We start from the raw sequence: 57,671 nt of genomic DNA on the forward strand, positions 1-57,671 counted from the left end.
CCGTGACGGCAGCCCCGCTACCCTGAACCATGCTCGTGGCCTCGCTGCTGGACGTTGTGAGAGACCAACAGCATGCGCGGCCACGAGCCCTACCTCAGGCTGCCGCCCCGCTCAACGTCCAAGAGCCCGTTTATGCGGTGGAGTGACTCGAAGTCGGCCCCATCCGGTGAGCGGCAGCGAGCCCGAAGGGATCCCCTCAGCTCCACGTAAAGTTGAACCGATCACTTGAGTCGGCGGTCGAGTCCCCTCCCCAAGCGGGAGGTACCCCCATCGCCTGAGCGAAAACGCGCTCGCGGTCTTCAGGATCTTGTTCGCGCGCTCCAGCTCGGCGACCCACCGCTTCGAAGAGCGGACCTCGCCCGAATCGGTCTGCCGCGATCCCGGGCCGGACGTCCGCCGCCCGCTCACCGGCCTCGACCCAGTTGCGGATCGCCGCCTCGTTGATGTCCAACACAGCGCCTACCTGACGCCGTGCATCACGCTTGGACTCGCCGTGCTGCTCCAGCCGGTCCAGATACCTCCGAACCGCCCGATCACGAGTTGAACCGCGCCGGCGGGTCCGGAGACCTACTAGTTTGACGGCTCCAGCCACTGCGTCAGCAGTTCGACCGAGTCTTCGGCACCACGCCCGCCCGCCGACGCAGCGTGTTCACCGGAGAGGATGAAGACTGACAGTGATGGCAGTGGGAAGGGGTGCGAGTGGCTGAGTTCTGGCGCAGTCGGGCTCTGCCCCATCTCGAGGCCCGGCGATCCTGCCAGGAGAATCCGTGTTATCGCCCGCATGCCCATGATGCGTTCTCGGTCGGACTGATCGACGAGGGGCGGTCGGTGCTCTCCGGGTGCCTGGATGGCCCGGTCCGGCTGCAACCGGGTGATGTCGTCGTTATCCCGGCAGGTCAGGTTCATGCCTGCAACCCCGAGCACGGCGCTTGGCGCTACCAGATGGTCCACATGGACCAGGGCTGGGCGTTGGCGCTGACGGGTCAAGAACCGTGCAGCGCCCTGTTCGTAGGAATCAGCGTGCTTCGCCGGCACGACCTGCGCTCCCGGATCGTCGAGATGACCGACGCGATCTTCGCCGACGAGACACGCCCCCGGATCGAGGCGACCATCGCTGCCATGCTGCACGAACTTGAGGCAGTGCCGCCCGCGCGTCTCGTCGTGACCGATCTGACCGATGCTGCATCTCAACTGCTCACGCGGCTATTCCCGGTGATGGAGCGACTTCGTCTCGACGAGTCCAATCCGGCCCTGAGCGAGCTGGCCGGCCTCGCGGGCATGTCCACGTTCCAGCTCGTCCGCGCGATGCGGCGGGCCACCGGCCTGTCCCCGCTGGCGTGGCGGCAGAACGCCCGGATCGTGCAGGCCCGTCACCTGCTTCGAGACGGGCATCCGATCGCCGAGACCGCGCAGGTGCTGGGCTTCGCTGACCAGAGTCACTTTCACCGAGTGTTCCGCACCCACGTCGGGGCCACCCCTGGCGTTTATCGCGGCTGAGCCGCAAGAACGTACAAGACACCCGTCGCACTCGTTCCGATACTTGACGTGTTCGGGGTTGCGAAGCGGAGGTCTGCGGATGCAGAAGATCGTGGTGATCGGCGCCGGGGTGGCCGGCGTCTCTCTAGCCGACGCGCTCACCCGGCAAGCGGGTGTCGACGTCACGGTTCTCGATCGTGACGCCCGCGAGCCGCGGGGATCAACCCCCTAGGCCCCAGGCTTCGTCGGCCTGTACAACGATGCGCCCGTCCTCACCGCACTCGCGCTGGAGTCCGCCGCGATCTACGACCAGGTAGGCGTGGGGTTCCTCCGCTCCGGGGGACTGGAACTCGCCACGTCGGAATCCGCCGCGGGCGAGCTGCACCGTCGCGTCGAGGCCGCTCGGGCCGCCGGCCTGCCCGCCGAACTGCTGCCGACCGGACGGATCCCGCAGAGCGTCGCCTCCTTCGTGGACACGCACCAGATCGTCGCGGTCGCCCGGTACGCCGCGGACGGGTCGGCCGACATGTCACCGCTCATGACAGCTCTGCGGGATCGGATAACCGCCGGCGGTGCGCGGCTCATCTCCTCTCAGGAGGTCACCGCGGTGGAGCAGCACGGGGCCAGTGTGGCCGTGCGCACGGCATCCGGAGACCGGTTCGCGGCGGATGCTTTAGTCCTGGCCGGCGGCGTCTGGGGCCCGAGGCTCGCCCGCCTGACCGGGGTGGAACTGCCGCTCTTCCCGGTCGCCCATCCCTACGCTTATGGCGCACCCACCCGCTTCGGACTGCCCGGCCCGTTCGTGCGATGGCCGGAACACCACGTCTACTCGCGAATACACGGCGACCGCCTCGGAATCGGCAGCTACGACCACCGACCCGTCAGCGTCGAACAGGACGAACTCCGCGACGGCGCCCGCCTGGCGTGGGCCGACGATTTCGCTCCCGTGATCGAGGCCGCGCAACGTCTGCTGCGTCCCGAAGCGAGGTTCACCCCGGTGTACCGCATCAACGGTGTCTTCGCGATGTCCCCCGACAACCTCCCGTTCCTCGGACGACACCCCGACCTGCCGAACGTCTGGATAGCGCAGGCGCTCTGGATCACCCACGCGGCCGGGGCGACCCAGCGGCTCGCCACCGCCCTGCTCAACGACACCGCCCTGCCCGACGCCCTGAGCATCGACCGGTTCGATGGCATCGACCATGCGACGCTCCGAACCCGGGCGCTCCGGAGGTATCGAGAGATCTACGCCAACGACGCCACCTGACCGCAAGAAGTCGGCTCACGCGACCGTGCAAGTCTGATCGGATAGCTCCCACCGAGTGCCAGTCCAACGCGGTCATGCGCCGTGGCAGACCGCGCCAAGGAGCGGTGAGCGAAGAGGCCGCCGGCGGGCGCGACCGCGGCCCGTGACCGTGACCGTCCAGGCTTGGCTGAAGGCCCCGACCCCCAATAGCCCCGCGAGGGGCCACCTCGACGGGCCGCGCGCGAAGACCGCCACCGCAACACTGACTACAAGGGGAAACCGCCGCCAGCGTCAGCTTGCGCCAGTGGCGCTCGACGGTTTCGGCGGGATTTCCCTGCTCAGTTCAGCCGAAAGGTCTGGGCGGGAGCGCCGTTGCAGTCCCAGATCCGGAGCGGGGTGCCGTTGGCGGTGGCACCGTTGGGCGAGTCGAGGCAGTAGCCGGACGCCGGGTTCAATAGCGACCCGTTCGCCTGCGGAACCCAGCGCTGGCCGCCCACGCCATTGCAGTCGTGCAGCTGCACCCCCGCACCCATGGCGGTCGAGTTGTCGATGACGTCGAGGCACCGGCCGATCGTTCGCACGCTCTGATCGGCGGGCCGGTACGTCCATTGTTGGTCAAGCGCCTCGGCCCGTCCGCCGGAGGCACCGGTGATCAGGTTCTGACAGGACCAGAGCTGCACGCGCTAGTTGTTGACGTTCAGATCGTCGCCGGCGACGTCAACGCACTTCGCCGGCCCACCCGTCACCGGATACAGGATCGGCGTGGTGACGCTGAACTTCTGAGCGGCCGCGCCGTTGCACGTCCAGATTCGCAGCGGTGTCCCGTTCGCGGTATTGCCATCAGTCGCGTCCAGGCACAGGCCGGAGGCCGGGTTCTTGATGGAGCCATCGGACTGGGGGATCCATTGCTGGCCGGCGACTCCGTTGCAGTCGTACAGTTCGACCCGCGTGCCAGCGGTGGTGACATTTCCCGCTACGTCCAAGCAGCGACCAAGAGTGTTCAGGGTGCCGCTGCTGTACGCGCTGCCGATCCAGCGTTGGTCGGCGGCGAAGGCCTGGCAGTCCCACAGCTGCACGGAAGCGAGGTTCCCGCCGGTGTCGTCGCCGGCGACGTCGACGCACTTGCCCCCAGGCCCGACGATCGTCCGGCCGGGCCCGCCGCCCGTACTTTTGCCGTCGTAGTTCTGCGCAACGATGTTCGCTTGCACGGCGTTCTCGGTGGCGTCGCTCGCATAGCCTGTCGTCATAACACCTTCGAAAAAGGACTGGGTGCCGCGGTTGGAATTGTCTCCGCCCGCCCCGAGCCCGACGGAGCCTTCCAGGTGCATCGGCTTCCAGGTGTTGCCCCACCGGTCGGTGCCGTCGGGAAGAGATCCGTTGTACCAGGTGGAGAGGCTCCCCGCCTGCGAGTTTCCGCCCTTGAGCGCAAAGGTGTCGACGCCGTTGTTCTTGAGGACGGCAGTGACGAACTTCGATGCATTTCCTTTGTTGGGGGTCCAGACGAAAGTCTTGCCCTGAAATACACCTTCCTCAAGGTCGGCTTGTACCCAGGGTCCATGCCCGGTAGCGCCGACGGCGCCGAGAGTCGAAAGGTTGAGCGTATTCATGTGGCCGGCGCCGGTGTCGACCGTGTCCGTTTCCACGTTGCCGAAGTCGGAGCAGCAGGCGCTGTTCACGTTGGTCCCACTGGCCACCTCGTACAGCGACTCGGGGTTCGAGCCGCGGGCGGTGCCGGTGGTCACCCTGCTAGATCTCCGGTAGGCCACGCCCGGCGGCAGATACAGGCCGTACGCCTTCGAACCGTTGATGGTGATCGGCAGCGCTGCCGCGTTCGCCGGGGCGTTCGCGGCGCCCTGCTCGCCGGCCGGCGCCGGGGTGAGATCGTTGTGATTCGGCGACTGGTCGTACACGATCGGGATGACGCAAGAGGTCCCGGCGCAGAAGGCGTCCTGCTGGGCGGCGTTGGCGTAGCCGCCGACGGAGAGCAAACCGATGTCCCGAGTGGCGCCGTCGGAGGCACGTCTCACCTGGTAGAGCGGACCGTTGTAGGCGGCGTAGAGCGCTCGGGCGGGGCTGTACGCGGCCACGCATGGTGTTCCGCCTGCCCCGTAGATGTCGCACGGGCCGTTCGCCGCCGCAGCGGCTGCGGGTGCGGCGTCCGCGGCCACCGCCATCGACGGTCCGGACAGCAGGGAAGCAACGAGCGGGACGAGTCCGAGCGCCGCGGCAACTCGCCGGCAGCGGGGTCGGGAGCCAACAGTCATGTGCTTCCTGCCTTTCCGGCGTCATTGCCTCCTGGTGGAGTCGCGATCGTGGGGGCATCGCGACGGCGCGGGGACCACCGCAGGTGCTTCATCGTTAAAGCAACCTGGTGGAACTATAGAGGGCCTTCCCGGATTCGGATAGAGGTCTGCTGTATCGGGAATCAGATCTCGAGCACCGACGCCGCGTCATCGGTGTCGTCCAATGGCTGGCAGCCACAGGATTGCCGGAGCACAAGCTCCACCTCCAGCACGTGGCGGTGCCAGCCGTCCTTGCCGTCCATGATCTCGAAGAGTCGGGTGGTGGCCACTTGCGCGAGTTCTTTGGCCGGCACCCGAATGGTGGTCAGGCTCGGGGTCGTGACGCGTGCCAGTCCGAAGTCGTCGCAGCCTGCGATCGACAGGTCGGCGGGAACCTCGAGTCCGATCGACCGGAGCGCAGTGAGAGCGCCGAACGCCATGTCGTCGTTTGCCGCAACAAGACCATCGATCTCGCGGATCTGCTCGCCGAGGTCGGCGATCGCCCTTCGGCCGGATTCCTCGCTCAAGTCCCCTTCGACGATCCGTGCGTCACCCTCAAGATGGTGTGCCCGCACCGCGTCCAGGAACCCGTCCCGGCGGTCGACGCCGGTTTGGTGGTCCAGCGTGCCGGAGATGTGCAGCAGGCTGGTTCTGTTGTGTGCGGTGATCAGGTGTTCTGTCATTGCTCGGGACGCGGCGCGATCGTCGACGCCGACCGTGACCGCTGACGGCAGGTACGGGAAGCTTCCGATCATCACCACCGGGAGTCCGCTGGCGATCAGCGGCTCGATCATCGGGTCATCGATCGCCGCGCTGGTGAGGATCGCTCCGTCCGCACTGCGCGACCGCATGACGCGTTCGTAAGCCGCCAAGCCGTGTTCGGTGTCGCGATTGGTTGACACCAGCAGCTGCACGTCGCGCTCATTCGCGACCAACGACGTGCCTTCCAGCACATGCATGAAGTAGCTGTGCCCGAACACGTGCGTCGCCGTGGTGGGCACAATCAGCGCAATGGCCCCGGCACGCTGGTTTCGCAGCGCTCGTGCCGCGGAACTCGGGACATAGCCCAGGTCGTGTGCCGTTGCCTTGATTGTTTGACGGGTGTTTGCGCTGATGCGTGGGTTGTCGGCGAGCGCCATCGAGACGGCAGTGGGGGTGACGCCAACCCGGTCGGCGATGTCGCGGAGGGTAACGCGCCGCAATCGTCCGCGACCTGCCATGCCCGATCTCCTTCGGTCGCAGCGGTACCGCGACCCATACGGTAGCCGACGGTCGAGACCGCCGACCGTTCCCGATGCCGGGCAGCGAGCTATCCGTCCCCCTCCATCGTGATCGTTTCGATCTCGCGGGGAAAAACGCCGGCCGCGTCGGTGACAGTCCGACGCAACGCGCCGTCGGCTTCCTCACTGAGGCCGATCAGGCCCATCCTGCGCAGGAACGGCGTGAGTCCATTGCCCTTCTCGGCGAACGTCTCTGCGGTGGCCGCAGCAGCCGTCGCCGGGTCGAGAACGAACTCCTCGACGTTGCGGCCGCCGGACGCGAACGACCAGTCGACGAAGTCCAGCAGTGGCCACCAGGTCAGGCCGCGTACGTCGAGTCCGCCGGCCTGAAGGTCGCGGACGGTCGTGACGGCAGCCTGCAGCCATTCCCTGCGGGTCCGGTCGCTGCCCTCGATGCTCGTTTCGGTGATCAGCAGCGGCAGCCCATAACGCTTGTGCCAGTCGGCCAGGACGTCTCGAAGGCCGTCGCTCCAGTGGTTCGCGGTGACCTGCCGAACGACTCCGTCGCGGCGTTCAAGCACTCGGGGCGTGAGGTCGGGGTAGTAGTTGACGCCGAGCAGATCGACAGCGGCCGCCGCGTGCTCCAGCTCTGCCAGCTGACGGGTGGAAACGTCGTGCTTCAGCAACCAGTTTCGGAGCGGGTGATGGCCGCCGACCCTGCCCAGGATCAGCTCGGTGGGAAGCGCCGCGAGTGAGCGCAGCAGCTCGACCTCGCTCCGGAGTCCGTTGTCGGTCGTGTCGTAGATGGCTGAGGCCTCGACGTGGACGATGGTGGCGTCCGGATTGGCACGACGGATGGATGCGATGGACCGCTGCACGCCGCGAGCGATCCCGATCACCACTGTGCTCCAACCGGTCCACCCCGTCAGCTCGGGTGGCCAGACCCCGCGGAGCCCGCAGAACGAGGCCGTGGTGAGCGGTTCGTTGAGCGGCGTGATGTGGTCGACGATCCCGCGGTACCGCTGGGCGAAGGCAGCCGAGAAGTCGGCGAGCGCATCGGGAAATCCTGAGTCGGCGAACGATCCGCGCAACCACGTCGGGGTTCCGTAATGCACCAGGTCTGCGATCACGGTGAGCCCGAGATCGCCGACGGCATAGTCGATCCGCTCATCCAGCTGCGACCAGTCGAAGCGACCGGGCGCCACGTGCACCAGGGGCCAACCGGCGCCGTAGCGAAGGCCGGTCGCCCCGAGAGCGGCCGCGGCTGCCAAGTCGGCGCGCCAATGGGTGTCGTGCTCGGTGAGGGCGAACTCGTTGAGTTCGCCCATCGTCGAACCAGGCGGAGGGTAGACGCAGGTGTCTTCGATGCCGACCAGCCAGCGCAGCCGATCGCGCGGGAACCCGGGAAGGTGTCCGGTCACTTGAGTCCCGTCGTTGCAACGCCGGCGACGAAGTAGCGCTGGGCAAGAAAGAACGCGATCGCGATCGGCAGAATGGAGATGACAGCGCCAGCCATCAGAACCGCATGGTCTGTCACGTGCTGGCCACCGAACAGGGCGAGGCCGGCCGGCAGGGTCCGCATCTCCGGGCTGCTGGTCATGACGAGCGGCCAGAGCAGGTCGTTCCACAGCGCCGTGAAGTTGAGGATCGCCACGGTCGCGATCGCCGGCTTGGCCAACGGCAGGATGATCTGCCAGTAGATCCGAAAATGTCCTGCGCCGTCGATTCTCGCCGCCTCGTCCAGTTCGCGCGGAACCGAGATGAAGAACTGCCGGAAGAGGAAGATCCCGAAGGCGCTGGTGGCCCGGGGAATGATCAAACCCTGATAGGTGTTCAGCCAGCCGAACTGGAACAGCTCGACGAACACCGGGATGAGTGTCACCTGGAACGGCACCATGAGGGTGACGAGCACAAGCCAGAATGCGATCGTTCGCCCGCGAAACTCGATGCGCGCCAGCGCATATGCGCACATGGAGTCGAACAGCAACGTCAGCAGGGTGGTGACCCCCGCGAACACCATCGTGTTGAACAACAGTCGCAGGAACGGCAGCTGCTGCCACACACCCAGGTAGCCGGCCAAGGTCCACTCGGTCGGCAACAGGCTCATGGGGCTGCCGAACAGGCTGCGCTCGGTGCGGAACGACGTCGACAGCATCCAGATGAACGGAACGAGAGCGAAGACCAGTCCGATGCCGACGAAGACCCAGCGCGCGGCTGCACCGGCAGGGGACCAGCTGGCGCGCCGAGACCGAGTGCGCGGCGTTCGGACGTAGGAGTCAGTCGACATCGTTGTACCTGAAGAATCTGAGCTGCAGCGCCGAGATGATCACGATCACCACGAATAACGACCACGAGATGGCCGCGGCGTAGCCCGTACGGAAGTTGACGAAGCCCTCACGGAACAGCATCGTCACCAGGGTGTCGGTCGCAAAGAGCGGCCCGCTTCCGGTCATCACGTAGACCAGGTCAAATATCTGAAACGACTGTATGGTCATGATGAGCGTGCCGAACAGCATCGTCGGTCGCAGCGCCGGCAGGGTGATGTAACGAAACAGCTTCCACGGGCCGGCGCCGTCGAGCCGAGCCGCCTCATAGCGATCCTCGGGGATTCCCTTGAGTCCCGCGATCAAAATGATCATGACGAAGCCGGCGTTCCGCCAGATATTCACAAAAATGATGGTTGGCAGGGCCAATTGCGGCGACTGGAGCAATCCAATGTTCCCGAGTCCCAGCGAACGGGTGATGGCACCGACCAGCCCGAGATCAGGGTCGAGCAGGAATCGCCAGACCAAGCCGATCGAGGTCAGGGCGACCACGGTGGGAAAGAAGAACGCCGAACGGATGATGCGGTTGCCGACGCCGTCGTTGGCGAGTGCGAGGGCGAGCGCAAGGCCCAGCAGGATGATGCCCGCGACGGAGAACACGGTGATGACCACTGAGTGGATGAATGCGCCCCAGAACCGCGAGTCGTTGAGCAGCTCAACATAGTTGGCCAGGCCGACCCATGGCTGCTCCTTGGCGCCGATGGTCCAGTCGTGCAGGCTGTACCAGAGCGAGGCAAGAATCGGCCAGAGGACGAATATCCCCAAGATGATAAAGCTGGGGGCGAGGAACAGTAGCGCGGGTGTCAAGCGGCGTCGCGGCCGCAGCGTGACCCGCCGGACCGAGGACAGCACGGTCATGTGCCGGAGCAGCCGGTGAGTTCGTCAATCTTCGCGCTCGCGGAGTCGGTTGCGTCGTTGAGAGCCGTTCCGCGCGTGAGGCTCCCGATCATGGTCACGTAGGCCTCGCTGTCCACCTGAGTGGCGTTCGGCACCTTCGGCAGATACAGGCGGGCGCCAGGGACCTGTGCACTGAACACGGAGACCACCGGGTCGGCCCGCAGCTCGGGATCGTCGGCGAGGTCGGTCCGCAACGACGGGAAGCCTGTCGTCAACGAAAACTTCTTCTGCGCGGTTTTGCTCGTCCAGTACGCAAGGAACTCTTGCGCTTGTTCCGGATATTTTGTCTTCGCCGAGATCGCCAGCGGCACGGTCGACCCAAGGGTGACTGATTTACCGTTCGTATCCAGCGGCACCTTGATGATGCCGAGATCAATTCCCGCCTTCTTGTAGCCGGCCGCCGCCCATGGTCCGTTGATTTCCATGGCGGCCTTCCCGGCCGAGAACAACGCGTCGGCCTCGGCTCCGGTGAGGCCGACGGGGGAGACCTTGTCGTCGGCGACCAGACCCACCCAGGGCTGCAAACTGCTGCGCCCGGCCGCGGTGTTGAGCACACTGCAATTCTTTCCGTCGACGATGTCACCGCCCTCGAGCCACTGAAGCACCGGCCACATCGGGATGGTGTTGTTGTCGGCGAGAACGAGGCCGTAGGTGCCGTCTTTGGTGAGTGCCTTGGCCGCGCTCTTGAGCTCGGCGACCGTGGTGGGTGGCTTGACACCGGCGGCGGCGAAAAGCGCCTTGTTGTAGTACAGACTCAGCGTTGCGTAGTTGGCCGGTACGGCGTAGAGCTTGCCGTCATAGGTGAACTCGTCGACGAGGTTGGAAGCGAACTTGTCGACGTTGACCTTCGAATCGCCGTCACCGGTCAGCGTGATCGGAAGCACCGACTGCGTTTTCACGTACTGGGCGATGACGTTGGGGTCGGACGAGGGGGCCGCGATGTCCGGGCCCTGGCCGGTCATCCACGCGGATGGCAGCTTTTGCGCGATGGTGTCCCAAGGCTCGGCCGACATGGTGACCTTGATGTTCTGGTGGGACGCGTTGAAGTCCTTGACGATCTGCTCGTAGCCGGGGGCGTCGCCTCCGGTGAAACCTGTCGAGACGCTCAGCTCGACCACTCCTGCGGTGGTCCCACCCCCGGCGGAGCCGTCCCCGCCCGAGCAGCCGGTGACGATCAGGCCCAACCCTGCCGCGACGGCGGCGAGCGGTTTGCTGCGGAGCATGGCGGCTCTCCCTTGAGCGACGGATGTGGTGCAGCGACGATGCTTCATCGTTAAAGCAGATGCTAGAGGACGACGGCAGGCCAAGGCAATGGGATCGACCAGCGGGGTCTCGCGGCCGAGGGGCATTGCGCCGCGCACTGGACAAGAAACCCTAGGGGGGTATAGTTTCGGTCCAGAACGACGGATACCCCCGAGGGGTAGTGAGGATCGGAGCGGGAGATGACCCAGAACGAACCGTCGGTGGAGTCCGCGGAGCACCCCCACCCGGAGCGCGGCTACATCCACCGCAAGGACGATTACCTCAAGCGGCTGCGGCGCATCGAGGGCCAGGCCAGGGGGCTGCAGCGGATGGTCGAGGAAGAGCAGTACTGCATCGACATACTCACCCAGGTCTCGGCGATGACGAAGGCGCTGCAATCGGTCTCGCTCGGCCTGCTCGAGGAGCACCTCGGCCACTGCGTGGTGCGGGCCGCGCAGACCGGGGGACCGGAAGCCGACGAGAAGGTCAAGGAAGCCACCGACGCCATCGCGCGCCTGGTCCGGTCGTAACCCAGCCGCGCACCCACTCTGATTCACCCACGCACCACAACCGTAGGAAGGAACGAAACTCCATGTCCACCAGCCAGTTCACCGTCACCGGAATGACCTGCAGCCACTGCGTCGCCTCCGTCACCGAAGAGGTCACCGCCGTCCCCGGCGTCACCGGGGTCGACGTCGATCTCGCCACCGGCGGGCTCACCGTCACCAGCGACGCGCCCGTCGACGACGCCAGCATCAAGGCGGCCGTCGAGGAGGCCGGCTACCAGCTCGCACCCGCGAGCTGACCGGCTAACGCACAGCAGCACCAACCCCGAGGGCCGCGACGGCACCGACTCATCACCACCAGCCAGCGAGAAGGAGACCCGACATGTCTGCCGCTACCAAGCTTTCCGGCTTCGCGGCGATCCTGCTGGTGGTTGTCGCCGCGGCCTTCGGGGTCGGCAAGGCGGTCGGCCCGGTGAACGCGTCGGCCAACCCTGCGACCGGCACCATGGCGCACTCCGGCGGCGACAGCGGTTCGCCGGACAGCACCCAAGCGCCGACCGCGCCGGCCGTCGGCGGCCTGACCAGCTCCGACCAGGGCTACTCACTGCTGCTGGCCGCGCCAACCGCGCCCAGCGGCAACCCCACTGCGCTGCGCTTCCACATCGCCGGACCCAACGGCCGGCCGGTCACCGAGTTCGACCAGACGCACGACAAGCAACTGCATCTTGTCGCGGTGCGTACCGACACCTCAGGGTTTCAGCACGTGCACCCGACGATGGATCCGGCAGGCACCTGGACCACCGAGCTCAACCTGACCCCCGGCGCCTGGCGGTTGTTCACCGATTTCCAACCGACCGGGTTCGGCACCAGCGTGACGCTCGGGGTGAACCTGTCGGTGCCGGGTGACTATCGGCCGAGCCCGCTGCCAGCGCCCAACCGCACCGCCATCGTGGACGGTTACACCGTCACGTTGAACGGCGATCTGGTCGCCGGCCGGATGAGCGATCTCACCCTGAACATCTCGCGCGGCGGCATGCCGGTGATCGACCTGCAGCCCTATCTGGGCGCCTTCGGCCACCTGGTGGCCTTGCGCGCCAACGACTTGGCCTATCTGCACGTGCATCCACAGGGCGAACCCGGCGACGGCGTCACCCCAGCGGGACCGGACATCACCTTCGGCGCCACCGCCCCCTCGGCCGGCAGCTACCGGCTCTACCTCGACTTCCAACACAACGGCGTGGTCCGCACCGCCGAGTTCACGATCGCCGTCGCCGACGGCCCGCCCGCCCCCAAGAACGCCGAGAACGCCGAGAACGCCGAGAACACCGCGGTACCAGACGATTCCGGGCCGGCGGCGACCACCGCCGACCACGGCGGCGGCCACTGATCAGCCATCAGCGAGCACGAACGCCGCGAACAACCAGGCCACTCACCACCATCAGCACCGCAGCTCCAGGAAGGACGACCATGAGCGCGCTCAACGATGTGACACCGACCCGGCCGGACAGCCAGGTCGAGCTCGTCATCGGTGGGATGACGTGCGCGTCCTGCGCGAACCGGATCGAACGGAAGCTGAACAAGCTGGACGGTGTCACCGCAACGGTCAACTACGCCACCGAGAAGGCCAAGGTCAGCTACCAGCCGGCGGTCGGCACCGACGCCCTGATCGACGCCGTGGAACAGGCCGGCTACACCGCGCGGCTGCCCAAGCCGCCGGCCGCGGCCGAGGCATCAGGCGACGACGCGCACCCCGCCGATGACCCGGTTCGCGACCTGCGCAACCGCGTGATTGTCTCTGCGGTGCTGAGCATTCCGGTGATCGCCATGGCGATGATCCCGGCGTTGCAGTTCACCTACTGGCAGTGGCTCTCACTGGCGCTGGCGGCGCCGGTGATCATTTGGGGCGGCTGGCCGTTCCACAAGGCGGCGTGGACCAACCTGCGGCACGGTGCCGCCACCATGGACACTCTGGTGTCGATGGGCACCACCGCAGCACTGCTGTGGTCGCTGTACGCGTTGTTCTTCGGCACCGCGGGTGAGCCGGGTATGGTGCACCCCTTCGAGCTCACCATTGCCCGCGGCGACGGCACCGGCAACATCTACCTCGAGGTCGGCGCCGGGGTCATCACCTTCATCCTGCTCGGCAGATATTTCGAGGCCCGATCCAAGCGACGCGCGGGCGCGGCGCTCCGGGCACTGCTTGAGCTTGGCGCCAAAGAGGTTTCGGTGCTGCGTGACGGCCACGAGCAGCTGATCGGCATCGACCAGCTGGCGGTCGGTGACCGGTTCGTGGTGCGGCCGGGGGAGAAGATCGCCACCGATGGGCGCATCGTCGAGGGCTCGTCTGCGGTGGACGCGTCGATGGTGACCGGTGAATCGGTTCCGGTGGAGGTCGCGCCCGGCGACACCGTCATCGGGGCGACGGTCAACGCCGGCGGCCGGCTGGTGGTCGAGGCCACCAGGGTCGGTGCCGACACCCAGCTCGCGCAGATGGCCCAGCTGGTCGAGGACGCGCAGAACGGCAAGGCACAGGCGCAGCGGCTGGCCGACCGGATCTCCGGCATCTTCGTGCCGATCGTGATCGCGTTGGCGTTCGCCGCCTTCGGCTTCTGGATCGGCGCCGGGGGTTCCGCGGCCGCCGCGTTCACCGCAGCGGTCGCCGTGCTGATTGTCGCCTGCCCCTGCGCGCTGGGTCTGGCCACGCCCACCGCGCTGCTGGTCGGCACCGGACGCGGCGCCCAGCTCGGCATCCTGATCAAGGGCCCTGAGGTGCTCGAGACCACCCGCAAGGTGGACACCGTGGTGCTGGACAAGACCGGTACCGTCACCACCGGGCAGATGACGCTGGTCGACGTGATCGCCGCCGGCGGCGAAAACCCCGACACCGTACTGCATTTGGCCGGTGCGTTGGAGCACGCCTCCGAACATCCAATCGCCAAGGCCATCGCCAGCGCCGCAACGGAGCGCACCGGTCCGTTGCCGGCCGTCCGCGACTTCACCAACATCGAGGGACTCGGCGTGCAGGGCACGGTGCCGGCGGGAGCCGACAGCGACGCCACTGGCGGTGCCGGCGAGCACATCGTGCTGGTGGGCCGGCCGCGACTGCTCGCCGAGTGGTCACAGCAACTGCCGCCCGAGTTGGAGGCCGCCCTCACCAGCGCGTCAGAGCAGGGACAGACCGCGGTCGCGGTCGGCTGGGACGGCAAGGCCCGTGGGGTGCTGGTGGTCGCCGACGCGATCAAACCGACGTCGGCACAGGCGATTCGACAGCTGCGTGAGCTCGGCCTGACGCCGGTACTGCTCACCGGAGACAACGCCACCGTGGCAGCCGCCGTTGCCGAATCTGTCGGCATCGACCCCGGTCCGGAGACGGTGATCGCCGAGGTACTGCCGGCGGACAAGGTGAACGTCGTCACCCGGCTGCAGGCTCAGGGCAGGGTGGTGGCCATGGTCGGTGACGGGGTGAACGACGCCGCCGCGCTGGCCCAGGCCGACCTGGGCCTGGCGATGGGGACCGGCACCGATGTCGCCATCGAAGCGTCCGACCTCACCCTGGTGCGCGGCGATCTGCGCGCCGCAGCGGACGCCATCCGGTTGTCCCGCCGCACCTTGGCCACCATCAAGGGAAACCTGTTCTGGGCCTTCGCGTACAACGTTGCCGCGCTGCCACTGGCGGTGGCCGGGCTGCTGAACCCGATGCTGGCCGGCGCCGCCATGGCCTTCTCGTCGGTGTTCGTGGTCTCGAACAGCCTGCGGCTGCGCAACTTCAAACCGCTGGCGGATAACCGCGACGCCGGCACCATCACCACAACTGGACCGACATCATGACAACCCCGCAGCACCCCGGCACCGGCCGTCATCAGGCTCCGGGCCAGCAGACCGAGCACCACCACCCCGCTGACCACCCGACGGCGACGGTGACCCAGCCGCCGTCGGCGGTCGATCCACACGCCGGGCACGACATGTCCGGCGCAGGACAGGGTGGCCATGGCAATCACGGGGGCCATGCCGGCCACGGCGATCATGTAGCCCAATTCCGGCGATTGTTCTGGATCATGCTGGTGCTGGCCATCCCGGTGGTGGTCTTCAACGACATGTTCGCCCACCTGATCGGCTACCACCTGCCGTCCGGCGAGTGGGTGCGCTGGGTATCGCCGGTGCTCGGCACGGTGATGTACGTGTGGGGCGGCAAGCCGTTCCTCACCGGCGCCGTCTCCGAGATCCGTTCTCGCAAGCCGGGAATGATGCTGCTGATCGCGCTGGCGATCACCGTCGCGTTCCTGGCGTCATGGGGCGCCACCCTGAGGCTGCTGGACGGCGAGCTGAACTTCTGGTGGGAACTGGCGCTGCTGATCGTCATCATGCTGCTGGGTCACTGGATCGAGATGCGGTCGCTGGCCCAGACCACCTCGGCGCTGGACTCGCTGGCCGCGCTGCTGCCGGATGAGGCCGAGCGGGTCGAGGGCGACCAGCTGGTCACCGTCTCGCCGGCGCAGCTGCGGGTTGGCGACGTGGTGCTGGTGCGGCCGGGCGGGTCCGTCCCGGCGGACGGTGAGATCGTCGACGGCACAGCGCATCTGGACGAATCGATGGTCACCGGCGAGTCCCGCGCGGTACGCCGCGGCGTCGGCGATCCGGTGGTGGCCGGCACCGTTGCCACCGACTCGGCGGTGCGGGTCAGGGTCACCGCCACCGGCGATCAGACCACCCTGGCCGGCATCCAGAAGCTGGTCGCCGAGGCCCAGGCATCGTCGTCGCGTGCGCAGCGGATCGCCGACACCGCAGCGGCTCTGCTGTTCTGGTTCGCGCTCGGCGCCGCGGTGATCACCGCCATTGTCTGGTCGGCGACCGGGCAGCCGGACGAAGCGGTGGTCAGGGCCATCACCGTGCTGGTGATCGCCTGCCCGCACGCCCTTGGTCTCGCGATCCCACTGGTGGTAGCGATCGCCACCGAGCGGGCCGCCAAGGGTGGGGTGCTGATCAAGGACCGGCTGGCGCTGGAGTCGATGCGCACCGTCGACACGGTGCTGTTCGACAAGACCGGGACCCTCACCAAGGGCGAGCCGACGGTGACCGCCGTGCACCCTGTCGCCGGGCGGGACGCCGACCAGGTGCTTGCGCTGGCCGCCGCCGCGGAGGCCGACAGCGAGCATCCGCTGGCCAGGGCCATCACCGGCGCCGCCAAGCAGCGCGGCCTCACTGTTCCTGCGGCAACGGGCTTTTCGTCGTCGCCTGCTATCGGGGTCAAGGCGACCGTCGACGGCAACGTCATCGAGGTCGGCGGCCCCAACCTGCTCAGCGAGCGCGGCGCCGGCGAGCTGTCGGCGACGCACGAGTGGCGCAACCAGGGCGCGATCATCCTGCACGTGCTGGCGGACGGACAGGTGATCGGTGCGCTGCGGTTGGCCGACGAGATCCGCCAGGAGTCGCGCGAGGCGGTGGCTGCCCTGCACGCCGCGGGGGTGCAGGTGGTGATGATCACCGGCGACGCCAAGGCCGTCGCCGACAGCGTCGCCGGAGAACTCGGCATCACCAGGGTGTTCGCCGGCGTCCGGCCGGAGGACAAGGCCGCGAAGGTCGCCGAGCTGCAGGCCGAGGGACGCCGGGTCGCCATGGTGGGCGACGGCGTCAACGATGCACCCGCGCTGGCCACCGCCGATGTCGGCATTGCCATCGGCGCCGGCACCGACGTCGCCATCGGGTCGGCCGGCGTGATCCTCGCCTCCGACGACCCCCGTTCGGTGCTGTCGGTGATCCAGCTGTCCCGTGCCGCCTACCGCAAGATGAAGCAAAACCTCTGGTGGGCAGCCGGTTACAACCTGATCGCCGTTCCGCTGGCCGCCGGTGTGCTGGCGCCAATCGGCTTCGTGATGCCGATGAGCATCGGCGCGATCTTGATGTCGGTGTCCACCGTTGTGGTGGCGCTGAACGCCCAGCTGCTGCGCCGCCTCGACCTCAGCCCGGCAGCCAGCGCCGCCTACTTTCTCGACAAGGCCGGCAAACCGCGTTGACCATCAGGCGGCGGCGGGCGGGCGCAGCAAGGTTCCGCGGTACACCCCGAGGACCGTCCGGATGCCGACCAACAGCCAGGCGCCCACCAGGGCGGTATACAGAACCGCTGCCGCCCAACGGAATGCCGGCAGTCCGGTGTGCAGCGCAAGGCCGCTGGCCGCGGTGACGCAGGTGCCGACGGGGAAGGTGAACGACCACCAGGTCAGCGAGAACGGCAGCCCGGCCCGCGCGGTGCCCACCGTGACGGCCGTCGCGACGGCCGCCCAGAGCATCGCGAATCCCCACACCGGAAGCGAATACACCAACGCGAAGGCCCGGAAGGCGTCGGCGTAGGGCGCTGCCATGGCGTGCGGTGCCGCATCGGCCAGCACGTTGGCCGCCGTCATCGACTGACCGAGCGGGCCGAGCACGATCCACAGCGTCGGGACCATCGCGGCGGCACCGACCTTGTGCACCGCGAGCAGGTTCCAGATGAGCGTGATGACGATCAGCGAGGCGATCAGTGACAGCCCGAACATGGCATAACAGGCCGCCAGCAACAACTCTCGTCCAGCACCTGGTGCAACATAGGGAATCAACATGCCGCCGGTGGTGGCCGACACCATCGGTGGGACCACCGGCATCAACCAGCCGCCGAACGCGCTCTCCGGCGTGACGTCGCGGTGCCGGGTGAACTGCAGGAAGGGCACCAGCACGGCAGACGCCAAGCCGAGCACGGTCCCCAGTGTCCAGAGCGTCCAGTCGACGACGAGGGCCGCGCTCAACCCGATCACGTCCTTGCCGAGCACCAGCGTCCCGGCCCCGACCGTGAGCAACGCCATCGGCGGGGCCCCGTAGAAGTGCGCCATGACCGCGTGCTGATGATGCCGCCGTGCGGTGTCCCGGTGCCGCACCCAGTGTGCCGCCGTCGCGGCCGTCACCGCCGTGAGCCAGAGCGCGGCGAGCGCCCACGCCAGCGTGGCGAACGGCCGCAACCCCGGAATCGACACCGGCAACGACGCGGCGGCCGTCGCCACGATCCCGGTACCCATCACCGAGGCGAAACAGTTGGGCGTGATGTTGGACAACAACTGGCCAGGATGGTCGAGGTCGGCCAGCCACCGCTGTTGCCGCCGCCGGATGCCGGCTGAGGCGGCGCTGGCTGGGGCATCGCGGGTATCGATGACGTGGGTGCTCATGGGACTCACGCTGCCGCCGTCCGGCATGCTCTCGCCACGACGAGCTCATTGTCTTGCCACAAACGGTCTTTGTGCCTCGCGTTAGGGTGGTGCCGTGGTGCTGAGTCAACGGATGCCCGACCTGCCGATGCTGGAGACCCTGCAGGCGGTTGCCCGCCTGGAATCGCTCAGTGCGGCCGCCGCCGAACTGGGCATCACCCAGCAGGCGGTGTCGGCGCGGTTGAAGGCATTGGAGGCCAGGGTCGGGGTTCCGCTGCTGCGGCGCGGGCCACGGGGGAGCGCCTTGACCGCCGCCGGCGTCAGCGTCGTGGAATGGGCAGATCGGTTGCTGGACACCGCCACTGCCGTTGATACCGCGTTGGCCACGTTGCGCACCAGCAGGGCATCGCAACTCCGGGTGGCGGCCAGCCTCACCATCGCCGAGCAGTTGCTGCCCACCTGGTTGGTGCGGATGCGCGCCGACCTGCTGCTCCGCGGCGAACAGCCACCCGAGGTGATCCTGCACGCCGCGAACAGCGAGCAGGTGCTCGAACGAGTCCGTGCAGGCACGGCCGACCTCGGTCTGATCGAAACGCCCACCGTGCCCCGCGGGCTGTCGCACCGGACGGTGGCCACCGACGAATTGGTCGTGGTGGTGGCGCCCGACCACCCATGGGCGCGGCGCCGCCGCCCGCTGGCAGCGAGCCAACTGGCTCGCACCCCGATGGTGTGGCGGGAATCGGGATCGGGCACCAGGGACTCCGCGATGGCGGCGATCGGCAGGGCTGTCGGCAATCCGGACGTCGCGGCCGCCGCGCTGGAGCTGTCCACCACCTCGGCGGTGAAGGCGGCGGTGACCGCGGGCGCGGGGCCGGCGGTGCTCAGCCGGCTTGCGCTCGGTGACGAGTTGCGGGCCGGCCGGTTGGTCGCCGTCGACGTCGAAGGGCTGGACCTGCGCCGGAACCTGCGAGCGGTATGGATCGGCGGACGGGAACTGCCGCCCGGCCCGATCCGGCAGCTGCTCAGCTACCGCGACCGCTAGCAATGTTCACAACACCAACCCCAACCGAGAGCGGTGCTCTTGTTTTCGGCGCGCGATCGTGCTTCACTGGCCTGACTAGCCGGAGAGCACTGCTCTCGGTTGTGGACGAGAGGTCAGGCAGATGCAGGCAACAGCGGGTTCCGAGTGGGGATTCAACGTCAACGACGTGGTGGCGTTTCTGGTCGAGTTGGCGGCGCTCACATTGCTGGGGACATGGGCCTGGCGGGCCGTCCACGGGCCGACGCCGGTCCGCGTGCTTGCCGTTGTGGTTGTGATCGGTGCCGCGCTGACGCTGTGGTCGCTGTTCGCGGCGCCGAAGGCGACGTTCGCCATCCCGGCGGCCGCGGTGGCCGTGAAGGCACTGGTACTCGGCGGGAGCGTGCTGGCCGCCGCCACCATGCTGCCGGCCCTGGTGGTGATCGGCTGGGGCGCCGTTGTGGTGCTGAACACCACGCTGATCTACGTCGGGCCGTTCGCCCGGGCGTGACGGCCGGACAACCGCACCGTGTTGCTCATCAGGCTGACGAAGGTCTCCAGCGGACCTCTGCGGCGCAGCGCTGCGCAGGCCGCCCCGATCAGCAACGCCGCGAGCACGTGCGGTATCCATTGCCGCACCGCGTCTCCCGGCTCGCCAAGGCTCAGCGCCACGACGTGCACTGAATACAAGCTGAGCGTCATTGTCCCTGCGCCGCAAAGGATCTGCCAGCAGCGTAGCAATCGCGGCCCGGTCCATTGCACCAACAGCAGGGCGGCTCCCAGGGTGAGCAGAGCGGTGCCGGTGGTGTGCGCGAAATCGACAATGGAGCCCGAATGTGGCGACCACACCCCGAGCCACCACGCGGTCCCGGTCGGCGAGGTGCCGTACATGCCGTCCGCCAACGCGTCCCGCAGCTCCGGCCAGGTCGACACATTCAGACCGGATGAATCTGCAAGCAACGCGGAACGGGCCCCGGCGCCGCTGCCGACCCATGCCGCCACCACCAGCGCCGCGCCGGCCAGCGCTGCCCCGACCGCCACCATCGCGGCGGCGGTGCGCGTCGCTCGCAGGTTGAGCCGGCCAATTCCCATGCCAACCAACAGATATGTGGTCCAGGTGAAAACCGGGTAGTAGCCGGTGAAGACCACCTCACCCAGCAACTGCCCCGGGTCTTGCAGGGAGTCGAACGACGGATTCTGCCCTGTGCTCGGCGGCAGGTGCCGGCGGATCAGCAGACTCAACCACGGCGACAGCACACCCCACACCGCGGCGGCAACCAGCAGCGCCCCGGCCGGCAACCGGATCAGCGGCACGGCAACCAGAAACAGCAATCCGTAGTTGACCAGAATCACGGCGACCCCGGAATCCGGGATGCCGAGCAGCATGCCGATCAAGGTGATCAACGCCGCCCGCATCACCAGTGCGCCGCGTACCCGTCCGCTCCGGCCGGGTCGGGTGGCCAATGCAACGGACACCCCGGCCAACACCGCGAACAGCGCAGCCGATCGGCCGCCGGCAACCGATTTCAACGCATCGGGCGCACCGCTTGGACCGCCGAGCGCGCCGGTGTGCGCCACGAACATGCCGAGCAGGGCGAGGGTCCTGGCCAGGTCGATCCCGACCAGGCGCGCAGCCGACCGCTCGTTCCGTTCGGTCCGCAGGGTCGTGGCCATCGCCGTCCAGTCTTCCGGTGGATGCGCGGCTCGACCACCGGCACCAGCTGCGTCCAGTGTGCCAACAGCGACGGCGCCGTTAGCCGGGCTCGGCCTGCGCGGCCAGGAACTCCCGCAAGGTGACCGAGCCGGAGTCCGCCCGCCAAACCAGCGAGATCGTCCAGTCAGCAGCGGGGGACGGCAGATGGGTGATGCGGACCCCGCGCGGGGCGGTGCGCTTTGAGCTGGCTGGGACCACCGCAATGCCGGCGTCCGCAGCCACCAGGGCGAGCACCGTCAGTAAGTCGTGGGCCCGCTGGCCAACCGTGATGGTCAGTCCATGGGCGCGCAGCCATTCGGTGATCTGCCGGTACAGGCCTGGGCCGCGTTCGGGCTCCAGCGCGATTACCGGGCGGTCGGTGAGCAGGTCAGTGGCCGCGGCGTTCCGGGCGCCGACCGCCCTGGCCAGCGCGAGCCGGTCCCGGCCGACCTGCCTGCGGCGGAGCTGTGGTTGGCCGGCCGCCGCGGCGGTCCGCACGAATCCGGCGTCCAACTGGCCCGACTCGACCAGGTCAAGCTGTTGCGTCGACGACATGTCGTCGAGAGTCACGGCCACGCCGGGGAAGCGGTGCCGATAGCGGGCCACGGCCTGCGGCGCGATGTCGACGCTCGACATCCCGAAACCGAGACGCAGCGTGCCCGAGACTCCGTGCTCGAGCAGACCGGCCTGCCGAAGCAGCCGATCGTCCGCGTCGACCCAACTGTCGATCAGCGGCGCCAGCTCACGGCCGGCGACGCTGAGCCGCGCGCCGTGCCGCCCGCGATCGAACAGCCGGACGCCCAGCGCCGACTCCAGCCGTTGAATGCGCCGTGTCAGCGCCGGTTGGGACACCAGCAATGCTGAGGCCGCGTCGCCGTAGTGCCCCGACCTGGCGAGCGCGACGAACGCTTCCGCTGCCTCACGATCCATGCGGGAAGCGTATCGAAAGCGCCAAGTCCGACATTGGACGTATGGAATCGGTGCATGCTCGAATCACGGCACCGAACCGGATCACCGACCAGATGAGGGGTAACCAACTATGTTGCTGCGCGCCGCCACGCTGCAGTTCGAGTCAGTGCCGGACGACAAAGTGGCCAATCTGCACTGTCTTTCGGCGCTGGCACGCTCGGCGGCGTCGTCCGGTGCGCAGTTGATCGTCGGACCTGAAATGTGCTCGCTGGGTTACTGGCACCTGCGCCGGAAACCGGCGTCGGAGTTGTTCGAGCTGGCAGAGCCTGCCGAGGGCCCAACCGTGACACAGGTGCGGCGGCTGGCCGGCGAGCTCGACGCGGTGGTCGGCGTCGGCTTTCTGGAACGCGACGGATCACGGCTCTACAACTCGTACGCGGTGTGCGCACCAGACGGTCAGGTCGGGATTCATCGCAAGCTGCACGCCTTCGAGCATCCGGCCATCAGCAGTGGCAGTAGCTACACGGTGCTGGCCACTACATGGGGCATCACCATCGGGGTGCTGATCTGCTGGGACAACAACTTGATCGAGAACCCGCGCGCCACAGCCCTTCTGGGAGCCTCGGTACTGCTGGCTCCGCACCAGACCGGCGGCACCGCCTCGCCCAGCCCGCACGCCACCAAGGTGATTCCGCGGCAGCAGTGGGAGCGTCGGCATACCGATCCGGCCGCTGTCGAGGCCGAGTTCCGCGGGCCCAACGGACGGGAATGGTTGCTGCGCTGGCTCCCCTCGCGAGCCCATGACAACGGCATGTTCGTCATCTTCAGCAACGGCGTTGGCGTCGATGACGACGAGATCCGCACCGGCAATGCCATGATCATCGACCCGTACGGGCGCATCCTGGCGGAGACGTCAGCGCCCGAGAATGCCGTGGTGATCGCCGATCTCGACCTGGACCTGGTTCCGACGGCACAAGGGCGACGCTGGATGCGGGGGCGCCGCCCCGAGTTGTACGGACCGCTGACCACGGCGAACGGGCTTGAACGCTCTGCGGCCGAGGCCAGGTTCTCCTCCGAGCCGTTCCAGCTGTCCGGTCCACCGGGTGGACCCGCTGTTTCCGCCGGAGACTGAGCTCAAGGCCGACCGCTGGCCATGGGCCCCCTGGCACGGCGAACACAACACTTTCCGCACATCACAACCGTTTCAGCGCGCTGGACGGGTTGTGATGTACCGGAACGGTTGTGCTCGCGGGCAGCGGCGCCGAGGATCGGGCGATGCCGGAGTCAGAACCGGCGACATGCACCGGAAACTGAATCAGCTCGGATCGACCCGCAGGGTGGCTTGCAGTGCCTGTGGCGACAACGTCGAGTCGACGATCTGCTTGGCGTAGCGGGCGTACTTGTCTTGATATGCCTTACTGATCTGATCCTGCAGCTGCGGATCGGACACCGGCTCGAAGGTGACGTCCCGGTCGATTGCGCCGATCTGGACGTGCCCAGAACCCTTGGCCTTGGCGCCGGAGAACCAGCCGCCCTTGCGTCCGCGCACCGAACGGACATACACCTGACCGCCGACCGGGACGGCCCAGATGGTGATGGGTGCGGTTCGCTCGCCGTCACCGCGGTCGCTGGAGATCTGCAGTTCGTCGGTGTTGCCGAAGGTGTCGAGTTCGGCGGGGGACCATGCGCTCATCGCGAAACTCCTCGGGTCGGTGGATGTTCGGCACAGCGGGGTCGTTCGGCACAGCGGGGCTGTTCGGCACGGCGGGGTAGTTCGGCTGAGCGTTCGGCGCGGAGCTGCTCGGAGTTATCCGGGCTGCCGGCGCTCTCGGTGCAACGGTAGGCCGCACCCCGCCGGCCGGCCAGGCGAGCGGATTGCCGTTCCCCGCCGCGAGGTCCACCATGGCCAACACAGCAGCTGGCCAGAAGCACGGCCACCACAGTGCAGCTACCAGCAGGCAGCTACCAGCAGTTGGGAGACCCGCGGATGTCCGAGCCGGTGTCGCGGCAGCCAGCAGCCACCCCGCACACCGGCGTCCGGTTAGCCGAGGCGCGCGGCAAGTGGGTGCTGCTGGCCACCGTGCTGAGCTCGGGCATGGCGATGCTGGACGGCACCGTCGTCAACGTGGTGCTGCCCGAGTTGGGCCGCGATCTCGGCGCGTCGATGGCCGACCTGCAGTGGGTGGTCAACGCCTACACGCTCACGCTCGCCGGCTTCATCCTGCTGGGCGGCTCGCTCGGCGACCGGTACGGGCGACGCAAGGTGTTCCTGATCGGCGTGGTGTGGTTCGCCCTCGCGTCGGCGCTGTGCGGGCTGGCGCCGAACGCGCCGACGCTGATCGCCGCGCGGGCACTGCAGGGGATCGGCGGGGCGCTGCTCACCCCTGGCTCGCTGAGCCTGATCCAGGCGTCATTCGTCAAGGACGACCGGGCCAAGGCGGTCGGTGCCTGGTCAGGGCTCGGCGGGGTGGCGGGCGCTGTCGGCCCGTTCCTTGGTGGCGGCCTGGCCGACACCATCGGCTGGCGCTCGGTGTTCTTCCTCAACATTCCGCTGGCCGCCGTGGTGATCTGGGTGACGACCAAGCACGTGCCGGAGAGCCGAGACCCGAAGGCGCACGGGCGGTTCGACGTGCTGGGGGCGGCGGTGGTGGCGCTGGGTCTGGTGGCCCTCACCTATCTGCTCACCGAGGCACCGGCCGGGACGGCGAGCCCGGTGGTGCTGGTGATCGCCGGGGTGGTGGGTGTCGGGTCGATGCTCGCGTTCGTGCTGGTGGAACGACGCCGCTCGGCCGGGCACGGCCCCGATCCGTTGGTGCCGCTGCAATTGTTCGCCAACCGGCAGTTCACCGCGATCAACCTGGTGACGCTGATCGTCTATGCCGCCATGGGCGTGGTGATGTTCCTGCTCGTGATGCACCTGCAGGTGGTGTCCGGGTACGGCCCGACGGTCGCCGGCTCCGCGATGATCCCTGTCACGGTGCTGATGCTGCTGCTGTCGGCCAAGGCGGGGGATCTGGCGAGCAAGATCGGGCCGCGTCGACCGATCACCGTCGGGCTGCTGCTGGCGGCCGCCGGCCTGCTGCTGGCGTTGCGGATCGGACCCCAAACCTCTGGCTGGACGGGCTATCTCACCGATGTGCTGCCGGCGGTGCTGGTGTTCGGGATGGGTCTGTCGGCAATGGTGGCGCCGCTCACCGCGACGGTGCTGGCCAGCGCCGACGACCGGCACGCCGGCGCCGCCAGCGGGGTCAACAACGCGGTCGCGCGCACCGGCAACCTGCTCGCGGTGGCCGCGGTTCCGCCCGCGGTGGGGCTGGTGGGCGACGCCCTGAACAATCCGCAGGAGTTCGACAGCGGCTTCTCCGCGGCCATGATCGTCTCCGCGGCGATGATCGCGCTCGGCGCTGTGCTGACCGTGCTGCTGGTGCGTGACCCTGATTCGGTCGGCACGAAGCGGTCGAAACCGTTGTCCCGCAGCCACTGCGCGGTGAACGCCCCTCCATTGGAACCGGAACCTGAACCGGAACCGGACCGGCAGCAGACCTAGTTGCCGGCGGTGCCCATCCGGGCGCGCCACGGCCGCCAACTCTGCGGCAACAGGTATTCGGTGAGCAGCGAGCCGGCCACCGCGATCATCATCGGCACCACAAGGGCGACGCCGGTGTCGGTGAACTCCAACAGCAGCACCATGCCGCAGAGCGGGGCCCGCTGGGTGGTGGACAGCACCGCGGCGGCGCCGATCACCGCGAAGGCCACTACGCCGCCGCCCGCCCACAGTTGCGACCAGCCGGCGCCGAACACCACCCCGAGCAGCGCACCGGTGGCAACGGCCGGCATCAGCACGCCGCCCTCTCTTGTCGCGGCCAGACAGATCCCGGTGAACAGCGGCTTGAGCACCAGCAGCAGCGCCAGCCCGGCCACCGGCACCCCGGCGTCACCGACCGCGGCCTCGAACGCGAGCATCCCGTTGCCGAGCAGCTCGGGGAACCACCAGGCGACAACGCCGAGCGCGCCGAAGGCGAGCACCACGGCGGGGATCACCCGCCACCCGCTCGGCGCCAGCCGGATGCCCAGCTGCGTCCACCACGAGAAGGACCGGCTCACCAACCCGGCCAGCGGCCCCAACACCAACGCCGCCAGCAGCAGCGTCGGATGAAACTCCGGAAGCGGTACGTCGAACGTCGGGTGCCTGCCCAGTGCCACCCAGGCGATCACGGTGGCGATCACACTGCACGCCATGATCGGCACAAGGTCAGCCAGCGCGAACGACGCCAGCAGGATCTCCGCGGCGAACAACGCCCCACCCAGCGGCACCTGATACACCGCGGCCAGGCCGGCACCGGCACCGGCGGCGATCAGCGTGAGCCGTTGCCGCGCCGTCAGTTTCAACCGTCCGGCGAACACCTCACCGGCAGCGGCACCGAGCAGCCGGGGCGCCCCTTCCTTACCGATCGACCCGCCGACGCCGACGCCGACCACCTGCAGCACGGCGTCGATCACCGCGGGACCGGCACGCAGCCGCCCGTCCCGCAGCGCACCCGTCACCGTCCCGGCGAACGGCACGAACCGGCGGTACGCCCACCAGCCGACGCCCACCAGCAGCCCACCGGCGGTCAGCGCCAGCAGCCGGCGAGCGGCCGACCCGTCCTGCAGACCGTGCAACAGCTCGTCGTCGGCGCTGCCGAAGGCCAGCAGCTCCACCCCGGTGATCAGCCAGCTGAGCAGCACCCCGCCGATGCCGGCCGCCACCCCGGTACCGAGCACCGCTGCGCTCATCGCGGGCGTCCACCAGCGTTCGCTCTGCTCGCCGGGCGCCGCGGAAGTCACCGCCTCAGTATTTCGTCACCGCAGACCCGGCCGGCGCCGACCCGCCTGCCCCCGCACCGGCCCGGCCGACGCGGCGGTGCGAACACCGGCGAAAATGGATTCCATGACTGCTCCAGCCACGCCCGCGTTCACCACCCGGCCGGAACTGACCGGCACCTTCGGGATGGTGGCGTCGACGCACTACCTGACCTCTGCCGCCGGGATGGCCGAGCTGGAGGCCGGCGGTAACGCCATCGACGCGGCCGTCGCCGCCGGCTTCACCCTGCAGGTGGTTGAACCGCACCTGAACGGGCCTGGCGGCGACATGACCTTGCTCTATGCGCTGCAGGACGGCGTGCCGCAGGTGTTGTGCGGGCAGGGTCCGGCCCCCGCCGGCGCGACCGCCCAGGCCATGCGGCAGCGCGGGCTCGACCGGGTGCCGGGCTCGGGTGTGGCCGCCGCGGCGATCCCGGCATCCACCGTCGCCTGGTTGACGCTGCTGCGGGACCACGGCACCCGCAGCCTCGCTGACGTGTTGAAGTACGCAATCCATTACGCCGCAACGGGTTTCCCGGTGCTGCCGCAGATCGAACGCACCATCGCCACCGTCGCGGAGCTGCTGCGCACCAGCTGGGCGGACTCGGCGGCGCTCTACCTCACCGACGCCGGGCCGGTGCCGGCGGGCAGCATGCTGTGCAACCCGGCGCTGGCCGGCACTTACCGCCGGCTGCTGGACGCCGGGACCGGCCGTGACCGTGACGCCGCCATTGACGCCGCCATCGAGGCCTGGAGCACCGGCTTCGTCGCCGAGGCGATCGACGCGTTCTGCCGCACCGAGCAGGACGACGGTCTCGGCGGCCGGTATACCGGGTTGCTCACCGGCGACGACCTCGCCGGTTTCCGCCCGCACTACGAGGCGCCGGTGACCGCCGATTTCCACGGCTGGACGGTGGCGAAGTCGGGTGCCTGGGGGCAGGGACCGGTACTGCTGCAACAACTGCGGCTGCTGGACGACCTCGACCCGGCCAGCACCCCGCCGCTGTCGGCCGAGTGGGTGCACCGCATTGTCGAGGCCAGCAAGCTCGCGTTCGCCGACCGGGACGCCTGGTATGGCGACCCTGCCGCTGACCAGCCGCCGGTGCCGATCCACGCCCTGCTGTCTGACAGCTACACCCAGCAGCGGCGCGAGCTGATCGGCGAGCAGGCGTCGGGGGAGTTGCGTCCCGGGAGCCCGGACGGCCGCACCCCGGTGCTGCCGGACTGGAGCACCGGCAGCACCCCGGTGGGCGCCACCACCGGCGAACCGACGGTCGGCCGGGACGGCCGGACCAAGGGCGACACCTGCCACGTCAGCGTGGTCGACGCCGGCGGCCGGATGGTGGCAGCCACCCCCAGCGGCGGCTGGCTGCACAGCTCGCCGCTGATCGGTGCGCTGGGCTTCCCACTGGGCACCCGCCTGCAGATGACGACGCTGGAACCAGGCCTGCCGACCACGCTGCGTCCCGGCGGACGCCCACGCACCACGCTCAGTCCCAGCCTGGCCCGGCACACCGACGGGCGGCGGCTGGCGTTCGGTACCCCCGGCGGCGATCAGCAGGACCAGTGGCAGCTCGGCTTTTTCCTCAACCACGTGCTGGCCGGGATGAACCTGCAGCAGGCCATCGACGCGCCGGCCTTCCACTCCACCCATTTCCCAAGCTCGTTCTACCCGCGCGAGGCATTCCCGAAGCAGCTGATCGTCGAAGACCGGTTCGGCGCCGAGCTGATCGACGGGTTGCGGCGTCTGGGCCACGACGTGGTGGTGTCGGGGCCGTGGAGCCTCGGCCGGCTCAGCGCGGTGTCACGGGCCGGCGCCGGCGCGAGCGCACCCGCGGTGCTGCGCGCCGGGGCCAACCCGAGAGGTATGCAGGGCTATGCGGTGGGCAGGTGAACGGGACCTAGGTCCCGCGTTCCGGCGGGCGGGCAGGGCCGCCATGTCCGGTATCGCCGCCGCACCGCAAATCGCGCGCCACCCGGTAGCGGCGATCTCCATCCGCTCGGACTAAGCTCCAACATGTTCCACGCGTGGTTCCCGTCCGCCCTTGGCGCGGGCCCGCCAGCAGCAGCCGGCGCAGGCCGTCGGTACGTAACGACAGCAGGAGGCCGTCTGTGACCGCCGTAGCACCCCGCCCCGTGGTGACCAAGGCGTATCCGGTGGAGCGTCCGGCCCGCGGATCACGTTTCCTGCAGTACTTCAAGACCACCGACCCCAAGGTCCTCGGGATCATGTACGTGGCGACGGCGTTCACCATGTTCATGATCGGCGGCGTGATGGCGCTGCTGATGCGCGCCGAGCTGGCCCGCCCCGGCATGCAGTTCCTCAGCCCCGAGCAGTTCAACCAGCTGTTCACCATGCACGGCACGGTGATGCTGCTGTTCTATGCGACCCCGATCGTCTTCGGGTTCGCGAACTTCGTGTTGCCGCTGCAGATCGGCGCACCCGATGTGGCCTTCCCACGGTTGAACGCCTTCTCATACTGGCTGTTCCTGTTCGGGGCGCTGATTGCCCTTTCCGGCTTCTTCACCCCTGGCGGCGCCGCCGCGTTCGGCTGGACGGCCTACCCGCCGCTGTCCGACGCGCAGAACTCGCCAGGGGTCGGCGGCGACCTGTGGATCATGGGCCTTGCGGTGTCCGGCCTCGGCACCATTCTCGGCGCGGTCAACATGATCACCACCGTCGTCTGCCTGCGCTGCCCCGGCATGACGATGTGGCGGCTGCCGATCTTCACCTGGAACATCCTGATCACGTCGATCCTGGTCCTGATCGCGTTCCCGATCCTGACCGCCGCGCTGCTCGGCCTTGCTGCCGACCGGCACTTCGGCTCGCACGTCTTCGACCCCAGCAACGGCGGCGCCATATTGTGGCAACACCTTTTCTGGTTCTTCGGGCATCCAGAGGTGTACATCATCGCGCTGCCGTTCTTCGGCATCGTCTCCGAAGTGTTCCCGGTGTTCAGCCGCAAACCGGTGTTCGGCTACCGCGGCCTGGTCTACGCGACACTGTCGATCGCCGCGCTGAGCGTCGCGGTGTGGGCGCACCACATGTTCGCCACCGGCGCCGTGCTGCTGCCCTTCTTCAGCTTCATGACGTTCCTCATCGCGGTGCCGACCGGGCTGAAGTTCATCAACTGGATCGGCACCATGTGGCGCGGCCAGCTCAGCTTCGAGACACCGATGCTGTTCGCCTGCGGCTTCCTGGTGACGTTCCTGTTCGGCGGGTTGACCGGCGTCATCCTGGCGGCGCCCGCACTGGACTTCCAGCTGTCCGACTCGTACTTCGTGGTGGCGCACTTCCACTACGTGCTGTTCGGCACCATCGTGTTCGCCACCTATTCGGGCATCTACTTCTGGTTCCCGAAGGCCACAGGCAGATTCCTGGACGAGCGGCTCGGCAAGTTCCACTTCTGGCTCACCTTCGTCGGATTCCACCTGACGTTCCTGGTCCAGCACTGGCTGGGCAACATGGGCTTCCCGCGGCGATACGCCGACTACCTGCCCACTGACGGGTTCACCACGCTGAACACCATCAGCTCGATCGGCGCGTTCGTGCTCGGCTTCTCGACGCTGCCGTTCATCTGGAACGTGATCCGCTCGTGGCGGCACGGCGAGCCGACCACAGCGGACGACCCGTGGGGCTACGGCAACTCGTTGGAGTGGGCCACCAGCTCGCCACCGCCGCGGCACAACTTCACCTCACTGCCGCGGATCCGCTCCGAGCGGCCGGCCTTCGAGCTGCACCATCCGCACATGGTTGAACGGATGCGCAGCGAGGCCCACCCGCATCGGAACTGGAAACCGCTGGACGACCTGGAATCCTCCGAGCACCTGAAGATCCGCGAGGACGCCCACTGACGGCTGGCGCCGGCGTCGCCGCTGGTAGGTGCCGGCGGTGAGCACCGTGCTGGTGACGGTGACCGGTGCGGACCACCCCGGCATCACCGGTGAGCTGTTCGCGGTGCTGGCCGCTCACGACGGGCAGGTCCGTGACGTCGAACAGGTGGTGGTTCGCGGGCAGCTCACGCTGTCGGTGCTGACCCACCTTGACGACGACCCGGCCCCGCTGCTGCGGGCGTTGCAGCGCCGGTTGAGCCGGCCGGGACAGAGCGTGCGGACCGTCGTCGATCCGCCGAAAGTCCCGCGCCGGGCCAGCAGCCACGTGCTGCTGTTGATGGGCCGGCCCTTGACGGCGGCGCCGGTGCACGCGCTCAGCAGCCGCTTCGGCGCGCACGGCATCAACATCGACGCGATCACCCAGGTCGCCGATTTTCCGGTGACGGGCCTGGAAATGACGCTCACCGCGCCGGACGCCGCGGTGTTGCAGCAGCTGGTGGCGCAGACGGCGACCGAGCACCCGGTCGACATCGCGGTGCAGCAGGCCGGGCTGGCCAGGCGCGCCAAGCGGCTGATCGTTTTCGACGTCGACTCGACGCTGATCACCGGCGAGGTGATCGAGATGCTCGCCGAGCACACCGGCACCAGGGCGGAGGTGGAGCGGATCACGGCCGCCGCGATGCGCGGCGAGCTCGACTTCGCCGCCTCGCTCACCGAGCGGGTGGCGATGCTGGCGGGCCTTGACGCCACGGTGCTCGACGAGGTGGCCGGTCAGCTGCAGTTGACCGAGGGTGCCGCGACCACTATCGCCACCCTCAAGCAGCTCGGCTACCGCTGCGGCATCGTCTCCGGCGGTTTCACCCAGGTGGCGCAGGCGCTGGTGGACGAGCTGGACCTGGACTTCGTCGCCGCCAACACCCTTGAGATCGCCGGCGGCCGGCTGACCGGCAGGGTGGTGGGGGACATCGTCGACAGGGCCGGCAAAGCCGCTGCGCTGCAACGCTTCGCGGCCGCGTTCGAGGTGCCGATGAGCCAGACCGTCGCGGTGGGCGACGGCGCCAACGACATCGACATGCTCTCGGCGGCCGGGCTGGGGATCGCGTTCAACGCCAAGCCGTCGGTGGCCGAGCACGCCGACACAACGGTGAGCGTGCCGTCGCTGGAGCCGGTGCTGCTGATTCTGGGGATCAGCCGGACAGCGCTGCCCGCACCTACCCCTGCGGTGATTGCTCCAGTCGCCGAGTGAGCAGGTCGATAGCCACTCCTACATCGCGATGACGATCTTGCCGAGCAGCCCGCCGGCCTCGGCGCGCCGATTCGCTTGCGCGACAAGCGCGAGCGGGTACTGCCCGGCGACCCGCAGCCTGAGCCTGCCCTCGTCGGCCAGGGCGGAAAGTTCGCGCAACCGATGCGGATGGTGCTGGACGTAGTTGTGCACCGCGCTCGCTGCGCGCTGTTCGAGCGCGTCAGGGATGGTGTCGTCGCTGACCGTGACGAGCCTGCCGCCCTCGCGGAGTAGGTGCGGGTGGTCGAAGACGCCGGCGGTGTCGAAGATCGCATCGAACTCACCGGCCGAGACCGGGTTCGAGTGTGCGGATGCGGCTCCGAGGTCGAGCACCGCCGATTCGTGTTCCGGGCGGGAGACCAGACCGGCGGCCCGGATGCCTGCGCGGGCGGCGAGCTGGATCGCCATGCCGCCGACGCTGCCGGCGGCTCCGGTGACGAGGAGCCGTTCGTCATCGCGCAGGGCGAGACGGGTCAGTGCCTGGTCCGCGGTGAGCGCCGCGAGCGGCAGGGTCGCCGCGGTCGTCAGATCGACCGTCTGGGGTGCCGGAGCAAGGGCTGCGGCGGGGATCGCGGCGTACTGCTGCCAGCTTCCAGCACCGTCCGGCTGGGGCGGGTGCATCGCGATCACCCGATCGCCCGGTGCCCAGCCGGTGTCGTCCGGGGCGGTGATGACAATGCCCGCGACATCCCATCCCAGCACTGCCGGGAACTGTCCGACCTGTTGCGGGGTGCCGGGGGTGCGGGTCTTCACGTCGACGGGATTGATCGTCGAGGCGATGACCGCGACCAGTGCCTCGCCCGGGCCGGGCTCGGGTGTCGGGGCGTCGAGGATCGTGAGGACGTCGGGGTCGCCGTAGGCGGTGATGGCTGCGGCTTTCATTGGCTGGTCTCCTTGATATCGGCTGCAGCAGTGGACGTTTCAGCGGTGGGAGCTTCGGAGCGCGGCGCGGCACGGAGAGCGCGGAAGGTCAGGATCAGGCCGAGGGTCGCGAAGACAGCGCCGCCGAGCCCGCCCCAGCGCAGTAGCCCGGCGGCGACGCCGAGGCCGCCGAGGGTGGAGCCGATCGCGTTCGCGAGGTTGAACGCGCCCACGTTGACCGCCAGCGACAGCGTGGGTGCGGCGCCGGCATGGCGGAGCACGAGCGACTGCAGCGGGGCGATGGTCGCGGTCGAGAGCAGGCCAAGGATCAGCACGAGCCCGACCATCGGTATCGGCTGCCCGGCCAGCAGCGGGAACGCGGCCAGGGTGGCGATGAGCGCGAGGAACACCCCGACAAGGGTTTTGCCGAGCGAGAGGTCGGCGAGGCGACCGGCGACGAGGTTGCCGACGAACCCGCCCACGCCGTAGGTGAGGAGCAGCGCGGGGACCACGCCTGCGGCGATGCCCGTCACCTCTGAGAGCAGCGGGACGAGGTAGGTGAACACGACGCTCACGCCCCCGAACCCGATCACCGTGGTTGACACCGCCAGGAGTACCGGTCCGCGCAGCAGGGTGCGGATCTCGTCGCGCACCCCGCTCGTCGGTGCCGGGGTGCGAGGCATCGCGGCAGCCAGCAGCAGCACCCCGAGGGTGGCGGCGGCAGCGACGAAGACGAACGGGATCCGCCAGCTCGTCGTGCCGCCCAGCAGCGCACCAAGGGGGACGCCGAGGACGGTCGCGACCGTCAGGCCGGAGCTGACGATCGCGATGGCCTGCCCCTGGCGCGCCGGCCCCAGCAATCCGGTCGCGGTCGTCAGTCCGATGGCGAACAGGGTGGCCTGGCTGCACGCCGAGACCACCCGGCCAACGACCACCAACGCATACGTCGGCGCGAACACTGTCAGCACCGTGCCCGCGATGAACACGATCCCCAACGCCAGAGCGAGGCCCTTGCGAGGAACCCGGGCGGTCAGCACGGTCACGATCGGGCCGCCGATCGCGACCCCGAGCGCATAGGCGGTCACCGTCTGCCCGGCAGCGGCGATACTGACCGAGACGTCGGCGGCCAGCTGCGGCAGGACACCGGCGACGAGGTATTCGGCCGTGCCGGTGCAGCACACCAGCAGCACGAACCCGGCTAGCACGTATCCCGGCCGAACGGTGCGGCAGGGGCGGGTGTTCTCAGTTCTGGTCATGCTCATCCGGCTCAGCGGCTCGATCCGGTGATGAGAGCTGTTGACAGGGTCATGATTCCTCCGTAGTGATCGTTACGAAATATGGTCCTGGGGTATCGTAGCGGTCACTATGGAAACTGTGCGCAAGGCGGGGCGCCCACGGGCGTTCGACCCCGACGAGGCGCTGCGCCGCGCCCTGATGGTCTTCTGGGAGCGTGGCTACGAGGGTGCGAGCATGACCTCGCTGCAAGAGGCGACCGGGCTGACCGCGCCGCAGCTCTACCGGGCGTTCGAGTCCAAGGAACGCCTGTTCGAGCGGGCGGTGCGGCTGTACCAGGACGAGTACGGCTTCGGCATCCGTGACGGCGTTCCGCTGGCCGAAGCGGTGGTGGAATATCTCGACCGCGCGGCTCGGGAGTTCACCGCCGAACCGGGGCGCGGGTGCCTGGTCTCGACTGGGTCGCTCGCCACCGGACAAGACGCCAAGGCCGCCGCGGCGATCTGCCGCGCCGAACGCGACAACGCGCTCGCCGGCCTACGCCAGCGCATCATCGACGCGATCAGGCAGGGCGAGCTTCCCGAGTCGACCGATGCCGAAGGACTCTCCCGAAGCGTCGGCGCCCTGATCCAGGGCATGTCCGTCCAGGCCCGAGACGGCGCCACCTACGAAGACCTGGCGCATATCGTCACCACGGCACGGGCGCTGCTCGCCAGCTCAACCGCAGTGCCGGCGCCGCACTGGTCTTAGCCGACCGATCCTCCACCGGTCGCGCGGTGAATCGCCGCGGTGGCAGCGCTCGTCAGGACGGCGCCGCCGGGCCGACATCGGGTGCTGGGCGGCGGCTGCAGGACGTGCGTGCGGTCACCGCCCGGCTGTGCACCGATGCCGACTGCGCCGATGCCGGCCGCTGGTCAGCTCTTCGACCGCTGGTCGCGCTGCTTGTCGGCCTGCGACAGGTCGCTGGCCGCGACCGACCGCTCGGCCTCCGAGGCCACCTCAGGGCTGGTCTCGCCGGACCGGCCGCCGGACTGCCGCAGCGCGCTGGCCGCCACCGATCGTTCTTCTTCCGATGCATTCGGATCTTGCATGATCCTGGCCGCCTCTGAGGCGTCCATTCCGCCGGTCTCTGCTGGGTTTTCGGACATCACCAACACCCTGAAGGGAGCAGGGGAGGCATTCGTTGGCTCCCGGTCTGCCCACCGTGGCACCGCTGTGCCCGACTGTCTACCGCCGTTCGCGCCGGTAGGGGTGGTTTGTCAACAACGCCCCGAAAGTTGTTGACAGCGCTCGTCAGTGATGTTGCGCGGCACAGTCGGCGGGCGCCGCCGTCGCCCCCGGCACGAACTCGCAGTCCAGCAGCACCGAGCGTGGTCGGGCGCCGTCCAGCATCCGCAGCACCGCAGATGCGGCGTCGCGGCCCTTCTGCTGCATCGGCTGCCGCATGGTGGTCAGCGGGCGCGGGTCAAGCGCCGAGGTGTCGATGCCGTCGAACCCGGTGACGCTCAACCGATCCGGCACCGCCAGGCCGAGTGCGTCGGCGGCCCGCAGCACGCCGACGGCGAGCAGGTCGCTCTGCGCGACGACGGCGGTGGGCGGCTCCGGCACGTCGAGCAGCATCCGGCCGATCCGCTCACCTTCTTCGACGGTGGAGTCGGTGGCCGCCAACGCCCTGCCGTTGGGGAAGACGTCCCAGAACGCCTGCAGCCGCTCGGCCGCGGTGTCTGCGGTCGCGGCGGCGAGCCGATCGGCGTCCACCGCGGGGGCGTCGTCGGTGTCCAGTGCGAGTGTCACGGTCGCCGCCCTGCGGTGCCCCAGCCGGTAAAGGTGTTGCGCCAGTTCACGGCTGGCGGCCGGGTTGTCGACGTCGACGGCGGGGGAGCCGCGCCGCGGCCGGCTGCCCACCAGCACGGTCGGAACCCGGCGGCGGCGCAACGAACCGAGCAGCTCGGTGGCCCACGGGCTGCACCCGGTGAGCACTGCGGCGTCCATCGGCGCGTCCTCGAACACCCGGCGCGCGTGCGGGGCGTCGGTGAGCAGCAGCACCCCGGCGCCGGCCTCGCCCAGCACCTCGGCGGCGCCATCGACCATCCCGACATTGACCGGGTCGCGGAAGGCGCTGATCACCGAGGTCTGCACCACCACTCCCACCACCCCGGAGCGGCCGTTGCGCAGTGACCGGGCGCGCGGGTCGGGACCGTGGAAGCCGAGCTCGGTGGCGGCGTCGAGCACCTTCTGCTTGGTGGCCGCAGATACCGGGCCCTTGCCGGCGAACACCAGCGACGCCGTCGAGACCGCCACCCCCGCGGCGCGCGCCACCGTGGCGAGCGTCGGATGCTGCCGGGACTCGGTCATGGGTGATACCGTACTCGAATCGATTCGATCGAATCGATTCGACAGTGGTTCTGACACCGCGGTGACACCGCGGGGTTCCGACACCGTGGTGAAGCATTCCGCTCGACCCGTAACGACCCAGCACTCGCACAGGAAGTCCGCCGTGACCAAGCCAACAACCGATACCAAGCAGCTGCTCGCCGGCGGGGCGATCAGCCGGCAGCAGGGCAAGGCCTGGACGGTCGCGGTGTTCATCATCTTCGCGGTCAACGGGCTGGGCCTGGCCAGCTGGATGTCGCGGGTGCCGTCGGTACGGGACACCTTGGGCGCCAGTACCTTTCAGATGGGGCTGTTGATTGTCGGGCTGTCCGCCGGATCGATGATCGGGCTCGCGGCCTCCAGTCATCTGATCGCCACCTTCGGCGCCAAACGCTGCATGTTGGTGTCCGGAAGCATCATGTTTTGCGGGCTGATGCTGGCCGGCGGCGGCGACGCGATGGCGGCCTACGGGGTGATCTTCGCCGGGTTGTTCCTGTGGGGCATCGCCACCGCGTGCTGTGACGTCGCGATGAACCTGTCGGGCGCGGCCAACGAAAAGGTGATGGGCCGCACCCTGATGCCGCTGTTCCACGCCTTCTTCTCGTTCGGCACCATGGCTGGCGCCGGGCTGGGGGCGCTGGCCGCCAAGGTCCATCTGCCGGTGGGCTGGCACATGCTGATCATCGCGATCGTCGGGCTGATTCTGTTGCTGGCGGTGGCCATTCCGCGGGTGCAACCGGAATCGCTCGGCATCACCGACGGCGACGCCGACCAGCCGCACACCAGCGTCCGCGACCGGTTGTCGGTGTGGAAGCAGCCGACCACCCTGCTGATCGGGCTGATCGTGCTCGGGATGACGTTCGCCGAGGGCTCGGCGGGGGATTGGTTGGCGCTCGGCATGGTCGATGACCGCAACACCAGCAACGCCACCGGCGCCCTGGTCTATGGCGTGTTCGTCACCGCCATGACGGTGGGTCGGCTGGCCGGTGGCAGGGTGCTGGATCGCTTCGGCCGGGTCCCGGTGCTGCGCGCCTGCGTCGCCATGGCGGTGGCCGGGTTGGCACTGGTGATCTTCGTTCCCAGCGTTCCGGTGGCGGTGCTCGGCACCGTGCTGTGGGGCCTTGGCGCCTCGCTGGGCTTCCCGGTCGGGATGTCGGCCGCCGCCGACGATCCGCGCAACGCCGCCGCCAGAGTCAGCGCCGTCGCCACCATCGGCTACCTGGCGTTCTTGGTGGGGCCGCCGTTCCTCGGCCTGATCGGCGAACACATCGGGGTGCTCAACTCGCTGATCATCGTGCTGGTGCTGACCGCCGCCGCGGCCATCGCCGCCCCCGCTGCCCGGGAACGGACCAGGCCGGACAGCTCGGTGCAGGCTCCCTGATTCTCTCAGAAAGCGCCTGCGCGACAATCGAAGCCATGACCGACACTCCGGCGCAGGATGGTGCGGAACTCGGCGTCGCGTTGGCGCCGTTGCGCGCCCGCTACGCGCACTGGCTCGGCCTCGATGAGGCCCAGGTGCTCGCCGACCGCGACGAGGCCGCCGGCGAGATCAGGGCACTGCAGCTGGTGCTGCGCCTGGAGCGCAACCCCGACCCAGCTCCGAGCTGGCATCGCGGCCTTGAATTGGCCGCATCCGGTTGCGCCGCACTGTGTTTGGACCCGCGGTCGGCTCCAGGGGGCGAATGGTTCGACGCGGTGGACGGCTATTGCCGCGGACACATCCGTAAGGTGACCAGGCGGGCTCGTGCCGGCGAGTGGGCTGCCACCGCGGATCTCCCCGGCCGCACGCTGTCCGACGCCGGCACCGAGATCCGGGTGCTGCTCCCGGGTTTGGTCAACGAGCTGGACAAGCGGGTGGGCAAGCTGCAGGTCGGCGGTACTGATCTGCCGGTGGACGAACCCGCCGCCGGCCCTGTCGATGCCGCCGATGCTGTTGGTACCGGTGCTGTCGGTGCCGATGAGCTCAGGGCGCATCCCGGCGAGTTGCTGCTGTGGGTGCCGACCGACCCGCCGATGACGGCCGGCAAGCAGATGGCGCAGACCGGGCACGCCGGAATGATCGCCGCGGCGCTGCTGGCCGACTCCGATCAAGAGACCTTGCGGCGCTGGTACTCCGCGGGTTGTCCGGCCAGGGTGCGCCGGCTGCCGCCGGAGGCTTACCAGGCGCTGGGCGAGCAGTTGGCCGAGCCCAGGGCGGCGTGGGACAGGTCGCGGCTGCTCGCGGTGCGTGATGCCGGTTTCACCGAGATCGCTCCCGGCACCGTGACCGTGCTGGCCCGCGCCCCGTTGGCGCCCGCCGACGACGCAACCCCGGCCTGACCGATACCCGATCCGGCCGCGGCGGGCCGGCCTTGCGAGGATCAACGCATGGCCGCCGCCGAAGACAGCACCGCTCCCGACACCACCGCCGCAACGGACCCGGTTGCCACGGACCCCGCTGCAACAGACTCAGCCGCACCGGACTCAGCCGCACCGGACTCAACTGGGTCGGCCGGGCTGAGCTTTCCGCGGCTGTCGGCCCGCACCCAGCGCTTCACGCTCGGCGAGCCGCGGAACGTGCAGGTGGCCGGCACCGGCGAGCGGGTGTTGTTCGTCCGCACCGCATCCGGCACCGACCGCACCGGGGTGCTGTGGAGCTTCGAGTGCGACTCCGGCGCCGAGCGGGTGCTTGCCGATCCGGCCGCGCTGCTGACCGGTGGCGAGCAGCTCTCCGCCGCCGAGCGAGCCCGCCGCGAGCGCTCCCGCGAGTCCGGCGCCGGCGTCACGTCCTACCAACTCGACAACGCCGGAACCGTTGCGGTGTTTGCGCTTTCCGGGTCGGCGTGGAGCTGCGACCTGGCCACCGGCGAGGTCACCGAGCTGCCCCGTCCGGCAGGCGTTGATGCGGTAATGGACCCGCGGGTCGATCCGACCGGCAGCCGGGTCGGCTACCTGGCCGGCGGGTCGTTGCGGGTGGCCGAGTTGGCCGGCGGCGCGGACCGGGCTCTCGCCGAGCCGGACGCCGACACCATCACCTGGGGGGCCGCGGAGTTCGTCGCCGCCGAAGAGATGGACCGGCACCACGGCTTCTGGTGGTCGCCGGACGGGCAGCGACTGCTGGCACAGCGCACCGACGAGGCGCCGGTTCCGGTGTGGCAGCTGGCCGATCCCGCCGATCCGTCGGCAACCCCGGTACCGCACCGGTACCCGGTGGCCGGTTCGACGGACGCCGAGGTGACGCTGTGGTTGCTCGACCTGGACGGCCGGCGCACCCAGGTCGCCTGGGACACCGCTGCCTATCCGTACCTCACCAGGGTGAGCTGGACCGACGCCGGTGCGGTGATCCAGCTGCTCTCCCGCGACCAGCGCCGCGGGCTGATCGGCCGCATCGACCCGGACTCCGGCGCGCTCAGCACGTTGACCGAACTGTCCGACGATGTCTGGATCGAGCTGGCACCCGGTGTCCCGCAGCTCACCGACCGCGGCCTGCTCACGCTGCTGGACGACGCCGCCAGTGACACCAGGAGGCTGGCGCTGGACGGACGGCCGCTCAGCCCGGTCGGCCTGCAGGTGCGCGCGGTGGTGCGGGCCGGCGACGACGGGATTCTGGTGCGCGGCAACGGTAGTGACCCGAGTGCGATCGGGGTGTACCGGATCGGCTGGGACACCTCGGCGCAGCAACTCACCCCCGAATCCGGGGTGCATGCGGTGTCCGTCGGCGGCGACACCGTCGCCACCTCGAGTGCCGATCTGGACTCGGACGGCATCACGGTCAGCATCAGCCGCGGCGGCGAACCGCTCGGGACACTGGAGCGGCGCGGCATCGAGGCACCGCTGATGCCACGGCCGACGCTACTGCGCGCGGGCGAACGCCGTATCCCGACGGCGGTGCTGTTCCCGACCGGCCATCGGCCCGGCAGTGAGCGGCTACCGGTGCTGATGGCGCCCTACGGTGGTCCGCACGGGCAGCTGGTACAGCAGCACAGGCGGATGTTCCTCCAGGCGCAGTTCCTTGCCGACCAAGGCTTCTGCGTGATCGTCGCCGACGGCCGTGGCACCCCGGGCGGGGGACCGGCCTGGGAGAAGTCCATCCGCGACGCCTTCGCCGAGGTGACGCTGGCCGACCAGGTGGCGGCGCTGGAAGCGGTGGCGGGGCAGTATCCGGACGACATCGACCCGGCGCGCGTCGGCATCCTCGGCTGGTCGTACGGCGGGTATCTCTCGGCGCTGGCCGTGCTGGACCGCCCCGATGTGTTCAACGCGGCGGTGGCAGGTGCGCCGGTCACCGAGTGGCGGCTGTACGACACCTTTTACACCGAGCGGTATCTCGGACATCCCGGGCAGCAGCCACAGGTGTACGACGCGAACTCCCTGCTGCCGTTGGCGTCCCGTCCGTTGGCTCCCGGCGTCGCCGAACCGGAGCTGTTGATTCTGCACGGCATGGTGGACGACAACGTGGTGGTGGCGCACACCCTGCAGCTGTCCAGCGCGTTGCTGGCCGCCGGTCGGCGGCATGCGGTGATCCCGCTGACCGGGGTCACCCACATGACGCCGCAGGAGATCGTCGCCGAGAATCTGCTGCGGCTGCAGGTCGATTTCCTGCGCAGGGCCCTGGCGGTCGACGCCTGATCGTGGTGGGATCGGGGCCATGGTCCCGACAACGATGTCCGGCGAGCTGCCCGCCCAGAAATCGATGCCTGAAAGGCATGGAGCGTCTGCCGGCCGCTGGCGGCGCTGGGGTGCGCTGCTCGCGTCCGCCGCACTGGTGCCGGCGCTGCTGCTCAGCGCTCCGGCCGCGGCCACCGCTACCGGTGCCGGCGCGGCTGGCGCGGGTGGCGCGGGTGGCGCGGGTGGCGCGGGTGGCGCAGCCGACCCGGCCGCCGCTGGTGCCGCGGCGCCGAGCGTTCAGGTGATCTCGTCGCCGCGGGCCGACAAGGTCTCCGACGGGAACGTCCTGCTGGCCGTCAACACCGCCGGTGCGGCGCTGGAGCGGGTGCAGCTCAACGGCACCGACGTCACCGACCGGTTCGCCGAACTGGACGGGCGGCCCACCGCCCTGCTCGACGGCCTGCGCACCGGAACCAACACCGTCACCGCCAGGGTGGCCGGCGCCGATGTGACCACAACGGTCGTCAACTACCCGCGCACCGGCCCGATGTTCTCCGGCAAGCAGGAGCAGCCGTTCATCTGCCAGACGGCGGCGTTCCGCACCCTCGGCGGCCGCTCGCTCGGTCCGGCCACCGACGCCGCCTGCTCGGCCCCGACGGTGGTGGAGTGGCTGTACCGCTCGTCCACCGACAGGTCGTTGAAGCCGTTGCCGGCCAACGGTTCCACCCCTGCCGACCTGGCAAGCACCACTACCACCCAGGGACGGACCGTGCCCTACGTCGTGCGGGTCGAATCGGGGGTGATCAACCGCTCGATCTACGAGTTCGCGGTGTTGGCCGACCCGAAACAGCCTGCGGTGTCGCCGTTCCAGCGCCCGACGGGCTGGAACGGGCGGCTGGCGTACAACTTCGGCGGCGGTTGCCCTGGCGGCTGGTACAAGCAGGGTGCCGGAACCGGTGGCATCAACGACGACTGGCTGCTCGGCCAGGGCTACGCGTTCGCCTCCAGCTCGCTGAACGTGTTCGGCAACAACTGCCAGCCGGTGACGGCTGCCGAGACCATGGCGATGACGAAGGAGCACGTCATCGAAACCATCGGCGCCCCCAAGGCAACGCTGGGTATCGGCTGTTCCGGCGGCTCGTACCAGGTGTTCAACATCGGCGACAACTACCCGGGCCTGCTGGACGGCATTCTGGCCGGATGCGTTTTCCCCGAGGTCGATTTCGCCACCATCAACACCATCACCGACGCCCGGCTGCTGCAGGTGTACTTCGGGAAGAACACCGGCTACACGGATGAGCAGAAGCGGGCCATCTCCGGGTTCGGCAAGGTCGGCACCATCAACAACCTCGGCGAGGCCGGACGGCGGATCGACCCGCGGGTGTACTGCCCGGGTGAGCTGCCGGCCAACCTGCGCTACGACCCGGTCACCAACCCCGGCGGCGCGCGCTGCGACGTGTACTCCCACCAGCTCAACATCTTCGGTGCGGTGCCGGGAACCGACGGCAGGATCCCGTTGCGGCCCTTGGAGAATGTCGGTATTCAGTACGGCCTTGCCGCGGTGAACAGCAAGGCCATCACCGTCGATCAGTTCCTTGACCTGAACGCCAAGATCGGTGGCTTCGACCGCGACGCCAACGTGGTGGCGCAGCGCACCGTCGCCGACCGGTCGGCCATCGACACCTCGTACTCCACCGGCCAGTTGGTGCGGGGCGGGCGGCTGGGCTCGTTGCCGATCATCGAGCTGCGCGAGTACACCGACGAGCTGCCGAACGGCGACATCCACCTGAAGTTCCACTCGTTCTCGTTCCGCGACCGACTGACCAAGGCCAACGGCGACGCGGCCAACCACGTGATGTGGACCCTGCCGTTCGGCAAGGGCGGGTTCGGCACCGGCAACCCGGTGTTCCGGGACGCGGTCAATCAGCTCGACGCCTGGACCAGCACGGTGCAGAGCCAGCGACCGACAGCCGGAACCACCACGCTGCCAAGCCATTCCACCGTTGTCGCAGCCAAGCCGGCGGGCACCGCCGACGCCTGCTGGTCGCCGACGGGCTCGAAGGTGAACGAGACTCAGGTGCCAGGCGCGCGCAACACCCAGTGCAACACCTGGTACCCGGGCTGGCCGTCACCGCGGATGGTGGCCGGGGCGCCGGTGGTGAACGACGTGATCGCCTGCCACCGAAAGCCGGTGTCGCAGGCTGACTATCAGGTCAGCTTCACCCCGGCCCAGCTGTCCCGGTTGCGCTCGATCTTCCCGTCCGGTGTCTGCAACTGGTCGGTACGGGGGATCGGCCAGACCCTGCGACAGTCGACGTCATGGCCCAGCTTCGGCACCGGCATGTCCCGGAGCTGACGCGATCCGAGCCCGGGACTGAACTCCGTCGGTCCCCGGTACCGCTTGCGGCAGACGCGCCTGGCAGCCCGACCAGTCTGTCGTCATAGGGAAAGTCGGGGCTCGGTTGCGAGTTGGCGCCACCGACCAGCAATCCAGGTGGTGCCGGTGGCAGCTGTGGATCGAGCGCGGTACCGAAGAGCCGGCTGCGGACACCTCGACTGCTGTCGGTGCCGTAACCGCAGATGTAGCTGTGACCAAGGGCGTTGCGCCCCAACAGGTAGTCCATGCCTTCAGCGATCGCTCCCAACCGACGGCTCTGCCCAGTGTCCGCGCCGAGTGTTGCACCACCATCGAGCGCAGCCCGGTGGGCAGCAATGAGCACGGTGAGGTTGTTGAGCAGCACGCCGTTCGATCCCCAGCCCCAGCTACTCGGGTAGTACGGCATTCCCCACGGCTGGGAGTGCTGCAGCAACATGAGCTGATCGGCCCAGTGCCGCAACCGTTCTCGCGCCAGCTCAACGTCACCACGGTCGAGCTCTCGTACGGCCCGTGCCGACGGCTGCTGCGCAGACTGCTGATGCCGCGGGCCATCAAGCACGAGGTCGATGGTCGCCGGCACCTGCACACTGGTCAGGTCGTAACCGCCGTCGGGATACTCCGTGTCAGCATGCAACTGGTAGCCGCGCATGCGATCGCGGTAACCCGGCTCGCCGGTGGACAACCACAGCTCGACGGCCGCCCAGTAGGCGTCATCGGTGGCGTCGTCGTCGGCGTAACAGCCGCCACCGTCACGGCAGTGGTCGTCCGGTGGCAGCAGCGTCGGACTGTGGTCCGCGGCGGCGAAGGCAGTCCGCGCCGCGTTCAGGAGTCGAGCGGAGTATGCAGCATCCAGCGGAGCGAACAGCCGCGCGGCGGCTGCGGTGACCGCGGCCAACTGCAGCGTCGCCGGCGTCGAGGGTCGGTGCAACACCCGCACAGTCGGGTCGAGGTGTGGCAGCCCAGGAACCGGCGACCACTCTTCGCCGTGCACGCGATGAAAAGCCATGCCTGCCAAGGGCTTTCCGATCGGCACTTGCATACGCAGGAGCCAATCCAGCTGCCAGCGCAACTCCCGGACTATCAACTCATGCCACCGGCCGACCGTCTGGTCGGCGTCCAGCGCGGCGCGGCACAAGTGCCAAGCCGCCAACGCTCCGCTGGTCACGTACTTGCCGTAGTCGCCGGCGTCATACCAGCCCCCGGACACGTCGAACAGTCCTGGGCATTCCCAACCGGGATACCACCGCCGCGCGATCTGTCCCGTCACGGCCGCGACAGCGGTGTCACCGGTGTTCGGCGCCACCCCCCGATGTCCAGCCGGGCGATGCCAGCGGGTGTCCGGATGCAGACTTTCGTCGATGGGCTGTCCTGATCGCATCAAGGTCAGCACCGCGAGAGCGTCGGTAGCAAGCGGTCGGTAGAGCTCGGCGGATACCGAGAACTCGTGGCTGACTTCGCCCGCGATCACCAGTCGCGCCCGCGGTGCCGGCCCGACGCTGGGCAAACGGAGCCGGTGCACGTGCTCGCCGCTGGAGGGTTCTGGACGCTGCGGCCACGGCTCGGTCGCACCGGCGCCGATCCGCCTGCCGGTCCCGTCCAGCACGGTGACGGGAAGTGACTCACCGGCGGTGGATATCACGGTCGCCGTGATCGGTAGCTCCGGCAAATATCCCGTTTGGTTGATTCTGATACCCGGCCGGCGGCGCACCTCGGCCAACGACCAACGGGGGTAGCTCATCCCGCCAAGTCTTCCATGCACCCGCCGGGGTCCGACTTGACCGTTCAAGCAATCGGCTTAGTCTGAAATTGCGGCTGCATCGAGTGCCGGTTGAATCCGAGTCGGGGCGAACGCTCGTCGGGATGAACGGACACCGGGGTAAACAAACACCGGCGTAAACGGACACCGGGGTAATCGGACCGCGGCACACAGGCACTACCGCGCACAGCACCACCGATGAAACAGCAAGAGCCGAAAGGGTTCCATGCCAACCACCACCAAAGCACTGTCCACCCCGTCGTCCGGCGCTCCGCTGGCGCCGACCACCATCGAGCGGCGCGACCTGCGGGGTAACGACGTCCTGATCGACATCGCCTTCGCCGGCATCTGCCACTCCGACATCCACCAGGCCAGGTCCGAGTGGGGCGAGGCCAGCTTCCCGATGGTGCCCGGTCACGAGATTGCCGGCACCGTCGCCGCCGTCGGCCCCGAGGTCACCGCGTTCAAGGTCGGTGACCGGGTCGGCGTCGGGTGCATGGTCGATTCCTGCGGGGTCTGTGAGTTCTGCAAGGACGGTGAGGAGAACTACTGCCGCAAGAAGACCGTCTGGACCTACAACGACGAGAACTACGACGGCGAACCGACTTTCGGCGGCTACTCGCAGCAGATCGTGGTCAGCGACCGATTTGTGGTGAACATCCCCGAGGGGATCGAGCTGGACGAGGCGGCGCCGCTGCTGTGTGCCGGCATCACCACCTATTCGCCGCTGGTGCGCTGGGGCGCCGGTCCCGGGAAGAAGGTCGGCGTCGTCGGGCTCGGCGGACTTGGCCACATGGCGGTCAAGCTGGCTGCCGCCCTCGGCGCCGAGGTGACGGTGCTGTCGCGCACCGACGCCAAGGCCGACGACGCGGAGAAGCTGGGCGCCAAAGACTTCAGGGCAACAGCCGACGGCTCCGCCTTCGAAGAGTTCAAGGACCACTTCGACCTGATCGTCAACACCGTGTCCGCCGACCTACCGATGGACTCCTACCTCGGCATGGTCAAGCCGCTCGGCGTGATGGTGAACGTCGGCCTTCCCAGCGAGCCGTACTCGGTGCAGCCGGGCTCGGTGGTCGGCGACTCGAAAGTGTTGGCCGGCAGCAACATCGGCGGCATCCCGCAGACCCAGGAGATGCTCAACTTCTGCGCCGAGCACGGTATCGGCGCCACCATCGAGAAGATCTCCGCGGACCAGGTGAACGACGCCTACAACCGCGTGGTCGACGGTGACGTCCGCTACCGCGTGGTGATCGATACCGCCACCATCTGAGCGCGTGCCGGGCCCGGCACTGCGACGCCGGGCCCGGCACTGCAGCGCTGAGCCGGAGCCGGCCACTCGGGCCCGCAGGAAACGTCAGTCGGCGAGTTCGCTTGCCAGCGCGGCGATCCTGCGGGCCCGCCCGGCAAAGGCGGCAACCTCAGCATCGGGGGAGTCGGCGCCAAGGCTCGGCCGCTGCGCCATCAGCTCGGTGTAATCGGCGACCAGCCTGTCGTACCGGCGGCCGCGGTCGGTGTCCGGGACCTCGGCGCCCGGCGGCACCGGTTCGCCGTCGCCCGCGGGTGGCGGTTGGCCGTCGCCCGACCCGGCGGACGCGCCCGTCGCGGTGCGGGCCAGCAGCGCACGTTCGGACAGCCGACCCCGCAGAATCACCGCGGCCGCCGCCGAGAGCCAGGCGTCGATCTGCGCCAGCTGGTCGACGCGACTGTTGCTGTACGCCAGGTGTTCTGCGGTCGCCGCGCCGGTGCGCCGGCCGCCCCACCACAGCACCCCGGCGCCGGTCAGCACGGCCAGCAGCGCGGCCAGCGCGAGCAGCTGATCAGGGGCGCTGACCCGGAACTCGCGGGGGGGGGGGGCGGTCGGCAGATAGTTCAACCCCGCCATCACGTCGTAGCCGACGACGATCAGCTTCACCGCATCCTCCGGACGGTCGCTGAACGCGCCGATGCCCTTGCCGAGCATGCTGTCGACGACGTATGTCTCACCGAACCGCTCGTCGCCCGAACCCGCCAGTTGCGAGCAGCCGTAGGTGTCCAGCTCGCCCTCGTCCCGGAAGACGATGGTCACGTACACATCCTGCGCCGCCCTGGACAGGCGCTGGCACACCTGGCGGGGCACCTGGCCGTCGCCGATCATGGCGATCGCCAGCCGCCGGTTACCGATCAGCCGCTCCGCCGCTGCCGCGCTCAACTGAGAGTTGTAGCTCGGATCGGCGTAGAACGACGCGCTGCGAAGGGTTTTCGCCACCGGCCCGGCAAAGGGCTGCGCCAGCCACACGCATCAACCGGCCAGCGCGGCACACAACAGCAACAGCACCAGCACCGCCCGATTGCGCCGGTACCGCACGACATTCCGCAGCCCGGCGGTGCCCTGGGAGCGTCCGCCGCGCCCACGCCGAGCGGAAGCCGGCTGTGCCGATTCGGGTTTCGATGTGGACGACGCCGTGCCCGGGCTGCCGTCATGCAGGGTGGTGAGCTGCTGGGCGCTGATGGTGGGATGCTCCAGCGCGGCCCGCGCCGCCTTGAGCTGCCGCTCCGCGTCGTCCACATCCATCGCGTCGATGGCTTCCCTGGCCCGCTGCAGCCGCACCACCTCGGTGGCGACCACCCGCTGCTCGGCATCGGAAAGCCTTCGGGTGGAACCGGTGTGCTCTCCGGACGCCGGCGACAACAACGCCACGGCCCGCTCGCTGAGCTCACCCAAGTCCTGTTCAGCGGCCGCCCGCCGAGCCCGCAGCTTCTCGTCCCGCCGGCCGGAGCCCGCGCCGCCGCGGCCGCGGCTACGCACCGACGCGATGACGAACCCCAGCACCGCCGCCAGGAACACCCACGGCAGCGCCGGCCGGGCCACCGCCGCCGGATCGGGCGGGGTGTAGGGCAGCGGCCGGTCGAACATGCCGGAGTGCCGGAAATCGGCCCAGCGCTGGAAGAACCGGTCGGCCAGCACCCCCTGGTGGTAGGGGTAGCCCCGGTCGATCACCCTGCTGTACTCGCCGAGCACGCTGGCCGTCACCAGCTCGCGGTCGGATTCGAACGGGCCGCGGTACTCCGGCCACGCCCCGTACATCACCAGCACCGGGCGCTCCGGGTAGCGCTGCGCCAGAGCCGTTGCGTAGTCAGGGATCTCGGCGACACCGACCTGCGGGGGAAAGTACGCGACGAACGCCATGGCACCGGGAAAGGCCTCCGCCGCTGCCGCCGGGGTCTGCGATCGAACGTCGCGGCCGACTCCTGGCGCCCGGTAGGCGCCGCCGGACTCGACGGCGGACAGCACCGGGGCCAGCTCGGCGTCCGTCGGCGGTCGCAGGGTGACCCGATCCTGCGCGACCGGCGCCTCGCCGCCGGTGTGGTGCGCAAGCATGTCGAGCACAACACCGGTGACGTCACCGCCGAGATAGCCGTTGCGCCAGGTGATCAGGGTGCTTGAGCTGATCTCGAAGATGCCGGCCCGCACCGCGGTGCCGGAGGCGACAATCACGTCGGGCAGCTGCTTCTTGAGCGCTCGCACCGCGTCGTCGACGTCGCCGGGCGGTGTGATCAGCACCCGCGGGTCGTAGCGCTTGTCGGCGGCAGAGCCCGATGCGCCGCGGCGTCCAACGGCATCGATGGCGGCCAGCACCGACGCGTCGTCAACGGTGGTGGTCGACCCCGGCAGCCGCACGATCGGGTCGGCGCGCAGCCGCGCCACCAGCTCGGCGGTCGGCGGCAGTTGCACCTTCGGGCGGGTGTCGCCGGAGACGGAGCCGGCGCTCCCGGAACGATCCCGGCCGTAGTCGATGCCCGGCCGCTGCGTCTGGCTCAGCAGGAACAGCAGCACCGCGACCGCCGCCAGCACCAGACAGATTCCCTGCACCCAGCGGGTGACCAGCAGCGACTCCCTACCGGACAGCGGCGACCGCAACGACGTCACCACCCGTCGCCGCAGCGACGAGCCGGCCGAGTCCGCCACCGGCCTCAGCCGCCGGTCGAACGGTCGCGGGGGAGCCCGGACCAGCGTCGATGTGCTTGTGCGGCCAGGGATTCCGCTCGCCTGGCGGCGTCAGCGGTGCGGGCCGAGCCCACCAGCAGCACCGCCTCGTCGAGCAGGGCGGCGGCGTCCGGCAGTTCGTCAGCAGACAGCGCACGCGCCCGTTCCGCCGATTCGATCGCACCGCGCGCCCGGCGGCGCGCCGCGGCGAGCTCAGCGGCCGCCTGACCGGTACGCAAGCTATGTATCGACCACCAGCCGACCGTCAGCAGCACCACAGCGCCGAGCGGCCAGATCCACCAGGTCGACACGCGGCGGCTTATTCGAGGTAGTCGCGCAGCACCTGCGACCGCGACGGGTGACGCAGCTTCGACATGGTCTTGGACTCGATCTGCCTGATCCGCTCGCGGGTGACCCCGTACACCTGCCCGATCTCGTCCAGCGTCCTCGGCTGGCCGTCGGTCAGGCCGAAGCGCAGCCGGACAACGCCGGCCTCCCGCTCGGACAGCGTCTGCAGCACCGACTGCAGCTGATCCTGCAGCAGGGTGAAGCTGACCGCGTCGACGGCGACGACCGCCTCGGAGTCTTCGATGAAGTCGCCGAGCTGGGAATCGCCCTCGTCACCGATGGTCTGGTCGAGCGAGATGGGCTCCCTGGCGTACTGCTGGATCTCCAGCACCTTGTCCGGGGTGATGTCCATCTCTTTGGCGAGCTCTTCCGGGGTGGGCTCGCGGCCAAGATCCTGCAGCAGCTCACGCTGGATGCGGCCGAGCTTGTTGATCACCTCGACCATGTGCACCGGGATGCGGATGGTGCGGGCCTGGTCGGCCATGGCCCTGGTGATGGCCTGCCGGATCCACCAGGTGGCGTAGGTGGAGAACTTGTAACCCTTGGTGTAGTCGAACTTCTCGACCGCGCGGATCAACCCGAGGTTGCCCTCCTGGATCAGGTCGAGGAACGCCATGCCGCGCCCGGTGTAGCGCTTGGCCAGCGACACCACCAGTCGCAGGTTCGCCTCGAGCAGGTGGTTCTTCGCCCGGTCGCCGTCGCGCCGGATCCAGCGCAGGTCGCGCAGCAGCTGCTTGGCTTCTTTGTCGGCCTTGTCGCTCTTCACGCTCTCGGCGTCGATGCCGCGCAGCCGCTCCACCGCGAACAGCCCGGCCTCGATGCGCTTGGCGAGGTCGACTTCCTCCTCGGCGTTCAGCAGCGCGACCTTGCCGATCTGCTTCAGGTAGGCCCTGACCGAGTCGGCGGAGGCGGTGAGCTCGGCGTCCTTGCGCGCCTGCTTCAGCGCCTCGGACTCCTCCTCTTCCTCGTCGTCGTCCCAGGCGAAGTCGCCGCCCTCTTCGGTGCCGGCGGCACCTTCGGCAGCAGTACCAGCCGCCGCGCCGTTTGCCGCCGTGCCGTTCGCGGCCGCATCGGCGCCGGCCTCGTCGGTGGTCGCTGCGCCGTCGGTGGCGACGGCATCGGTGTCGGTGCCGGCTGCTTCATCGGCGGCGGCCTTCTTGGTGCCGCGCTTGCCGGCGGTACCGGCCTTGCCGGCGCTCTTGGTCTCGGCGCTCTTGGTGCTCCTGCCGCTGCCGCTCTTGGTGGCGGCCTTGGCCTCGGCGCTGCCGGCTGACTTGGCGGCCGCGCCCTTGGCCGCTCCGGTCTTGGTGGCGGACTTGGCCTTTGCCGTGGTCTTGGTGGCCGGCTTGGCAGCGGTGTCGGCGGCGGCTGCGGTGTCGGCACTGGTGTCGGCGGCGGCGTTATCGGCAGTGGCATCGGCGGCCTTGCCGGTCTTGCCGGCCTGGCTGCGACTGGTGGATTTGCTGGCCTTGGTGGCCGTCTTGACTGCCTTCAACCGCGGCGCCTCGCCGTCAACGGCCTCGGCCGGGGGAGCCGCGTCCGCGGCCCTGGCCGCGCTGCTGCGGGTGGAGCGGGACGTACGGGAACTGGATGCTGCGCCAGCCACTGGTGACCTTTCGTGTCCGGGATCGTCGGGTTCGGTCCGGTCCGTCGCCCAGAGTCAGGCACCGACACCTCACCCAACTCGTCCTGAACTGGTGGACGGTCCGGGCGGGCAGCGGGGGGCGAGATGATCTGTGAGGCGAGCGGGCCGAAGCGGCGACCGTTCCAGTGTAGCCGCGCCGGGCGGCAGTTGATGCCGATATGCGCTGGACTCACGCCGTTTCACGGACGGCTGGACCGCCCGCAACACCCAGCGACCGAGCCGGGTCAGACCGCCTCGACGCCCTCGACGGCGGCCAGCGCGCTGCCGATGATGCCGGCGTTGTTCAACATGGTCGCCACCGCCAGCTCGGTCTGCGTGCGCACCAGCGGCAGCCACTTGTCGGCCTTCTTGCTGACGCCACCGCCCAGAATGATCAGCTCGGGCCAGAGCAGCCGCTCCAGCGTCTGCAGATACTTCTCGACGCGCTTGGCCCAGTCTTCCCACGAGAGGTCCTTGCGTTCCCGCACGGAGGCGGCGGCGCGGGACTCGGCATCGTGCCCGTCGATCTCGATGTGGCCGAGTTCGGCGTTCGGGACGAGCCGGCCGTCGTGCACCAGCGCGGTGCCGATACCGGTGCCAAGGGTGATCATCAGCACCAGCCCGCGGTGGCCCTTGCCGGCACCGAACCTGGCTTCGGCCAGCCCGGCGGCGTCGGCGTCGTTGAGCGCCGTCACCGGACCGGGCAGGAACGGCTCGGCCACCCCGACCAGCGAGGTGCCGATCCAATTCTTGTCGACGTTGGCCGCGGTCAGCACCACGCCGCCGCGCACCACTCCGGGAAAGTCCAACCCGACCGGCCCGGTGTATCGGACGTTGGCGGCGACCTCGCCGCAGGCCCTGGCCACGGCCTCAGGGGTGGACGGCTGCGGGGTGTCCAGCCGGAAGCGTTCGCTGAGCAGCTCGCCCTTGCTGATGTCGACCAGCGCGCCCTTGATGCCGGACCCGCCGACGTCGATGCCGAAGGCCTGCTTACGTGGCGGCATGAACAACCTCTCTGGTCGGCGCTTCCGGTCGGAATGAGTCGGAATGAGTCGGACTGATCGGCAGCGCGGCAGCGGGTGCGAACGGTGGTGAAACTCTAGTGCCGGATGGGCGGTCAGGCCGGGCAGGCCGCGGTCGGCAGCGGCGGCACCGGCGCGTTGGTGGTGACCTGTTGGGTTTGTCCTTCGATGACGGCCGGTGGGGTCCAGAACCGCGCGATCTGGGCCAGCTGGTCGGTGACGTCCTTGGGCAGGTCGGCGAACTCGTACTTGTCGCCGATGACGAAGTCCACCGACTCGTCCACCCGCTGGTCCACCACCAGCTGCGCGCAGGGCATCAACAGCAGCAGGGTCCTGGCGCCGGCCGCACCCGCGTCGCCGTAACGGATTTCGCCGATGCAGGACAGGTCGAGGGCCGGATAGACCGGGTCGTTGGCGGCCTCGCGCACCCCGTCGAACCCGGCCTGCCGCAGCTGCTGGGTGACCTGCGTTGCCATGCCGCGCTGGGACGAGGCGTTGAGCACCTGCACCGGGATCTGGCTCGGGCTGCCCGGCCGGGTGTAGGCCAGGGTGTTCTTGTCGGTGAAGCTGCCGAGCGTCGTCGGTCCGAGCACCGAGCTGCTGGTGGTGCTGGCGGCCGGGGAACCGGAGGAGCGCTGACCGCTCGTCCTCGTGGTGCTCTGCCTGGTGGTGGTCTGGGCTGTGGTCGGCGCGGGGCCGGGACGGTTGCAGCCGGCCGCCTGCGCCTCGGCGGGTCGCAGCGCCTGGAACCAGATCACGCCGGTGGCGGCCAGCAGGATCGTCACGACGATGATGATCGGCAGGCGCCGGCGTCGGCGATACTTCGGCGGTGCCGCGCCGGCGGCGGCCGTTCCCGAGGCGTCTGAACTCACGCTGCCAGGGTAAGGGTCGCGGCCGTTCCACCGGTCGCAGCGCCGCCGGGCCGCCGGGCCGCCGCGTGTCGGAGGGGCGGTGCAGCGCGCGCCGGGGCAATGGGCTATCGTCTGCGCGCCACCCGGCACAGCGGCGGGGACATCCACCCGGGTGGCGCGAGGCCCGGAACTCGGGCACCACCAGCACAAATCCAGCTGGCACCCGGCTTGAACCCAAGCCCGAACCGGTCCGTCCAGCCGGCTGAATCGGCTCAACGACGAGCACCGGGAGCGACCGGACACGTTCGCCGGCGGGGTCGGGCACAAATTCGACCTCCCCAGCGTTGGCACACCCGCAAGGGGGGTGTACACCGGTCGGATCGGCACCGGCCGGGGCCCACCGAGCAGGCACCAACGGCACGTAACGAAGGTAGGGATAACGCATGGCAACTGATTACGACGCCCCGCGCCGTAACGAGAACGACGATGTCAGCGAGGATTCGCTGGAGGAACTGAAGGCCCGTCGCAACGAGGCGCAGTCCGCGGTGGTCGACGTCGACGAGGGCGACACCGCCGAGTCATTCGAGCTGCCCGGCGCCGACCTTTCCGGTGAGGAACTCACCGTCAAGGTGGTGCCCAAGCAGGCCGACGAGTTCACCTGCAGCGTCTGCTTCCTGGTGCAGCACCGCAGTCGGTTGGCGTCCGAGTCCGGCGGTCGGCTGATCTGCGTCGACTGCGCCTGACGTCCAGCATGCTGACGCCCGGCATGACGTACAGCCGGGCGACCGGCCTGAGACAGGCTTGCTGACAGCCGGACGAACAGCCTGTGCAACGTCGTACCGTAGATGGCGCAGACCTGGCCGCCTGCCGCCGGGCAGGCACCACTGGATCGGGGAGAAACCGTGACCAAAGTCGGAGCGTGGCTCCGCAAACTCACCACCGACGCCGACGAGGTGGAGGCCGAAGACCTCAGCTCCGAGGTCGCCGCCAACGCCGAGGCGTGCCCGGCCGGCGCCTGCCGGCGCGGCGAGAAGGTGGCGTTGCTCGGTCGGTTGCGCTGTGTCGATCTGCGGCCGGCTGAAGACCTCGCCGAGTTGATCGCCGAGCTGTACGACGGCACCGACGCTGTGCAACTGATCTGGCTGGGCCGGCGGTCCATCCGCGGCATCGAACCGGGCCGCACCATCAAGGTGCGCGGGCGCATCGCCGTCCGCGGCGGCAACAAGGTGATGTACAACCCCGAGTACGAACTGCTGCCGGCCAGCTGATCAGATGACCAACCCGACAGCACCAGACCGGCCGGACGGGCCGGACGGCCAGGACCGACCGGCGGCCGACACCCCGCCGGTACCGACCACCTGGCAGCAGATGGGCGGGCTGACCGGCATGATCGACTCGGCGCTGCCGGTGGTCGTGTTCGTCATCGTCAACAGCGCGGCTGGCCTCGGCTGGGCGATCGCTGCGGCGGTGGCCACCGCGCTGGTGGTCACCGGGTTCCGGCTGGCCCGCAAAGAGCCGTTCGGGCAGGCGATCGGCGGCCTGTTCGGCGTCGCGATCGCGGCGTTCATCGCGCAGCGCACCGGCGGGGCCAAGGGCTACTTCCTGCTGGGCATCTGGTCGTTCGCTGTCTACGGCGGGGTGCTGCTGGCGTCGATCGTGGTGCGCTGGCCGCTGATCGGCGTGATCTGGGAGGGCCTGAACGGGCGCGGCACCGCCTGGCGGCGGAACCGGGCGCTGGTTCGCAAGTACGACCTCGCGACGCTGCTGTGGGTGCTGCTGTGCGCCGCCCGGTTCGTGGTGCAGCGCTGGCTCTACGACTCCGACCAGGTCGGCTGGCTGGCCTTCGCCCGGATCGCGATGGGGTATCCGCTGTTCATCCTGGTGATCATCGGCACCGTGCTGATCGTCAACTCGGGGTCGGGACTGTCGCCGATGGCCCAGTACCGGCAGTTCAGGGAAAAGCAGAAGACCGAGCCGAAGGTCAAGCCGCTCACCTTCCGGCAGCGCATGGAGGCGGCTCAACAGGCGCAGGAACGCAAGGCCGAGGCCAAGAAGGCCAAGGAGGCCGAGCGCTGGATGCAGCAGCCCCGGACGGGCGAATCCGAGCCAGGCGGCTGAACCGGCAGGAACCCGCGCCGGGCTCGCGCCGGGGTCAGGTGAGCGCCCTGCGCACCTCGTCCTCCACCGCAGGTGAGGCGACGAACAGCAGTTCGTCACCCGACTCCACCGGCTCGTCCGGCGACGGCACGATCACCCGCCCCGACCGCAGGATGGTGACCAGCGCCGCGTCCCGCGGCAGCCGCAGGTCGCGCACCGGGCGGCCGGCCATCGCGGTCTGCGGCGGCAGCGTCACCTCGACCAGGTTCGCCTCGCCCTGCCGCAATGTGAACAGCCGCACCAGGTCGCCGACGCTGACGGCCTCCTCGACCAGCGCGGCCATGATGCGCGGGGTGGACACCGCAACGTCGACGCCCCAGGCGTCGGTGAACAGCCACTCGTTGCGCGGATCGTTGACCCGCGCCACCACCCTGGCCACCGCGAACTCGGTCTTGGCCAGCAGCGACACCACCAGGTTGACCTTGTCGTCGCCGGTACAGGCGATCACCACGTCACAGGTCTGCATGCCGGCGTCCTCCAACGACGACAGCTCGCAGGCATCGGCCAGCACCCACTGCGCCTGTTCGATGCGCTCGGGCTTGATGGCCTCGGCGTCGCGGTCGATCAGCATCACCTGGTGGCCGTTCTCCACCAGCTCGCCGGCGATGGATCGCCCGACGGAACCGGCACCGGCAATCGCGATGCGCATCAGGACTCGTCCTCCGGAGACCGGCCGGCCAGCTCGGGGACGGCCTTGACGTGCTGGGACAGCGCGGCGGCGTAGATCACGTCGCCCTCCTGGATCACCGATTCCGGGGTCGGCAGCACGCTCGCCCCGAACCGCACGATGAAGGCCACCCGCACCTGCACCTGTTCCTCCAGTTCGGCCACCGGCCGGCCCACCCATACCGGGTTGTACGGCACGTTGACGATGGTGCCGGTTCCGGACGGGTCGCGCCATTCACTGATCAGCCCCTCCGGCAGGATCGCGCGGAGCAGCCGATCGGTGGTCCACGGCACCGTCGCGACCGTTGGAATGCCGAGCCGCTCGTACACCTGCGCGCGTTTGGCGTCGTAGATGCGCGCGACGACGGTGGGCACGCCGAACTGCTCGCGGGCCACCCTGGCGGCAATGATGTTCGAGTTGTCGCCGGACGAGACGGCGGCGAAGGCGTGCGCCTCGGTGATGCGCGCCTTGATGAGGGTGTCGCGGTCGAAGCCGACGCCACGGATCTGTTCGCCGGTGAAATCCGGTCCCAAGCGGCGGAAGGCGGACTCGTCGCGGTCGATGACGGCCACCGAATGTCCCGCCCGGTTCAGCGCCAGGGCCAGCGCCGAGCCAACCCGGCCGCAGCCCATGATGACGATGTGCACGGGCAAACCCTAGCTGCCGAAGCCGGCGGCGGCGTGGTCGCCGGTGCGCGGGAGCGCGTGGTGTTGCCTCACGCGTCATCCTGCGGACGTAGGCTTCCCCGCTGGAAGCGGCGCACGACTCGCGGGCGCCCGAATCTGGAGGTGGCAGGTGTCCCGATTGACCGTGGCAGCCAAACGGCTGCTGGTCGGACGCCCGTTCCGTAGCGACAAACTCGCGCACACCCTGCTGCCCAAGCGGATCGCGCTGCCGGTGTTCGCCTCGGACGCCATGTCCAGCGTGGCCTACGCGCCGCAGGAGATCTTCGCAACGCTATCGGTCGCCGGTCTGGCGGCGTACGCGTACTCGCCGTGGATCGCCATCCTGGTGTGTGTGGTGATGCTGGTGGTCGTCGCCTCGTACCGGCAGAACGTGCATGCCTACCCGTCCGGCGGCGGCGACTACGAGGTGGCCACCACCAACCTCGGGCCGAACGCCGGATTGCTGGTGGCGTCGGCATTGTCGGTCGACTACATCCTCACGGTGGCGGTGTCGACCGCCTCAGGTGTGGCGAACATCGGCTCGGCGATACCCATTGTCGGCGACCATCCCGTGCTGTTCTCGATCATCATCATCGTGTTGGTGGCGACCGCAAACCTGCGCGGGGTAAGGGAATCCGGTCTGGCGTTCGCCATTCCGGTCTATCTGTTCGTGGCGTCGATGCTAGGCATGATCCTCACCGGCCTGATCCGCTGGATCTTCGACTCGCCGATGCGCGCGGAAAGCGCCGACTACGACATCAGCGTGACGCATTCGCTGTCCGGGCTGGCGCTGGTGTTCCTGCTGCTGCGGTCGTTCTCGTCCGGTTCGGCGGCGCTGACCGGTGTCGAGGCCATCTCGAACGGGGTGCCGGCGTTCCGGAAACCCAAGTCGCGCAACGCCGCCAACACCCTTGCCATGATGGGCGGCCTTGCCATCATCATGATGCTCGGCATGGTCTTTCTGGCCAGGGTGACCGACGCGCGGATGGTGGAAGACCCCTCGCAGCTGATCGGCGCGCCGGAGAACTACTTCCAGAAGACATTGATCGCGCAGGTGGCCCAGTCGGTGTTCTCCGGCTTCCCCATCGCGTTCTACATCGTCTCGTTCGCGACCGGGTTGATCCTGATCCTGGCCTGCAACACGGCATTCAACGGGTTCCCGGTGCTCGGCTCGATCCTGGCGCGCGACTCCTACCTGCCAAGGCAGCTGCGTACCCGCGGCGACCGGCTCGCCTTCTCCAAC

47 protein-coding genes and 2 pseudogenes (1 of these 49 running past the window's edge) are annotated in these 57,671 nt (G+C 69.1%); 24 read left to right on the forward strand and 25 right to left on the reverse strand.

Features of this window, described 5'->3' with window-relative positions; translation table 11 throughout:
* Positions 1-699: 699 nt before the first annotated feature.
* Entirely contained in the window at positions 700-1,497 is a 798-nt protein-coding gene (locus HKD39_RS17870; RefSeq protein ID WP_171201234.1) for a helix-turn-helix transcriptional regulator, read from the forward strand.
* 79 nt (positions 1,498-1,576) lie between these two features.
* Positions 1,577-2,743, forward strand: a pseudogene (locus tag HKD39_RS17880) (NAD(P)/FAD-dependent oxidoreductase).
* 317 nt (positions 2,744-3,060) lie between these two features.
* Here the strand turns inward: HKD39_RS17880 and HKD39_RS19040 are convergent.
* The 7 genes from HKD39_RS19040 to HKD39_RS17910 all read right to left on the reverse strand — a co-directional run bounded on the left by HKD39_RS19040 (position 3,061) and on the right by HKD39_RS17910 (position 10,806).
* Entirely contained in the window at positions 3,061-3,402 is a 342-nt protein-coding gene (locus HKD39_RS19040) for an RICIN domain-containing protein (protein ID WP_212754731.1), read from the reverse strand.
* 3 nt (positions 3,403-3,405) lie between these two features.
* On the reverse strand, positions 3,406-4,986 hold the full coding sequence (locus HKD39_RS17885) for an arabinofuranosidase catalytic domain-containing protein (RefSeq protein ID WP_343074769.1): 1,581 nt from the start codon (positions 4,984-4,986) through the stop codon (positions 3,406-3,408).
* 161 nt (positions 4,987-5,147) lie between these two features.
* A complete protein-coding gene (locus tag HKD39_RS17890; protein WP_171201237.1) occupies positions 5,148-6,224 on the reverse strand; it encodes a LacI family DNA-binding transcriptional regulator in 1,077 nt (358 codons plus the stop codon).
* 89 nt (positions 6,225-6,313) lie between these two features.
* Positions 6,314-7,645, reverse strand: coding sequence for a family 1 glycosylhydrolase (locus HKD39_RS17895; protein ID WP_171201238.1), 1,332 nt, complete (start codon positions 7,643-7,645; stop codon positions 6,314-6,316).
* The gene (locus HKD39_RS17900) at positions 7,642-8,511 is read right to left on the reverse strand and encodes a carbohydrate ABC transporter permease (protein ID WP_171201239.1); all 870 of its coding nucleotides are present in this window, start codon (positions 8,509-8,511) and stop codon (positions 7,642-7,644) included. Before HKD39_RS17900 ends, HKD39_RS17895 begins: the two co-directional genes overlap by 4 nt.
* Positions 8,501-9,406 (reverse strand): carbohydrate ABC transporter permease, encoded by a 906-nt coding sequence (locus tag HKD39_RS17905; RefSeq protein ID WP_171201240.1) that lies wholly within the window; start codon positions 9,404-9,406, stop codon positions 8,501-8,503. The genes HKD39_RS17900 and HKD39_RS17905 overlap by 11 nt, the downstream gene beginning before the upstream one ends.
* On the reverse strand, positions 9,403-10,806 hold the full coding sequence (locus HKD39_RS17910; RefSeq protein WP_212754733.1) for an ABC transporter substrate-binding protein: 1,404 nt from the start codon (positions 10,804-10,806) through the stop codon (positions 9,403-9,405). Before HKD39_RS17910 ends, HKD39_RS17905 begins: the two co-directional genes overlap by 4 nt.
* An 81-nt stretch (positions 10,807-10,887) precedes the next feature.
* Here HKD39_RS17910 and HKD39_RS17915 point away from each other — a divergent pair, with 81 nt between their 5' ends.
* The 5 genes from HKD39_RS17915 (at position 10,888) to HKD39_RS17935 (ending at position 17,204) form a co-directional block, all read left to right on the forward strand.
* Complete coding sequence (locus tag HKD39_RS17915) at positions 10,888-11,217, forward strand: metal-sensitive transcriptional regulator (protein WP_171201241.1); 330 nt, start codon at positions 10,888-10,890, stop codon at positions 11,215-11,217.
* Between the two features lie 62 nt (positions 11,218-11,279).
* Entirely contained in the window at positions 11,280-11,492 is a 213-nt protein-coding gene (locus HKD39_RS17920; RefSeq protein ID WP_171201242.1) for a heavy-metal-associated domain-containing protein, read from the forward strand.
* 83 nt (positions 11,493-11,575) lie between these two features.
* On the forward strand, positions 11,576-12,580 hold the full coding sequence (locus tag HKD39_RS17925) for a hypothetical protein (protein WP_171201243.1): 1,005 nt from the start codon (positions 11,576-11,578) through the stop codon (positions 12,578-12,580).
* Positions 12,581-12,660: 80 nt separating this feature from the next.
* Entirely contained in the window at positions 12,661-15,021 is a 2,361-nt protein-coding gene (locus HKD39_RS17930; RefSeq protein WP_171201244.1) for a heavy metal translocating P-type ATPase, read from the forward strand.
* Positions 15,018-17,204, forward strand: a complete 2,187-nt coding sequence (locus tag HKD39_RS17935) for a heavy metal translocating P-type ATPase (protein WP_171201245.1) — start codon at positions 15,018-15,020, stop codon at positions 17,202-17,204. The genes HKD39_RS17930 and HKD39_RS17935 overlap by 4 nt, the downstream gene beginning before the upstream one ends.
* A 3-nt stretch (positions 17,205-17,207) precedes the next feature.
* Here the strand turns inward: HKD39_RS17935 and HKD39_RS17940 are convergent, their stop codons facing one another.
* The gene (locus HKD39_RS17940; protein ID WP_171201246.1) at positions 17,208-18,383 is read right to left on the reverse strand and encodes a TDT family transporter; all 1,176 of its coding nucleotides are present in this window, start codon (positions 18,381-18,383) and stop codon (positions 17,208-17,210) included.
* A gap of 94 nt (positions 18,384-18,477) precedes the next feature.
* On the opposite strand from HKD39_RS17940, the gene HKD39_RS17945 reads away from it, so the two are divergent.
* Both HKD39_RS17945 and HKD39_RS17950 read left to right on the forward strand, forming a co-directional pair.
* A complete protein-coding gene (locus HKD39_RS17945) occupies positions 18,478-19,404 on the forward strand; it encodes a LysR substrate-binding domain-containing protein (protein WP_171201247.1) in 927 nt (308 codons plus the stop codon).
* Between the two features lie 121 nt (positions 19,405-19,525).
* Positions 19,526-19,891 (forward strand): DUF2568 domain-containing protein, encoded by a 366-nt coding sequence (locus HKD39_RS17950; RefSeq protein ID WP_171201248.1) that lies wholly within the window; start codon positions 19,526-19,528, stop codon positions 19,889-19,891.
* Here HKD39_RS17950 and HKD39_RS17955 read toward each other — a convergent pair.
* Both HKD39_RS17955 and HKD39_RS17960 read right to left on the reverse strand, forming a co-directional pair.
* Entirely contained in the window at positions 19,864-21,054 is a 1,191-nt protein-coding gene (locus HKD39_RS17955) for a heparan-alpha-glucosaminide N-acetyltransferase domain-containing protein (RefSeq protein ID WP_171201249.1), read from the reverse strand. The two genes, HKD39_RS17950 and HKD39_RS17955, sit on opposite strands and share 28 nt — an antisense overlap.
* Before the next feature lie 79 nt (positions 21,055-21,133).
* Positions 21,134-22,003 (reverse strand): LysR family transcriptional regulator, encoded by an 870-nt coding sequence (locus HKD39_RS17960; RefSeq protein WP_171201250.1) that lies wholly within the window; start codon positions 22,001-22,003, stop codon positions 21,134-21,136.
* Between the two features lie 109 nt (positions 22,004-22,112).
* On the opposite strand from HKD39_RS17960, the gene HKD39_RS17965 reads away from it, so the two are divergent.
* Positions 22,113-23,114, forward strand: a complete 1,002-nt coding sequence (locus tag HKD39_RS17965) for a nitrilase-related carbon-nitrogen hydrolase (RefSeq protein ID WP_171201251.1) — start codon at positions 22,113-22,115, stop codon at positions 23,112-23,114.
* Positions 23,115-23,297: 183 nt separating this feature from the next.
* On the opposite strand, the gene HKD39_RS17970 is transcribed toward HKD39_RS17965, so the two are convergent.
* On the reverse strand, positions 23,298-23,675 hold the full coding sequence (locus tag HKD39_RS17970; protein ID WP_171201252.1) for a DUF2255 family protein: 378 nt from the start codon (positions 23,673-23,675) through the stop codon (positions 23,298-23,300).
* A 294-nt stretch (positions 23,676-23,969) separates the two neighbouring features.
* Between HKD39_RS17970 and HKD39_RS17975 the strand changes: the two genes are divergently transcribed.
* Positions 23,970-25,529 (forward strand): MFS transporter, encoded by a 1,560-nt coding sequence (locus tag HKD39_RS17975; RefSeq protein ID WP_171201281.1) that lies wholly within the window; start codon positions 23,970-23,972, stop codon positions 25,527-25,529.
* On the opposite strand, the gene HKD39_RS17980 is transcribed toward HKD39_RS17975, so the two are convergent.
* Positions 25,526-26,809 (reverse strand): chloride channel protein, encoded by a 1,284-nt coding sequence (locus HKD39_RS17980; protein WP_171201253.1) that lies wholly within the window; start codon positions 26,807-26,809, stop codon positions 25,526-25,528. The two genes, HKD39_RS17975 and HKD39_RS17980, sit on opposite strands and share 4 nt — an antisense overlap.
* A 103-nt stretch (positions 26,810-26,912) precedes the next feature.
* Here HKD39_RS17980 and HKD39_RS17985 point away from each other — a divergent pair, with 103 nt between their 5' ends.
* The 3 genes from HKD39_RS17985 (at position 26,913) to serB (ending at position 31,904) form a co-directional block, all read left to right on the forward strand.
* Positions 26,913-28,718, forward strand: a complete 1,806-nt coding sequence (locus HKD39_RS17985) for a gamma-glutamyltransferase family protein (RefSeq protein WP_171201254.1) — start codon at positions 26,913-26,915, stop codon at positions 28,716-28,718.
* 218 nt (positions 28,719-28,936) lie between these two features.
* Complete coding sequence (gene ctaD / locus HKD39_RS17990; protein WP_171201255.1) at positions 28,937-30,679, forward strand: aa3-type cytochrome oxidase subunit I; 1,743 nt, start codon at positions 28,937-28,939, stop codon at positions 30,677-30,679.
* A 28-nt stretch (positions 30,680-30,707) separates the two neighbouring features.
* A complete protein-coding gene (serB, locus tag HKD39_RS17995; RefSeq protein ID WP_171201256.1) occupies positions 30,708-31,904 on the forward strand; it encodes a phosphoserine phosphatase SerB in 1,197 nt (398 codons plus the stop codon).
* Between the two features lie 18 nt (positions 31,905-31,922).
* Here serB and HKD39_RS18000 read toward each other — a convergent pair whose 3' ends face one another.
* A complete protein-coding gene (locus HKD39_RS18000) occupies positions 31,923-32,825 on the reverse strand; it encodes an NADP-dependent oxidoreductase (protein WP_171201257.1) in 903 nt (300 codons plus the stop codon).
* A complete protein-coding gene (locus HKD39_RS18005; RefSeq protein ID WP_171201258.1) occupies positions 32,822-34,060 on the reverse strand; it encodes an MFS transporter in 1,239 nt (412 codons plus the stop codon). The genes HKD39_RS18000 and HKD39_RS18005 overlap by 4 nt, the downstream gene beginning before the upstream one ends.
* Positions 34,061-34,169: 109 nt before the next feature.
* Here HKD39_RS18005 and HKD39_RS18010 point away from each other — a divergent pair, with 109 nt between their 5' ends.
* Entirely contained in the window at positions 34,170-34,787 is a 618-nt protein-coding gene (locus tag HKD39_RS18010; protein WP_212754736.1) for a TetR/AcrR family transcriptional regulator, read from the forward strand.
* A gap of 164 nt (positions 34,788-34,951) precedes the next feature.
* On the opposite strand, the gene HKD39_RS18015 is transcribed toward HKD39_RS18010, so the two are convergent.
* Together HKD39_RS18015 and HKD39_RS18020 are read right to left on the reverse strand one after the other, a co-directional pair.
* Positions 34,952-35,185: a hypothetical protein gene (locus HKD39_RS18015; protein ID WP_171201259.1), complete on the reverse strand. Its 234-nt coding sequence runs from the start codon at positions 35,183-35,185 to the stop codon at positions 34,952-34,954.
* A gap of 145 nt (positions 35,186-35,330) precedes the next feature.
* Entirely contained in the window at positions 35,331-36,392 is a 1,062-nt protein-coding gene (locus HKD39_RS18020; protein ID WP_171201260.1) for a LacI family DNA-binding transcriptional regulator, read from the reverse strand.
* 142 nt (positions 36,393-36,534) lie between these two features.
* On the opposite strand from HKD39_RS18020, the gene HKD39_RS18025 reads away from it, so the two are divergent.
* The 4 genes from HKD39_RS18025 to HKD39_RS19830 are packed head-to-tail and all read left to right on the forward strand — an operon-like array spanning position 36,535 to position 43,353.
* Positions 36,535-37,791, forward strand: coding sequence for an MFS transporter (locus HKD39_RS18025; RefSeq protein WP_343074770.1), 1,257 nt, complete (start codon positions 36,535-36,537; stop codon positions 37,789-37,791).
* A 35-nt stretch (positions 37,792-37,826) separates the two neighbouring features.
* On the forward strand, positions 37,827-38,729 hold the full coding sequence (locus HKD39_RS18030; RefSeq protein ID WP_171201262.1) for a peptidyl-tRNA hydrolase: 903 nt from the start codon (positions 37,827-37,829) through the stop codon (positions 38,727-38,729).
* Positions 38,730-38,777: 48 nt separating this feature from the next.
* A complete protein-coding gene (locus HKD39_RS18035; protein ID WP_171201263.1) occupies positions 38,778-41,018 on the forward strand; it encodes an alpha/beta fold hydrolase in 2,241 nt (746 codons plus the stop codon).
* 19 nt (positions 41,019-41,037) lie between these two features.
* Positions 41,038-43,353 carry a DUF6351 family protein gene (locus HKD39_RS19830; protein ID WP_246233158.1) on the forward strand — a complete coding sequence of 772 codons (2,316 nt, stop codon included), beginning with the start codon at positions 41,038-41,040 and terminating at the stop codon, positions 43,351-43,353.
* 106 nt (positions 43,354-43,459) lie between these two features.
* On the opposite strand, the pseudogene HKD39_RS18040 reads toward HKD39_RS19830, so the two are convergent.
* A pseudogene (locus tag HKD39_RS18040) lies at positions 43,460-45,112 on the reverse strand (glycoside hydrolase family 9 protein); the annotation flags it as partial.
* 244 nt (positions 45,113-45,356) lie between these two features.
* On the opposite strand from HKD39_RS18040, the gene HKD39_RS18045 reads away from it, so the two are divergent.
* A complete protein-coding gene (locus tag HKD39_RS18045) occupies positions 45,357-46,400 on the forward strand; it encodes an NAD(P)-dependent alcohol dehydrogenase (RefSeq protein WP_171201265.1) in 1,044 nt (347 codons plus the stop codon).
* 84 nt (positions 46,401-46,484) lie between these two features.
* Here HKD39_RS18045 and HKD39_RS18050 read toward each other — a convergent pair whose 3' ends face one another.
* The 6 genes from HKD39_RS18050 to cei form a co-directional block, all read right to left on the reverse strand.
* Entirely contained in the window at positions 46,485-47,405 is a 921-nt protein-coding gene (locus HKD39_RS18050; protein ID WP_171201266.1) for a hypothetical protein, read from the reverse strand.
* Positions 47,406-47,408: 3 nt separating this feature from the next.
* Positions 47,409-49,076 (reverse strand): hypothetical protein, encoded by a 1,668-nt coding sequence (locus tag HKD39_RS18055; protein WP_171201267.1) that lies wholly within the window; start codon positions 49,074-49,076, stop codon positions 47,409-47,411.
* 5 nt (positions 49,077-49,081) lie between these two features.
* Positions 49,082-49,405, reverse strand: coding sequence for a hypothetical protein (locus HKD39_RS18060; RefSeq protein WP_171201268.1), 324 nt, complete (start codon positions 49,403-49,405; stop codon positions 49,082-49,084).
* Positions 49,406-49,413: 8 nt separating this feature from the next.
* Positions 49,414-51,048, reverse strand: a complete 1,635-nt coding sequence (locus HKD39_RS19835) for an RNA polymerase sigma factor (protein WP_171201269.1) — start codon at positions 51,046-51,048, stop codon at positions 49,414-49,416.
* A 263-nt stretch (positions 51,049-51,311) separates the two neighbouring features.
* Positions 51,312-52,070 (reverse strand): polyphosphate--glucose phosphotransferase, encoded by a 759-nt coding sequence (gene ppgK / locus HKD39_RS18070; RefSeq protein ID WP_171201270.1) that lies wholly within the window; start codon positions 52,068-52,070, stop codon positions 51,312-51,314.
* 113 nt (positions 52,071-52,183) lie between these two features.
* Entirely contained in the window at positions 52,184-52,960 is a 777-nt protein-coding gene (gene cei / locus HKD39_RS18075; protein WP_171201271.1) for an envelope integrity protein Cei, read from the reverse strand.
* Between the two features lie 422 nt (positions 52,961-53,382).
* Between cei and HKD39_RS18080 the strand changes: the two genes are divergently transcribed.
* The 3 genes from HKD39_RS18080 to HKD39_RS18090 all read left to right on the forward strand — a co-directional run bounded on the left by HKD39_RS18080 (position 53,383) and on the right by HKD39_RS18090 (position 55,057).
* Entirely contained in the window at positions 53,383-53,682 is a 300-nt protein-coding gene (locus HKD39_RS18080; protein WP_171201272.1) for a DUF4193 domain-containing protein, read from the forward strand.
* 159 nt (positions 53,683-53,841) lie between these two features.
* Positions 53,842-54,207: an OB-fold nucleic acid binding domain-containing protein gene (locus HKD39_RS18085; protein ID WP_171201273.1), complete on the forward strand. Its 366-nt coding sequence runs from the start codon at positions 53,842-53,844 to the stop codon at positions 54,205-54,207.
* 4 nt (positions 54,208-54,211) lie between these two features.
* Positions 54,212-55,057 (forward strand): DUF3159 domain-containing protein, encoded by an 846-nt coding sequence (locus tag HKD39_RS18090; RefSeq protein ID WP_246233159.1) that lies wholly within the window; start codon positions 54,212-54,214, stop codon positions 55,055-55,057.
* Between the two features lie 34 nt (positions 55,058-55,091).
* On the opposite strand, the gene HKD39_RS18095 is transcribed toward HKD39_RS18090, so the two are convergent.
* Both HKD39_RS18095 and HKD39_RS18100 read right to left on the reverse strand, forming a co-directional pair.
* A complete protein-coding gene (locus tag HKD39_RS18095; RefSeq protein WP_171201274.1) occupies positions 55,092-55,745 on the reverse strand; it encodes a potassium channel family protein in 654 nt (217 codons plus the stop codon).
* Positions 55,745-56,410 (reverse strand): NAD-binding protein, encoded by a 666-nt coding sequence (locus tag HKD39_RS18100; RefSeq protein ID WP_171201275.1) that lies wholly within the window; start codon positions 56,408-56,410, stop codon positions 55,745-55,747. Before HKD39_RS18100 ends, HKD39_RS18095 begins: the two co-directional genes overlap by 1 nt.
* Positions 56,411-56,558: 148 nt before the next feature.
* On the opposite strand from HKD39_RS18100, the gene HKD39_RS18105 reads away from it, so the two are divergent.
* Positions 56,559-57,671: the 5' portion of an amino acid permease gene (locus tag HKD39_RS18105; protein WP_171201276.1), read on the forward strand. Its footprint extends 882 nt past the window's final position; only the first 1,113 of its 1,995 coding nucleotides appear in the window; the start codon lies at positions 56,559-56,561; its stop codon lies beyond the right edge, outside the window.

The organism is Nakamurella aerolata (genome assembly GCF_013002705.1).
GTDB lineage: Bacteria > Actinomycetota > Actinomycetes > Mycobacteriales > Nakamurellaceae > Nakamurella > Nakamurella aerolata.

Bases quoted from the DNA above. Each gene is read 5' to 3' on its own strand.
- HKD39_RS19830 (WP_246233158.1), top strand. From the start codon at position 41,038: ATGGTCCCGACAACGATGTCCGGCGAGCTGCCCGCCCAGAAATCGATG.
- ppgK (WP_171201270.1), bottom strand. From the start codon at position 52,070: ATGCCGCCACGTAAGCAGGCCTTCGGCATCGACGTCGGCGGGTCCGGC.
- HKD39_RS17970 (WP_171201252.1), bottom strand. From the start codon at position 23,675: ATGAGCGCATGGTCCCCCGCCGAACTCGACACCTTCGGCAACACCGAC.
- HKD39_RS17985 (WP_171201254.1), top strand. From the start codon at position 26,913: ATGACTGCTCCAGCCACGCCCGCGTTCACCACCCGGCCGGAACTGACC.
- HKD39_RS18080 (WP_171201272.1), top strand. From the start codon at position 53,383: ATGGCAACTGATTACGACGCCCCGCGCCGTAACGAGAACGACGATGTC.
- HKD39_RS17900 (WP_171201239.1), bottom strand. From the start codon at position 8,511: ATGTCGACTGACTCCTACGTCCGAACGCCGCGCACTCGGTCTCGGCGC.
- HKD39_RS17885 (WP_343074769.1), bottom strand. From the start codon at position 4,986: ATGACTGTTGGCTCCCGACCCCGCTGCCGGCGAGTTGCCGCGGCGCTC.
- HKD39_RS17930 (WP_171201244.1), top strand. From the start codon at position 12,661: ATGAGCGCGCTCAACGATGTGACACCGACCCGGCCGGACAGCCAGGTC.
- HKD39_RS18010 (WP_212754736.1), top strand. From the start codon at position 34,170: ATGGAAACTGTGCGCAAGGCGGGGCGCCCACGGGCGTTCGACCCCGAC.
- HKD39_RS18090 (WP_246233159.1), top strand. From the start codon at position 54,212: ATGACCAACCCGACAGCACCAGACCGGCCGGACGGGCCGGACGGCCAG.
- HKD39_RS17905 (WP_171201240.1), bottom strand. From the start codon at position 9,406: ATGACCGTGCTGTCCTCGGTCCGGCGGGTCACGCTGCGGCCGCGACGC.
- HKD39_RS17950 (WP_171201248.1), top strand. From the start codon at position 19,526: ATGCAGGCAACAGCGGGTTCCGAGTGGGGATTCAACGTCAACGACGTG.
- HKD39_RS18095 (WP_171201274.1), bottom strand. From the start codon at position 55,745: ATGCGCATCGCGATTGCCGGTGCCGGTTCCGTCGGGCGATCCATCGCC.
- HKD39_RS18035 (WP_171201263.1), top strand. From the start codon at position 38,778: ATGGCCGCCGCCGAAGACAGCACCGCTCCCGACACCACCGCCGCAACG.
- HKD39_RS18000 (WP_171201257.1), bottom strand. From the start codon at position 32,825: ATGAAAGCCGCAGCCATCACCGCCTACGGCGACCCCGACGTCCTCACG.
- HKD39_RS17960 (WP_171201250.1), bottom strand. From the start codon at position 22,003: ATGGATCGTGAGGCAGCGGAAGCGTTCGTCGCGCTCGCCAGGTCGGGG.
- HKD39_RS17890 (WP_171201237.1), bottom strand. From the start codon at position 6,224: ATGGCAGGTCGCGGACGATTGCGGCGCGTTACCCTCCGCGACATCGCC.
- HKD39_RS18005 (WP_171201258.1), bottom strand. From the start codon at position 34,060: ATGACCAGAACTGAGAACACCCGCCCCTGCCGCACCGTTCGGCCGGGA.
- HKD39_RS17925 (WP_171201243.1), top strand. From the start codon at position 11,576: ATGTCTGCCGCTACCAAGCTTTCCGGCTTCGCGGCGATCCTGCTGGTG.
- HKD39_RS17915 (WP_171201241.1), top strand. From the start codon at position 10,888: ATGACCCAGAACGAACCGTCGGTGGAGTCCGCGGAGCACCCCCACCCG.
- HKD39_RS17955 (WP_171201249.1), bottom strand. From the start codon at position 21,054: ATGGCCACGACCCTGCGGACCGAACGGAACGAGCGGTCGGCTGCGCGC.
- HKD39_RS17935 (WP_171201245.1), top strand. From the start codon at position 15,018: ATGACAACCCCGCAGCACCCCGGCACCGGCCGTCATCAGGCTCCGGGC.
- HKD39_RS18020 (WP_171201260.1), bottom strand. From the start codon at position 36,392: ATGACCGAGTCCCGGCAGCATCCGACGCTCGCCACGGTGGCGCGCGCC.
- HKD39_RS18030 (WP_171201262.1), top strand. From the start codon at position 37,827: ATGACCGACACTCCGGCGCAGGATGGTGCGGAACTCGGCGTCGCGTTG.
- HKD39_RS17965 (WP_171201251.1), top strand. From the start codon at position 22,113: ATGTTGCTGCGCGCCGCCACGCTGCAGTTCGAGTCAGTGCCGGACGAC.
- HKD39_RS17920 (WP_171201242.1), top strand. From the start codon at position 11,280: ATGTCCACCAGCCAGTTCACCGTCACCGGAATGACCTGCAGCCACTGC.
- HKD39_RS18045 (WP_171201265.1), top strand. From the start codon at position 45,357: ATGCCAACCACCACCAAAGCACTGTCCACCCCGTCGTCCGGCGCTCCG.
- HKD39_RS17975 (WP_171201281.1), top strand. From the start codon at position 23,970: ATGTCCGAGCCGGTGTCGCGGCAGCCAGCAGCCACCCCGCACACCGGC.
- HKD39_RS18015 (WP_171201259.1), bottom strand. From the start codon at position 35,185: ATGTCCGAAAACCCAGCAGAGACCGGCGGAATGGACGCCTCAGAGGCG.
- HKD39_RS17940 (WP_171201246.1), bottom strand. From the start codon at position 18,383: ATGAGCACCCACGTCATCGATACCCGCGATGCCCCAGCCAGCGCCGCC.